This is a genomic window from Kitasatospora mediocidica KCTC 9733 (assembly GCF_000744225.1).
GTDB classification, from domain to species: Bacteria; Actinomycetota; Actinomycetes; order Streptomycetales; family Streptomycetaceae; genus Kitasatospora; species Kitasatospora mediocidica.
This window is the reverse complement of sequence record NZ_JQLN01000005.1, coordinates 401,687-458,601: the sequence shown is the minus strand read 5'-3', so window position 1 is coordinate 458,601 and position 56,915 is coordinate 401,687. Positions and strand designations below refer to the sequence as shown.

Sequence of the window (56,915 nt, the reverse complement as noted above, 5' to 3'; positions counted from 1 at the left end):
GGTCGGCGACCGCGGTGCCGGCGTCGACCTCCGCCAGCGCCTGGACGTCGGTGTCGAACAGGTCGACCTTCAACGGCCGGTTCGACCGGCCGCAGGCGGTCTGCTGGCGCGCGGCTATCTCGGCCTGGACGGTCCCGCGCTGCAGCGCGATGGTGCGGCCGCACAGGTTGTCCAGGGTGCTGATGTTCTGCGGGTTGCCGGCCTTCACCAGGAGCGTGCTGCCGGTCTCGAAGTAGTCGACGAAGTCGACCCCGGGGTTGACCTGCTTGCCGTTGTCGTCGGCCCCGGTCTGCCGTTGCTGGGTGTCGATCACGGCCGACATGGCCAGGTCGATCCTGCCGGACTGGACGGCCGGGATCAGCTGGTCGAACGGCATGTTGTCGAACTGCACCTTGAGGCCCAGGTAGTTGCCGAGCGCGGCCGCCAGGTCCGGGTCCAGGCCGACCGCGGCCGCGTTCTGGTCCTCGAAGTCGACCGGGGCGTAGTTGAGGTTGGAGCCGATCCGGAGCACACCGGTCGACTTGACCGCCTTGGGGAGCTGCGCGCGCAGGCGCGCTCCGGGGTCGGCGGTGGAGGCGCCGGTGCTGCCGCAGCCGGCCAGCAGCAGGGAGCCCAGGCCGACGGCCAGAACAGGGCGCACGGGTACGGAAAACGGTCTGTAGGGCATGGCAGAGCTCTTCCAGAGGGGGGGAAGTGAGAGGGGGAGTCCGCCGTGGGAGGGCTGCTGGGGTGTGCAGCGCGGACCTCGGACGAATGCCCTGGAGGGCCGCGGGGAGAAGGGTGTGCGGCCGGTCGCGCGAGGTCCGCCGCAAGCGGCGGGAATGGGGATCTTCCCATCCCGGTCTGCCGGACCGGGGGGCGGGTGTGTCAGAATCTGCTATCGGGTGATCCCCGATACCGAACAGAGACCGCCGGCTCCCGACAGGGCCGGGGTGCGCAGGACCGGAAGTCGATTCACGTCGACTCCGTAGCCGAGGCACCAGCTCCCCTCCGCGTCTACTGTTCACCCCTGCGGGTGTGGCGTACCGAATCGCCGGTGAAGACACCGGTACTCAGAGTTCTTCCGAAACTCGAGTGCCGAGTGGTGTCGTCCCGGGGTGAACAGTGCGTGACGAGGAAACCAGGCACAGGTGCGGTGCCTTTTCTCGGGCCTAGGCTCAAGCCCGGATGCACAGCGCAACACCCTAAAACCCTCACCCGAGGGCGGCCGTCCGACGGTAGCGCCCCGACCTCCCGGCTCCGGGCCCGCTGTGGCGGGACCCGGGATTTCAGCATCCCCCGGGCGGGTCGAACGCCTGTCGGCCCGTGCGCCCTCGCTGACTATGACGAAGAGGTCATCGTGGCAGCGGAGATCATCCACCCCGGTACGCAGGACACCGACGATCCGGTCGACGCCGTCTTCGCGCTTCACCGCGGCGGCAAGATGGAGGTGCGCGCAACCGTTCCGGTGCGCGACGCCGACGACCTGTCCCTTGCGTACACCCCCGGTGTCGCCCGGGTCTGCACGGCCATCGCCGAGCAGCCCGAGCTGGTCAACGACTACACCTGGAAGGCCAACACGGTCGCGGTCGTCACCGACGGCACCGCGGTGCTCGGCCTGGGCGACATCGGCCCTGAGGCGTCCCTGCCCGTGATGGAGGGCAAGGCGATCCTCTTCAAGCAGTTCGGCGGCGTGGACGCGGTGCCGATCGCGCTCGCCTGCACCGGCGTCGACGAGATCGTCGAGACGGTCGTCCGGCTCGCGCCGTCCTTCGGCGGCGTCAACCTGGAGGACATCTCGGCGCCGCGTTGCTTCGAGATCGAGCGCCGGCTCCAGGAGGCCCTGGACATCCCGGTCTTCCACGACGACCAGCACGGCACCGCGATCGTCTCCACCGCGGCGCTGTGGAACGCCGCCAAGGTGACCGGCCGTCGGATCGGCGACCTGCGGGCCGTCATCTCCGGCGCCGGCGCGGCCGGTATCGCGATCGCCAAGATGCTGGTCGCGGCCGGCATCGGCGACGTCTCGGTCTGCGACCGCAAGGGCGTGGTCTACCAGGGCCGCGGCGACCTGACGGACGTCAAGGCCGAGATCGCGGAGATCACCAACAAGGCGGCGCTCAAGGGCTCGTTGGCCGAGGCGCTGGTGGACGCGGACGTCTTCATCGGCGTCTCCGGCGGCACCGTGCCGGAGGAGGCGGTGGCGCGGATGGCGAAGGACTGCTTCATCTTCGCGATGGCCAACCCCACCCCGGAGATCCACCCCGAGGTCGCGCACAAGTACGCGTCCGTGGTGGCCACCGGGCGCTCGGACTTCCCGAACCAGATCAACAACGTGCTGGCCTTCCCCGGCATCTTCGCCGGCGCGCTCCAGGTCCGGGCCTCCCGGATCACCGAGGGCATGAAGCTGGCCGCCGCCGAGGCGCTGGCCGACCTGGTCGCGGACGAACTGACGCCCCAGCGGGTGATTCCCTCGCCGTTCGACCCGCGGGTGGCCCCCGCCGTCAGCAAGGCGGTCGCCGAGGCGGCCCGTCGTGAGGGCGTGGCCCGCCGCTGACCGTAGGTCAGGCACGTCCATGGGCCCGGGACACGCGGTGGAGGTCACACCCGCGCGTGGTTCCGGGCCCTGGTCGTCGGCGGCTAGTGTCCGGGACATGTTCGCCGCCTATGCCGCACGCATCGATGCCGCCGACCCCCTGAGCGCCCTTGAACTGGGCGAGCTCCCCGAGCCGCAGGCCCGGCCGGGCTGGAGCGTGGTGACGGTCCGCGCCGCCACGCTCAACCATCACGACCTCTGGTCGCTGCGCGGGGTGGGCCTGCCCGCCGAGCGGCTGCCGATGATCCTGGGCTGCGACGCGGCGGGCGTCGACGAGCACGGCAACGAGGTGGTCATCCACTCCGTGATCGGCCAGAGCGGCCACGGCGTCGGCCCGGACGAGCCGCGCTCGATCCTGACCGAGCGCTACCAGGGGACCTTCGCCCAGCGGGTGGCCGTGCCGACCTGGAACCTGCTGCCCAAGCCGGCCGAGCTCTCCTTCGAGGAGGCCGCCTGCCTGCCGACCGCCTGGCTGACGGCGTACCGGATGCTCTTCACCAACGCCGGGGTCAAGCCCGGCGACACCGTGCTGGTCCAGGGGGCGGGCGGCGGGGTGGCCACCGCGCTGATCGTCCTGGGCAAGGCGGCCGGCCTGCGGGTCTGGGTCACCGGCCGGGACGAGGCCAAGCGCGCGCGGGCCGTGGGGCTGGGCGCCGACGCGGCCTTCGAGAGCGGGGCACGGCTGCCCGAGCGGGTCGACGCGGTGATGGAGACGGTCGGGGCGGCGACCTGGTCGCACTCGGTGAAGTCGCTGCGCCCGGGCGGCACGATCGTGATCTCCGGCGCGACGTCCGGGCCGAACCCGGCGGCGGCCGAGCTGAACCGGATCTTCTTCCTGGAGCTGAAGGTGGTCGGCTCCACCATGGGCAGCAAGGAGGAGCTGGCCGGACTGCTCGCGCTCTGCGCGCACAGCGGCGTGCGGCCGGTGATCGACTCGGTGCTGCCGCTGACCGAGGCCCGCGACGGCTTCGCCAAGCTGGCCGGGGGCGACGTCTTCGGCAAGATCGTGCTGACCCCCTGACCCCCTGACCCCCTGACCCCCTGACCCCCTGACCCCCTGACACACGGCGGTGCCCCGCGGCCCTCCCCCGAGGGGTCGCGGGGCACACCTGCGGCTCGGCTCAGCCGAGCAGCCCGCGCAGCCGCTCGCCGGCCGAGGCCAGGACGGCCTGGGCCTGCGCCAGCTGGTCGGCGTCGACGCCGGCGCCGTCCCGGGCCGCGTCGCGGACCTGGTCGCGCAGCTGGTCGCGGAAGCGGTCGAGCAGTCGCTCCAGCTCCCGGGCCGGGTCGCCGGCCGGGTTGGTGACGGCCCAGCCGGGCAGGTCGACGGGGGTGTCCTTGTCGAGGTCGACCCGGGTGACCGTGATCCGCTCGGCGTCGGCCGGGGCGCTGGAGGTGTCCCAGCGCGCGGAGTCGGCCAGTCCGGCCAGCCCCCGGGTCAGTTCGGACAGTCCCTCGGCCAGCCCGGTCGGCCAGTCGCCCTTGCTGACGTGGTCGCGGACCTGCTGCTCCACCCGGCGCTTGATCCGCAGCGCCTCCTGCTGGGCGGCCTGGCGGACCGCCTGGGACTGCTCGCGGGCCTTGCGGGCCTCCTCCTTCGCGCGCTTCGCCTGCTCCTTGGCGGCGCGCTCCTGCTCCTTGGCCTTCTTGGCCTGCGCCTTGAACTCGGCATACTCCTCGCGGGTGCGCTGCCAGGACTTCTCGCCCCACGGGCCCGCCCACGGCTCGCCGGTGGTGCTCTCCGGGCCGGTGGCGGCCGCGGCCTTGGGGGCGTTGCGGGCGGCGTTGCGCAGCTCGTCGCGCAGGTCCTTGGCGGAGTCCCGGACGTCCTCGCGGATCGCGCCGGCCAGCTGGGCCACCGAGTCGCGGATCTCCACCTCCAGCTCCGCCAGGTCATCCTGACGGGCGGTCAGTTCGGTGCGGCCGGCCTCGGTGATCCGGTAGACCTTGCGGCCGCCCTCGGTGGAGTGCTCGACCAGGCCCTCCTGCTCCAGCTTGGCCAGCCGCGGGTAGACCGTCCCGGCGGAGGGCGCGTACAGGCCGTGGAAGCGCTCCTCCAGCAGCCGGATCACCTCGTAGCCGTGCCGCGGCGACTCGTCGAGCAGCTTGAGCAGGTAGAGCCGGAGCCTGCCGTGCGCGAAGACGGCGCTCATGCGGCCACCTCGCTTCGCTCGCTGGGCGCTTCGCGCCACACGCACCCATCCATGATTCGCTCGCTTCGCTCGCTCATGCCGAGTCCTCCTCGCTCTGCGCGGGGGCGGCGGGGAGTTCCTTGACGAGGTTGGGGCCCTCGTCCTCGGCGGCCGGGCGGCTGAGCAGCGAGATGGCGCCGGAGACGGTGGTGACCTGGAGCCGGCCGGTGCCCGCGCCGAGCGTGCCGCTGAGCTTCTTGGCGCCCCAGGTGCCGCCGAGCGTCAACTCGTCGAAGGCGCTGGAGAAGTTGCCGTTGGTGCTGCCGGCCTCGACCGTGGTGTCGGCGGGCTGCGGCAGCCGGACGGCGACGGCGCCGCTGACCGTGTTGATCCGGATGTCGGCGGGGGTGGTGCCGTCCAGGTCGAGGGTGACGGCGCCGTTGACGCTGTTGGCGCGCAGGGTCGCGGCGGTGCCGGAGATCACCGTCAGCTCGCCGGAGACGGTGTTGACCCGCAGCTCGCCGGCGACCGCCTGGGCGTCCACGTTGCCGGAGACCGTCTTGGCCTCGGTCCGGCCGTCCAGCTCGACCAGGGTGGTGTCACCCGCGACGCCGTGGATGGTGGTGCCGCCGTGCACGCCGGAGACGGTGGACTCGGCGGTGACCGTCCCCAGCCGCACCGCGGCGGCGGCGGGCACGGTCAGCGAGACGACGGCCCGGCGCTTGCGGCGCAGGCCGGACAGGAAGGTCTTGACGGAGTCGACCGACTTCAGCTTGTCGCCGAAGTCGTTCCAGTCGAGGTTCTGGTAGGTCACCGTCAGCACCCCGTCCTCGACGGTGACCTGCAGGGGCTCGCCCTCCAGCTCGGTCACCTCCAGGCGGGCCGGGCCCTCGGCGGCGACCACGTTGATCGCGCCGCCGACGATGCGGACCTGCAGGCTGCGCACCGGCTCGTCGATGACGATCTTCTCGGGTTCGCTGACCGTCCACTGGGTCATGGTGTTCATCCTCCCGTTGGGCCGCCGTCGTCGTACGCTGAAGGAGCGACGATCCGGCGGATCGCGATGTATCGCGTCTTCCGAGTAACACGATATATCGCGTGGCGCTGAAGTCAAGCGGTCCGGGCCGGGAGCCCGGTGCGCCGAGATGCGAAAGGGCCCGGGAGGCGACTGCCTCCCGGGCCCTTCGTGCGTGCTGCGACGCGGTTCAGTCCTCGTCCTCGTCGTCGAGCCGGGCCAGCCAGGTGGCCAGCCGTTCGACCGGGATCTCGAAGTCGGGGTTGAGGTCGACGAACTCGCGCAGGCGTTCGGCCAGCCACTCGAAAGTGACCTCCTCCTCGCCGCGCCGGCTCGCCAGCTCCTCGATGCCGCGGTCGGTGAAGTACACGGTCTGCTCCGGGTCAGGTGGGGTGGGAACGTCTCAGGGTAATGCCGCGGGCCCGGCCTCCGAGGAGACCGGGCCCGCGGGTGCGTACGAGCGGCGTCAGAGGCTGAAGATGTCCTCGATCAGCGCCTGCTGCTCGGCGCCGTGCCGCTTGGCCGAGCCGACCGCGGGGGCCGAGGAGGCCGTGCGGGCGACGCGGCGCAGCCGGCCGCCGCTGGCCTTGCGGCCCACCACGACGTCCAGGTGGTCGACCAGGTTCATCGCGATGAACGGCCAGGCACCCTGGTTGGCCGGCTCCTCCTGCGCCCAGACGAACTGGACGTCCTCGCCGTACCGGCCCAGCTCCTCCTGGAGCTCGGCGGCCGGCAGCGGGTAGAGCCGCTCGACGCGGACGATCGCCGTGTCGGTGACGCCGCGCTCGGTGCGGGCCGCCTCGACGTCGTAGTAGAACTTGCCGGCCGTGATGACCACCTTGCGCACGTTGGCCGGGTCGACGGTGCTGTCACCGATGACCGGACGGAACGCGCCCGAGGTGAACTCCTCCGCCTTGCTCGCCGCGGCCTTCAGACGCAGCATCGACTTCGGGGTGAAGACGACCAGCGGCTTGTGGTGCGGGTTGTGCGCCTGCCAGCGCAGCAGGTGGAAGTAGTTCGACGGCAGGGTCGGCATCGCGACCGTCATGTTGTTCTGCGCGCAGAGCTGCAGGAAGCGCTCGGGACGGGCGGACGAGTGGTCCGGTCCCTGGCCCTCGTAGCCGTGCGGCAGCAGCAGGGTGACGCCGGAGTGCTGGCCCCACTTCTGCTCGGCGGAGGCGATGTACTCGTCGACGATGGTCTGCGCGCCGTTGACGAAGTCACCGAACTGCGCCTCCCACATGACCAGCGAGTTCGGCCGGGTCAGCGAGTAGCCGTACTCGAAGCCCATCGCCGCGTACTCCGACAGCAGGCTGTCGTAGACGGTGTAGCGGGCCTGGTCCTCGGTCAGGTACAGCAGCGGGGTGTAGTCCTCGCCGGTGACCCGGTCGATCAGCACCGCGTGGCGCTGGCCGAAGGTGCCACGGCGGCTGTCCTGGCCCGCCAGGCGGACCGGGTGGCCCTCCATCAGCAGCGAGCCGATGGCGAGGGTCTCGCCGGTGGCCCAGTCGATCGTGCCGTCCTCGATGGAGGCGGCGCGGCGCTGGAGCTGCGGCAGCAGACGCGGGTGCACGGTCAGCCAGTCCGGCAGGTTGACCTGCGAGGCGGCGATCCGCTTGACCATCTCCTCGGAGATGGCCGTCTGGATCGAGACCGGGAAGTCGGCGACCGGCTTGCCGGCGACCGGGGCCTGCTGGGTACCGGCGGCGTCGCGAACCTCCGCGAACACCTTCTCCAGCTGTCCCTGGAAGTCCTGGAGCGCGGACTCCGCCTCTTCCATGGTGATGTCGCCACGGCCGATCAGACCCTCGGTGTAGAGCTTGCGCACCGAGCGCTTCTTCTCGATCAGGTCGTACATCAGCGGCTGCGTGAACGAGGGGTTGTCGGCCTCGTTGTGACCGCGGCGGCGGTAGCAGATGAGGTCGATCACGACGTCCTTGTGGAACGCCTGACGGAACTCGAAGGCGAGGCGCGCGACGCGCACCACGGCCTCCGGGTCGTCGCCGTTCACGTGGAAGATCGGCGCCTCGATCATGCGGGCCACGTCGGTGCAGTACATCGACGAGCGCGAGGAGGCCGGCGCGGCGGTGAAGCCCACCTGGTTGTTGACCACCAGGTGGATCGTGCCGCCGGTGCGGTAGCCGCGCAGCTGCGACATGTTCAGCGTCTCCGCGACCACGCCCTGGCCCGCGAAGGCCGCGTCGCCGTGGATCTGGATCGGCAGCACCGGGAAGGTCGTGCCGCCCTGGTCCAGGATGTCCTGCTTGGCGCGGACGATGCCCTCGACGACCGGGTCGACCGTCTCCAGGTGGGACGGGTTGGCCGCCAGCGAGACCTTGATGGTCTCGCCGTCCAGGCCGGTGAAGGTGCCGTCGGCGCCCAGGTGGTACTTGACGTCACCGGAGCCGTGCATGGACTTCGGGTCGAGGTTGCCCTCGAACTCGCCGAAGATCCGGGCGTAGGGCTTGCCGACGATGTTGGCCAGCACGTTCAGGCGGCCGCGGTGGGCCATCCCGATCACGGCCTCGTCCAGGCGGTGCTCGGCGGCGGCGTCGATGGTCGCGTCCAGCAGCGGGATTAGCGACTCACCGCCCTCCAGCGAGAAGCGCTTCTGGCCGACGTACTTGGTCTGCAGGAAGGTCTCGAAGGCCTCGGCCGAGTTCAGCCGGCGCAGGATGCGCAGCTGCTCCTCGCGCTCGGGCTTGCTGTACGGCTTCTCCAGGCGCTCCTGCAGCCACTTGCGCTGCTTGGGGTCCTGGATGTGCATGTACTCGATGCCGACCGTGCGGCAGTACGTGTTGCGCAGCAGCCCGAGGATGTCGCGCAGCTTCATCATCTTGTTGCCGCCGAAGCCGCCGACCGCGAACTCGCGCTCCAGGTCCCAGAGCGTCAGGCCGTGCTCGACGACGTCCAGGTCGGGGTGCTTGCGCTGGCTGTACTCCAGCGGGTCGGTGTCGGCCATCAGGTGGCCGCGCACGCGGTACGAGTGGATGAGCTCCATCACGCGGGCGGTCTTGTTGACCTCGTCCTCGTGGGTGGTGGAGACGTCGGTGGCCCAGCGGACCGGCTCGTACGGGATCCGCAGCGACTCGAAGACCTCGTCGTAGAAGCCGTGCTCGCCCAGCAGCAGCTGGTGGATCGAGCGCAGGAACTCGCCGGAGGCCGCGCCCTGGATGACCCGGTGGTCGTAGGTCGAGGTCAGCGTCATGATCTTGGAGACGCCCAGGCGGGCCAGCGTCTCAGGGTTGGAGCCCTGGAACTCGGCCGGGTACTCCATGGCGCCGACGCCCAGGATGGTGCCCTGGCCCTGCATCAGGCGCGGCACGGAGTGCACGGTGCCGATGCCGCCGGGGTTGGTCAGCGAGACCGTGACCCCGGTGAAGTCGTCCATCGTCAGCTTGTTGGAGCGGGCCTTGCGGACGATGTCCTCGTAGGCCTGCCAGAAGCCGAAGAAGTCGAGCGTCTCGGCCTTCTTGATCGCCGCGACGACGAGCTGGCGGTCGCCGTTCGGCTTCACCAGGTCGATCGCCAGGCCGAGGTTGATGTGATCCGGCTTCACCAGGAAGGACTTGCCGTCCTTGGTGGTGTAGCTGTGGTTCATCCCCGGGGTCGCCTTCAGGGCCTGCACCAGCGCGTAGCCGATCAGGTGGGTGAAGGAGACCTTGCCGCCGCGGGCGCGCTGCAGGTGGTTGTTGATGACGATGCGGTTGTCGATCAACAGCTTGGCCGGCACGGCGCGCACGCTCGTCGCGGTCGGCACCTCGAGCGAGGCGTCCATGTTGGTGGCGACGGCCTTGGCCGGACCACGCAGCGGGACGAGCTCGGGTCCGGTGGACTCGGCGGCGGGAGCGGCTGCTGCCTGCGCGACGGCCTTGGGGGCCGGGGCGCGGCGGGGGCGGCTGCCAGCGGCGCGGCGGCGACAGGCGCGGCCACGGGGGCTGCGGCTGCCGGGGCGGCGACGGGTGCAGGCGCCGCCGGAACGGCAGCAGGGGCAGGGGCGGCAACGGTGGTCGGCGTGGGGCCGACCTGGGTCGCGGCCTGGGTCACTGGGGTCACCTCGGTACCGGGCTTGTAGTCGGCGAAAAAGTCCCACCAGGCTCGGTCGACCGAGTTGGGATCCTGGAGGTACTGCTGGTAGATCTCGTCGACGAGCCACTCATTGGGGCCGAAGCCAGTGGGCTCCGTCGTAGTGCGTGGGGCCGAGCTGGGGGTTTCAGGGTGTGGCGACACGGCGGCAACCGCCCTCTTCCGCTTCCTTTTGGGATGTTTGGACAGCGGGGATTAAGGCTACGCCCCTGACCAGTGATCGCGCAGTCCCCGAGGGGTAGGCGTCGCCCAGATCACTGTGCTGTCGGCCACATTGGCTGAAAGTGCGCGTTAGAAAGTCGCTGAGGTGGGGAAATGGCCGATTCCGCACCCCTGGCCATACCCCCACAGAATCGGACAAATCTGGGCAGCTTTGGCTGATTGTGAGCAGTATGTGCCTGTCGATCACCGCTATGTCCCAGTTGTGTGACAAAGCTGGCCGACTTGGACAGAATCCGCCGTGAGCCCGACCCGGGTGGGACCGGTCACAGTCGCGGGCGCGGTACGGCCGGGGTCGTGCCGGGCAGGGCGACCTGGATCAGGCAGCCCTGCGAGCCGTCCGCCACCTCGATCCGCCCGCCGTGCAGATCGACCGCCCAGCGGGCGATGGCCAGGCCCAGGCCGGTGCCGCCGTCGCTGCCCGGGCCCTGCGCGGTGGGGGCGCCGGCCCGGCTGAAGCGTTCGAAGACCCGGGTGCGGTCCTGGGCGGGGATGCCCGGACCCTGGTCCTCGACCTCCAGCAGCAGCGCGTTCGGGTGTTCGCCGACCCGGGCCCGGACGGTCACCACGCCGCCTGCGGGGGAGTGCTTGCAGGCGTTGTCCACCAGATTGGCCACCACCTGGTGGAGCCGCTCCGGGTCGGCCACGCCGGTGAGTTCCACGGGTTCCACGTCCAGGCGCAGGCTGACGTCGCCGCGCCTGCTCCAGGCGCCGCCGGCGGTCGCGCCGTCCACCGTCAGGCCGCGCAGGACGCCGGCCAGGAACGGCCCGACCTGGAACTCCCGGGCGTCCAGCGGCACCACGCCGCCGTCCAGCTTGGAGAGGTCCAGCAGGTGGGTGACCAGCCGGCCGAGCCGCTCGGTCTGCTCCAGGGCCGCGCCCAGGGTGGCCGGGTCGGGGCGCACCACGCCGTCCACCACGTTCTCCAGCACCGCCTGGAGGGCGGCGATCGGCGTGCGCAGCTCGTGCGAGACGTTGGCCACCAGCTCCCGGCGGTGCCGGTCGGCGGCCTCCAGGTCGGCGGCCATCCGGTTGAAGGTGGTGGCCAGCTCGCCGACCTCGTCGCGCGAGGCCACCTTGACCCGTCGGCTGTAGTCGCCGCCGGCCATCGCCCGGGCGGCGACCGTCATCTCGCGCAGGGGGGCGGTCAGGCTGTGCGCCACCAGCTGCATCACGAGGAGAGAGGCGATCATGGAGAAAGCCATGATCACTCGGATCTGGGTCTCCGAGCGGACGGCGATCACGACCATGCCGCTGGCCAGCACCACGCAGACCACGACCAGCAGGGTCAGCTTGCCCTTGATCGAACGCACCGGATCGAGCGGGCGGACGAGCCGCCGTATCCGGTCGGCCGCGCGGACCGGCAGTGTCCGTCGCGGTGGTGTCTCGGGCTCGGTGTGAGCCGGTGGTGCAGCCTTCATCAGCGCATCGGTCCCCGTCGTTCTCTGCCCCCGTGACCTCCCCCGTGAGGTACCGCGACCGGTGCTAGGAAGCGGGAGCCTCCAGCGCGTACCCGACCCCGTGCACGGTGCGGATCCAGGTGGCGCCGATCTTCCGGCGCAGCGCCTTGACGTGGCTGTCGACCGTGCGGGTGCCCGAGGCGTCCGTCCAGTCCCAGACCTCGGAGAGCAGCTGCTCGCGGGTCAGCACGGCCCGCGGCTGCGCGGCCAGGCAGGCCAGCAGGTCGAACTCGGTCGGCGTGAGGTGGACGTCGCCGGAGGCGAGGCGCACCCGGCGCTGCACGTGGTCGATCTCCAGCTCGCCGAAGCGCAGCGAGCCGAGCGCGGGGATGCGGGCTGCCTGCTGGGCCCGCTCGACTCTGCGCAGCAGCACGTTCACCCGCGCCGCCAGCTCGCGCATCGAGAACGGCTTGGTCATGTAGTCGTCCGCGCCGACGCCGAGCCCGACCAGTAGGTCGGTCTCGTCGTCGCGGGCGGTCAGCATCAGCACCGGGACCGGCCGCTGGGCCTGGATCCGGCGGCAGACCTCCAGACCGTCGAAGCCGGGCAGCATGATGTCGAGCACCACGAGGTCGGGCTGCCAGGTGTGGAATCCGTCCACCGCGCCGGGGCCGTCGTGTGCCACGGCGACCTTGAAGCCCTCGGCGCCCAGGCGGGCGGCGATGGACTCGGCGATGGTGGGTTCGTCCTCCACCACGAGCACGCGTCGCTGGGCAATCACACCGTTGTTGCTACCGGTGTCCTGTTGAATCTCTGTCACGGTCACGCCACCGCCCCCAGGGCTGCGGGCCGGCCATCTGTGGAATGGCGGGCGCCGCTCGTAGTCTCGGTTCCGTCGTCTTGCTGTTCCGGTTGCTGTTCCGGGCCTGTTGCGCCGGGCTCGGCCCGGCTCCGCCGGACCAGGGGCTTCCCAACCGCCGGTCCTGCGCTCACACTTCGCAGCGTACGGACCGGAGCTGCGCTCAGGCCGATGGCACTGCGGATTTCCGGACGCTCGACCGGTATCCGTGCTTCCAGGACAGGCCCGGGCCGATACCTTACCGTCCGGAATCGCATCGTAGTAACGGTGTGTATGCACAAACGGGATGGCACACTCCAAGGAGCGGCCCGCCAGTCCGCAGGTACAGACCAACGTGTGAACTGCCGTAATGCACAAGTGATCCGGTTCCTCACCGGACTCTCACATGGGCGTCGTACCGTTGTCGGAACCAGCTCTCGTGGCACGGTGTGCACCCGGAGCGATGGTTACCGGCCAGTTCGACGCAGGCGTTGTCGCAGGCGGTGGCGGGCCGGGTGGCCGAGTGAAGTGGAACGGAGGCGGTATGGCGTACTCGCGACAGGGCACCGCGCGTCTCGACCTGGCGGCTCCCTATGCCGGTCTCCGCTTCGGCCTGAGGGCCGGGCCACTGCACTGGGTGCTGGATCGGGTGCCGACGCCCCGGCGCAACCCCTTCGCCCTGACGTACCTGCTCGTACTCGCGGGTACCACCGTCTTCGCCCAGTTCGCCGACCCCGGCCTGGTGCACCAGCTGCAGAACATGTCCAGCACCGACGGGCACAACCTGGTCCACACGCCGCTGCGTTCGCTGCTGATGAGCGGGCTCTGGGTGGCCGGTCCGGTCTGGATGCCCTACCTCTGGGCCTTCGCCTTCACCGTCGCCCCGCTGGAGCGGCGGGTCGGCCCGCTGCGCGCGCTCGGCGTCTTCGCGGCCGGGCACGTGGTCGGCACGCTGCTCTCCCAACTGGTGGTGGCCGTCGCGGTGGCCACCGGGCGGATGGCGCCGAGCGAGCTGGACGTGCTGGACATCGGTGTCAGCTACGGCGTGCTCGCCAGCCTGGGCGCACTGGCCGGACTGCTCTCGGTCCGCGGCCGCTACCTGGCGCTGGCCGGGGCGTTCGCGTTGGTCGTGCACCAGATCGCGAACGAGCAGGACCTGGTGACCGCGATCGGGCATCCGACCGCGCTCCTGGTCGGCATGGCGCTCTGGGGCCCGCTGCGGCGGCCTCCGGGCAACGGGCAGTGGCGGCGCCGCGGGCGCCGGCTCGGCAAGCAGGCACTGCCGCAGCCGCAGCCGCACGCCGTGCTCGACAACGCCTGAGACCTTCCTCGGCGCCTCCCCGATCTCCTCGGCTCATCTCGGCACGTCAGCGCCTGATCGCTCAGGGCGAACAAGCGGCCGGGAACATTCGCCTGCTCCCAAGCCTTAGTCAGGGCGACTCAACTTCACTGACTGGGGAGAGATCATGGCATCGACGTCCGCACCGCTCACCCTGCCCGTCCTGCCGCTCGACGACGAGGTCGTGCTGCCCGGCATGGTGGTGCCGCTGGACCTGTCCGACACCGAGGTGCGCGCCGCCGTCGAGGCGGCCCGCTCGGCCGCGCCGGCCGGCAGCAAGCCGCAGGTGCTGCTGGTGCCCCGGCTGGACGGCTCCTACGCGGCGGCCGGCACGCTGGCCACCGTCGAGCAGGTCGGCCGGCTGGCCGACGGGGATCCGGCCGCGCTGGTCCGGGCCGTCCGCCGGGTGCGGATCGGCGCCGGGACGACCGGGCCGGGTGCCGCCCTCTGGGTGGAGACCAGCGTCTTCCGCGAGTCCGACGCCGGGATCCCGGTGGCCGGGCGGGCCGTGGAGCTGGTCAAGGAGTACAAGGCGCTGTCCACCCAGTGGCTGCGCAAGCGCGGCGCCTGGCAGATCGTCGACCGGGTGGCCCAGATCGAGGGCGTCGGCGAACTCGCCGACAACATCGGCTACGCGCCGTTCGCCACCGCCGAGCAGAAGCTCAAGGTGCTGCTGGAGGCCGACCAGACGGCCCGTCTCGAGTACGCCCTTCAGCTGCTGCGCGACCACCTCGCCGAGGAGGAGGTCAACGACACCATCCGCAAGGACGTCGAGGAGGGTGTTGCCAAGCAGCAGAAGGAGTTCCTGCTCCGCCGCCAGCTGGAGGCGGTCCGCAAGGAGCTCGCCGAGCTGAACGGCGACCCGGCCGACGAGGAGGGCGACTACCGCGCCCGGGTCGAGGCCGCCGACCTGCCCGAGAAGGTCCGCGAGGCGGCGCTCAAGGAGGTCGACAAGCTGGAGCGCTCCTCCGACCAGTCGCCCGAGGGCAGCTGGATCCGGACCTGGCTGGACACCGTCCTGGAGCTGCCCTGGAACAACCGCAGCGAGGACGCCTACGACATCGCCGGCGCCCGCGCCGTGCTGGACGCCGACCACGCGGGCCTGACGGACGTGAAGGACCGGATCGTCGAATACCTGGCCGTCCGCAAGCGACGGGCCGACCAGGGCCTCGGCTCGGTCGGCGGCCGCCGGGGAGGCGCCGTGCTGGCGCTGGTGGGCCCGCCCGGGGTCGGCAAGACCTCGCTCGGCGAGTCCGTCGCGCGGGCGATGGGCCGGGACTTCGTCCGGGTCGCGCTCGGCGGCGTCCGGGACGAGGCGGAGATCCGCGGCCACCGGCGCACCTACGTGGGCGCGCTGCCCGGCCGGATCGTCCGGGCGATCAAGGAGGCCGGGTCGATGAACCCGGTGGTGCTGCTCGACGAGATCGACAAGGTCGGTTCCGACTACCGCGGCGACCCGGCGGCGGCCCTCCTCGAGGTGCTGGACCCGGCGCAGAACCACACCTTCCGGGACCACTACCTGGAGGTCGAACTCGACCTCTCCGACGTGGTCTTCCTCGCCACCGCCAACGTGCTGGAGGCCATCCCCGAGGCGCTGCTCGACCGGATGGAGCTGGTCCGCCTCGACGGCTACACCGAGGACGAGAAGGTCGTCATCGCCCGCGACCACCTGCTGCCCCGGCAGCTGGAGCGGGCCGGGCTCACCCCGGACGACGTCACCGTCGCCGAGGACGCGCTGCGCAGCCTGGCCGGCGAGTACACCCGGGAGGCGGGCGTACGGAACCTGGAGCGCTCGGTGGCGCGGATCCTGCGCAAGATCGCGGCCCGGGCCGAGCTGGGCGAGCACGAGCTCCCGGTGGCGATCGCCGCCGGGGACCTGCGGGCCCTGATCGGCCGTCCGCACCACACCCCCGAGGCCGCCCAGGCCCCGGAGGAGCGGCGCACCGCCGCCCCCGGTGTGGCGACCGGCCTGGCCGTGACGGGCGCGGGCGGCGACGTCCTCTACATCGAGGCCTCACTCGCCGACCCCGAGACGGGCGGCACCGGCCTCACCCTGACCGGACAGCTGGGTGACGTGATGAAGGAGTCCGCGCACATCGCGCTGTCCTTCCTGCGCTCGCGCGGCGCCGAACTGGAGCTGCCGGTCACCGACCTGCGCGACCGCGGCGTGCACCTGCACGTCCCGGCCGGCGCCGTCCCCAAGGACGGCCCGAGCGCGGGGATCACCATGACGACGGCGCTGGCCTCGCTGCTCTCCGGCCGCAAGGTGCGCACCGACGTCGCGATGACCGGTGAGGTCTCGCTGACCGGCCGGGTGCTGCCGATCGGCGGGGTGAAGCAGAAGCTGCTCGCCGCCGACCGCGCCGGGGTGACCACGGTGATCATCCCCAAGCGCAACGAGCCCGACCTGGACGACGTCCCGGCCGAGGTGCTGGAGCGGCTCACCGTGCACCCGGTGGCCGATGTGCGGGAGGTGCTGCGGCTGGCGCTGGAGCCGGCTGAGGTGCTGGTGGGCGCCGCGGCGGCGTAGCCCGCGGTACGACCGGCTGCTGAGGGCGGGCGCGAGAGCGCGCTCGCCCTCAGCAGCCTGCGGTCACGGCTTTGAGCGCGTCGAGCGACTCCCGGGAGAAGTGCGCGATGTCCCGGAGCTCGCCCCGGTCGGGCTGGTTGATCCAGCGCTCGAAGGTGACCTTGAAGACGGCGATTCCCGCCTCGGCGGCCAGACTCGCGGCCGGTTCCGCGACCCCGCGCTGCCGCAGTGCCTCGGCGAGTGCCGCGGCGAGTGAGGCGAGCTTCATCAGCTCGCGTTCCTGGAGCTCGGGGTTGGCGGTGATGACGGCCTGGCGCTGCCGGGCCCGCTCGTGGTGGCCGTCGAACATGCCGGCGGCCGCGTCGAGGGCCGCCGCGACCGCGTCGATCGGCGGCGCGTCGGCGGGGGCGGCCACGACGGCCGCCGTGAGGGTGTCGTGCAGCTCGCCCACGCCCGCGAACAGCACCTCGCGCTTGTGCGCGAAGTGCCGGAAGAACGTCCGCTCGGTGAGCCCGGCCCGCTTGGCGATCTCCGCGACGGTGGTCTCCTCGTACCCCCGTTCGACGTAGAGCTCCAGTGCCGCCTCTGCCAGGCGGCCGCGCGCGTTCGGCTCCCATCTACCCATGGCTCGAATTCTATGTGATGACAGTGGGTGTCATCAGGCGTAGGGTGATGACAGGAACTGACATCACTCGTCCTGGAGGTTTGCCATGCGTGTTTTCGTTACCGGTGCGTCCGGCTGGATCGGCTCGGCCGTCGTCCCCGAGCTCATCGACGCCGGTCATCAGGTCGTCGGGCTCGCGCGATCGGACGCGGCCGCCGAGGCGCTCACCGCGGCCGGCGCCGAGGTGGTGCGCGGCAGCCTGGACGACCTCGACGTGCTGCGCGCCGCGGCGGCCGCGTCGGACGGCGTGATCCACCTCGCCTTCAAGCACGACCTGGCCTTCGGCGGGGACTTCCCGGCCGCCGCAGCCGCGGACCGCCGTGCCATCGAGACGTTCGGCGAGGCGCTCGCGGACTCCGACCGGCCGTTCGTCATCGCCTCCGGGGTGTTCGGACTCCCGCAGGGGCGGGCGGCGACCGAAACGGACGGATACGCATTCGACCCGGACGCGCCGCAGTTGATGCACGGCGTGGAGGCGCGGATGGCCAACGGCCAGGCGACGCTTGCTCTCGCCTCGCGCGGCGTCCGCTCGTCCGTGGTCCGGCTCAGCCCGACCGTGTACGGCGACGGCGACCAGGCCTTCATCCCCATGATGATCGGCATCGCCCGCGAGAAGGGCGTCTCCGGCTACCTCGGCGACGGTTCCAACCGCTGGCCCGCCGTCCACCAGGCCGACGCCGCACGGCTGTTCCGGCTGGCCCTGGAGAAGGCCCCGGCCGGCTCGACGCTCCACGGGGTCGCGGACGAGGGTGTGCCGATCCGCGCCGTCGCGGAGGTGATCGGGCGTCACCTCGGGCTTCCGGTGGCCGAGATCCCCGCCGAGGACGCGGACGCCCACTTCGGCTGGATGGCGGGGATCATCGGCGCCGACTGCCCGGTGTCGAGTGAGCTGACCCGTGGGCTGGTGGGCTGGGAGCCGACCCGCCCCGGCCTGCTCGCCGACCTCGAACTCGGGCACTACTTCCGTACCCCGCGCGGCTGATGAGGGCGCGGGCGGTCAGGCCCGGCAGCGGTCAACGGGTCGGCTGCGTGGCGCTCTCCGCCGTGAGCAGCAGGCCGAGGTCGGACTGCGGGAGGCTGCTGACCGGATGACCGGCGCCCACGCCCGCGCCGCGTCCGGCGAGGCGCGGCCGGACGTGGCCGGGCCGGGCGGCCCGCAGTCCGCACAGGACCTCGGGCACCATCAGGCAGCCCAGGGCCGTCAGCGGCACCGCCCAGCCACCGGTGGCGGCCCGCAGGACCCCGAAGGCCAGCGGCCCGGTCCCGGCGAGCAGGTAGCCACTGGTCTGCGCCATGCCGGACAGGCGGGCGGTGACCTCCGGCGTGGGGGAGCGCAGGCTGAGCAGGGTCATGGCGAGGGGGAAGGCGCTGCCGGTGGCGACGCCGAGCACGGCGGTCCAGACCCAGGCGTAGCCGGGCAGCAGCAGGATTCCCCCCAGGCCGACGACCTTGACCGCGACGATCACCACGACGAGCGGCCGCTGGTCGTCCAGCCGCGCGGCGAGGTACGGGGTGAGGAACCCGAAGGGGATGCCGGTGGCGAGCATCAGCGAGACCATCGCCCCGGCCTCGGCGGCCGTGTAGCCGCGCTGGGTCATGATCTGCGGCAGCCAGGCCACCAGGACGTAGAACATCAGCGACACCACGCCCAGGAACGCCGACACCGCCCACGCGAGGCCCGAGCCCCGCAGCGTCCCCTCCCGCGCCTGCGGGAGGGCCCGACGTGGGCCGGTGGGACGCGAACGCGCCGCCAGCGGACTCCAGGCCACGGCTGCCGCGAGGGCGGGCAGCGCCCACACGGCCACCGCGGTACGCCACCCGGCCAGGTCGTCCAGCGGAACGGCGGCCGCGGCAGCGGCCGCCCCGCTGCACGCCATCAGCGTCATGGTGATGCCGGTCAGGGTGCCGACCCGGTCGGGAAAGTGGTGCTTGATCACCGCGGGCATCAGCGCGCCGCCGATCGCGATGCCGGACCCGGCCGTGACGGTGCCGGCGAAGAGCCCCAGCACCCCCGAACCGGGTGCGACGCGCAGCACCGTGCCCACGGCGGTGAGCACTAAGGCGAAGGTCACGGTGGCCTCCGCGCCGAAGCGGCGGGCGAGCGCGGGGGCGGTGGCGGCGAAGGTCCCCAGGCACAGCACGGGCAGGGTGGCCAGGGTGCTGGTTTCCAGGCCGCTGAGGTGCAGCACGGCCTGCAACTGCGTGAGCAGGGGCGACATCCCGGTGATGGCGGCGCGGAGGTTGGCGGCGAGAAGCGCCAGGCCGATCAGGTACCAGACGGACGTGCCGGGGTGGCGCAGGCCGAGTCTTCGATTCATTGTTCGTTTCCCCCCAGGACAGGTGGTGTGGAAAAGGCGACGGCTTCCCGCCGGACGGGCGGTGGGGGCCGCTGACCGGGAGGAAGCCGTGGTGGTGCGGGTGCTGCGCCCTCGGGTGAGGCGAGGGCGCAGGCGTTGTGCGTGGGGGGCGTGGCTGGATCAGGCGCGCAGCGTGGAGGCCCGGTTGTGGAACGGGCAGGCGATCTGCGTCAGCTGGCCCTTGGTGAGGGCGGCGGCCGGGGCGGCGGTGCTGCCTGCGGCGGTGCCGGTGCCGAGGAGCTGGAGGATCTCCGTGGACAGCAGGTCGGGCTGGCCCTTGAGGGCGTCGGCGGTGGGCTGGTCCGAGGCGAAGACCATCTCGGCGGCGATGTTGTCCTGCACGATCCGGGCGAGGTTGTCGAGGGCGACGAAGACCGGGTCGGTGGGCGTCTGCGCGGTCATCAGGTCGATGAGGTGCGTCGGCTGCTGGCGCTGGTCCATGAAGTTCTTCAGGATGACGCTGTTCTGGTTCTGCACATAGGTGGTCCAGATGGACAGCACCACCACGTAGAGCCCCGACCACGCGGGCCCGAGCTGCTTGCGCCAACGGGTCATCAGGGCGCTGACGCCGTCGATCTGCACCCGCGACGACCAGTACATGTTGGTCCGGATGCTCGGGTAGACGTCGGTGGTGAAGGCCTCGAACGACTGCATGTCGAACTCGCGGTTGCGAATCGTGGTGGCGATGAAGTCGTGCGCCCGGTCGAGGATGTAGGCGCAGGAGTCGTGCAGGCTGCCGTTCGAGTTGCTCGGCAGGTTCGCGCTCTCCAGCGTCTGGCGGGCGGTGTCCAGGGTGTTGGAGAAGGTCTGGAGCGCGGTGGTCCAGTTGGTGTTCGCCGGCCCGTTGAACGCGACCGTCCGGAGGTCGTGCGGGTCGATGTACTTGGCCTGGGCGGGCAGGATGTGGTTCGGGTCCAGCGACGGCGCGCAGATGGAGAAGATCCCCAGCGGCGTGTGGGCTATCGACTTGGCCAGCGCGAACACCGGGTCGACGGGCTGGATCTGCTCGATCACCTTGCCCTTGCTGATCAGGTAGTAGGTTCCGCCCACGAGGTCGTTGTTGACGACGATGACCGGGTCCAGCTGGTTGATCACATTGGCGCGGAGGGCGTCGTAGTTGTTACGCATTCCGGTGTCCACGGCGAGGATGTTGTCCCGAGCCTGCTGCTGGGTGACGTTGCCGGTGGTTCCGTCGGCTGAGGCGTTGCTGGTGCTGAGGCCGGTGAATGCGGCGGTGGCGCCGATGGCGGCGGCTCCGCTCAGGACGGTTCTGCGGGTGGGCACGTTCTCTGTTTCCCCTCGGTGAAGGGACACGCACCGAGTGTGACCGTGTCCCTGCGGTTTGGTGCGGGTGCGGTGCAATGTGGGGCGGTGCGGTGCGGCAGCGGTCCGGGGCAGCACCCACCGCCGTGCGGCGGCAGGTGTGCCCCGGGGTGTGCGGGTCGCGTCAGGAGAGCTGCGAACCCTTGGCCACGACGACGCCGTACAGGTCGTCGATGGTGGCGAGTGCGCCCTGGTGCAGCTCCTCGGCGGTGACCTCGCCGGCGGCGGTCTGCAGCGGGCGGGTGGCGGAGGCGTCGGCCACGACGGTGGCGTGGTTGCCGCGCAGGAAGGCGCCCTGCGCGGTGAACGCGACGCACATGTGGGTCATGAACCCGGCGATGATCAGCTTGCTCTTGCCCGCGGCGTCCACCAGCTCGCCGAGGTTGGTGTCGAGGAAGGCGTTCGGCTTGCCCTTGACGACCACGGCCTCGTCGCCGACGGCGGCGACCTTCGGGTGGATCTGGCCGATCTCCGCGCGGATGTCGTACGGGGTGCCCTCGCCGCCGTCGTTGATGACGTGGACGACCTTCGCGCCGGCGGCACGGGCGCGGCCCAGCAGCTCGGCGGCGGCGTCCAGGGCCTCCTGCCAGCCGTCGAGCTCCATCACGCCCTGGGTGTAGGTGTTCTGGTAGTCGATCAGGATCAGTACGGCGTCCGCCAGTTGCGCCGGGGTCTGGTCGAAGCTGTTGAGTTCACGCAGCGTGGTCGTCGGCACGAGGGCACCTTTTCAATTCGTGGGTTCGGTGTGGTGTGCTCCACGCTACGATCAACAAATTGTTGACAGCAATGCCGTTCGACTTGCAGAAACCGACATCGCGGCTGCGGTCGACCTGGGGGGCAACTCATGCAACACAATGGAAAGTTGATCGCCATCATGATGTTCACCGGCGTTGACCTGCTGGACGTCACCGGGCCGCCGGAAGTCTTCTCCCTCCTGCGCAGGGAGGAGCCCCGGGCCGCCGACCAGCAGGTCGTGCTCGCCGCGCGGACGCTGGAGCCGGTCACCACGGCGGCCGGCGTGCGAGTTGTGCCGGATGTGACGTTTGATCAGCTGGCGAATGGCTGGATCGACACCCTGATCGTGCCGGGTTCCGTCACCACGGACTCCTCCGGCCACGTCCAGGCGGTCACCGACAGTGAGGTGGTGGCGTGGACGCGGGTCCTGGCGGCGTGCTCCGCACGCGTCGCATCCGTCTGCGTCGGCGCGCACCTGCTCGCCGCGGCCGGACTCCTGGACGGGAAGCGCGCCACCACCCACTGGTCCACCGCGGGCCAGCTCGCCGCCGAGTTCCCCGCCGTGGAGGTGGACCCCGACCCGATCTTCATCCGGCAGGGCGACGTGTGGACGGGCGCGGGCATCACCGCCTGCCTCGACCTGTCGCTGGCGCTGGTCTCGGAGGACTACGGCGAAGCCGTCGCCCTCCGGGTGGCACGGCAGTTGGTGATGTACCTCAAGCGGACCAGCGGACAGAGCCAGTTCAGCGTCTCGCTGGAACCCGTCTCGGCCACCCGCCGGATGGAGGGGCTGCGCCACCACATCGTGGCGAACATCGCCGCCCCGCTCACTGTCGCGGACCTCGCCCAGCACGCCAACGTCAGCGAACGGCAGCTGACCCGGATCTTCAAGACCGAACTGGGCACCACCCCCGCCGCCTACGTGGAGGCCGCCCGGGTGGAAGCCGCCCGGCAACGCCTGGAGAGCGGCGACGAGACCCTGGAACGGGTGGCGACCACCTGCGGTTTCAACACCGTCGACACCCTGATCCGGGCCTTCCGCCGCCAACTCGACATCACTCCCACGGAATACCGCAGGCGCCTCCAGCAGTGACGCGCCGAGGGCCCGGCGGTTGAGCCGCCGGGCCCTGCGTCAGGGGGCGCCGAATTCTCCCGCTTTGACGGCTGAGACGAAGGCCGTGAAGGCGGTGGCGGGGAAGGCGAGGGTCGGGCCGTCGGGGTCCTTGCTGTCGCGGACCGGGACGATGCCGGTGGCCTGGGTGACCTGGGGCGCCCATTCGATGCAGTTGCCGCCGTTGGTGTTGCTGTAGCTGGACTTGATCCAGTCAGGCGTGGTGCGCATGGGGAGGGCCTCCGTCTGGTCAGAGGGTGCCGAATTCTCCCGCCTTGACGGCTGAGACGAAGGCGGCGAAGGAGGTGGCGGGGAAGGCGAGGGTGGGTCCGCTGGGGTCCTTGCTGTCGCGGACAGGGACGATGCCGGTGAGCGGGGTGTCCGCCGGCGCCCACTCGATGCAGTTGCCGCCACCACCGTTGCTGTAGCTGGACTTGATCCACGCCACACGGGGCAGACTGGCGTTTGTGCTCATTTGGGCAGAGCCTCCATGACGTCGTGAATCAGGTCCGCCGATCTGCTCGGCGTCAGGGCGTAGGCCCTGAGCCGATCGTATTCCCGCCGACGCTTGCTGGCCCGCTCGGGTTCCTCGAAGAGGGTGCCCGAATCGATGCCCTCCTCATAGGCGATGCAGGATCGGTCGGCCAGGGTCGTCAGGGTCAGTGCGCCACCCATCAAGGCATGTCCACCGTGCTCGAACGGCAGGATCTGGAGGAGCGTGGTCGGCGTGTCCACGAGTGCTGCCAGCGAGGCGAGTTGGGCTCGCATGACGATCGGGCCGCCGACGGGCCGCCGGATCACCGCCTCGTCGAGGATCATCGAGAGGTAGGGCGGCGGGTCGGCGCGCAGCAGGGCCTGCCGCATCAGGCGCGCGGTCACCATCTCCTCGATTTGGGCCGGGGACGCTTCCGGATTGCTCACCCGGAACAGCGCGCGGGCGTAGTCCTCGGTCTGCACCAGCCCCGGCACCAACTGCCCCGCATACTCGTCGATCACCCGGGCTCTCGCCTCCAACTCCATCCGGCGGCGGTACTGGTCCGGGTGGATCTCGTGCTTCGCCAGCTCGTAGAGGGTGCTGAAGATCCCGTCCGTCCCGAACATCGCGTCCAGGCAGGCCGGCAGGTCGGGCGGGGGGATGGTCTCCGCGACCTCGATGCGCGCGATGTGGCTCCGGCTGTACTTCACGATGCCGGCCAGCTGCTCCAGCGTCATGTCCTCCCGCTCGCGGAAGAGCCGCACCTTGGCGCCGAACATGTGGCGCGCGGAGCGGTCGGGGGTCAACTTGCCTGCGGGCCTTGCCATATCGGACTCCCAATTTTCTCGGGACGTGGCTGGAGAGGCGAACTGCTTCCGATCGTAACTCCGGAGCGCGACTCTTGACGCACAGTCAGTGAGGATCGTCGGGATCCCCGAGGGACGGAGTGCAGATGACTTCCATGCTCGAACGGCAGATGCGCGAGAAGCGTCGAGCCGCCCAGGACGCGCTCGATCGCTTGATTGCCCTGCTCGGGGAGGCGGGGATCGTGTTTCCCTCAGCCACCGTGAACTGGCGGGCGCCGGTGACGGGCATCGTGCTGATCGAGCTCGGGGCTGCCCGGGTGGATGCGATCGAAATGCTGATCGAGACTCTCCGTAAGGGACTTGGGTATGCCGACCAATGAGGAAGATGCTCCGGGCGCTGTTTCCCCGCAGTGGAGCCTGTCCGCTGGGATGGCCGGACTGTCCGCTGTGCGAGGGGAGTTGGACAGGTGAGCGGCTCCCGGCGCAGCGCGATGACCATCCGGACCTACCGGATCACCGGTGGTGGTGGCCGGATCGAGCTGTCGCGGCACGAGGTCTCGCCCTTTCCGGGGGCGGGCATCGAGCTGTCGGGCATCTGGCCGCGTTGCCGGTGCCGGAGGTGTGAGCCGCCGGACGCGGTCCGTCCTGATGCTGAGACAGTGTTGTGAGACGCCCCGTCAGCGAGGGAGCATGGCGGCATGACATCGCACACGTGGCTGAGCCGTCGACTTCACGTCGACCTGGCGTACGCGTGTTCCGCGATCTGTCGTCTCCGCGCGTTCTGAGCGCGGTGGCCCCGCCCGGTGGCTCTCGCCGGGGCTGAGCTCGTCCTGTCGGGCGGGAGTGCACCGCTGCATGCCCTCACGCCCGCACGCCCTCATCCCGACAGGACCCCTCCATGCGCTTCGCGCTGCCCTCCCGCGCTGCCGCCGTGTCCGCAGCGGCCTTGCTTGCCCTCTCACTCGCCTCCCCCGCCCACGCGGAGGCGCTGCCGCCGGCCAACCCGTACGCGGGCCCGGCCGGTACGGCGACCATGCACGGGGACACCGAGTCCTCGGACGCCACCGCGCTGCCCGGTCCGGGCGCCGGGCCGCTGACCTCAAACCGGGCTGCCCTGGCCTCGGCCTGCCCGACGGTGCTGGACGGCTCTGACGGCTATCCGGTCGCGCTCTGCACCACGATCTTCGGGCTCACCCCGACCGTCCACCTGCTGGACCCCGCGACCGGTGACTCGATCGCCGAACTGGCGATCGCCAAGGGCTCGTTGCTCGGCGGCGTCTACGCCTACCTGGACAACCGGGACCGCCTGGTGGTGGTGGACGGCAACGACAACCTGCTGCGGATCGGGCATCGGCGCTCGGCCGACGGCTCCTGGCAGCTGTCCGTCGACAGCTCGTTCCCGCTGGCCGGCGCGATCCCGGCGGGCGACTCGGTGGTCGGGATCTCCCCGGACTGGCAGGGCCGGGTCTGGTTCGCCACCGCCGGCGGCCTGGTCGGTACCGCCGACGACCGCACCCCCGGCGGCGCCGTCCGTACGCTCGCACTGCCGGCCGGCGAGCAGGTCGCCAACAGCATCTCCACCGCCCCCGCCGGCACCCTGGTCGCCACCACCGCCGCGACCTACCTGCTGACCGCCGCCGCGGACGGCACCCCGCGGATCGCCTGGCGCCAGGCGTACGACCGCGGCCCGGGCCGCAAGCCCGGCCAGCTCAGCTGGGGCACCGGCTCGACCCCGACGTTCTTCGGCCCGGGCACCGGCACCGAGTACGCCACCGTCGTCGACAACGCCGCGCCGACCGAGCACCTGCTGGTCTACCGGGCCGACACCGGCGCGCAGGTCTGCTCGGTGCCGGTGCTGCTGGCAGGTGGCAGTGGTAGTGAGAACTCGCCGATCGGGCAGGGGAATTCGGTCTTTGTGGCGAGTACCTACGGCTACCCGTACCCCAAGCTGCCGGCCGGTGCGGGCCCGAGCACACCCTCCTCGTCCGCCTTCCGGGGCGGGCTCAGCCGGGTGGACGTCCGTCCGGACGGGTCGGGCTGCGACCTCAAGTGGGACACCACCGTCCGCTCGGCGGCCGTCCCGCGGCTGTCGCTCGGCGATCACCTGATCCACACCGTGATCCGCAACCCGGTGATCCCCGGCACCGACTGGACCTCGCTCCTCGACCCGTATTCCTACGCCGAGATCGACCCGGACACCGGCACGGTGGTGCGCACCAAGTTCCTCGGCGCCGGGTTCCTCTACGACACCCTCCAGATGGTCGGCACCATCGCCCCGGGCGGGGTCGTCTACCAGGGCACGACCACGGGGGTGCTGCGGATCAGCAACGGCTGACGCGGGCCGGTGGGGGAGCGCGGCTTGCCGGGGAGTCGGGCCGCGGCGCCCCGGCGAACCGTGCGACACTGCGCGAATGCCGTCGCTTACACAGATCGCGCTGGCCAAGGTGCCGACGCGACTGCGCCCGATCGTGGTGCAGCATCGCAGCCTGGTGAAGTTCCTGCTGGTCGGTGGCACGTGCTTCGTGCTGACCGTGGCGATCAACTACGCGCTCAGATTCACCGTCTGCGAGTCCAAGCCGGTGGTCGCGCTGACGATCGCGACCGTGATCGCCACGGTGCTGTCCTACCTGCTCAACCGGCAGTGGTCGTTCCGCTCGGAGGGGAGCCACAAGGAGGCGATCCCGTTCGTCGTGGTGAGCGCCGTCGCGATCGCGGTCAACGACCTTCCGCTGCTGGCCAGTCGCTACCTCTTCGACCTGCGGCAGCCGGATGTCAGCCACTTCTCGCAGGAGGTCGCCGACTTCGTCAGCGGCATGATCCTGGGCACCCTGCTCGCGATGGGCTTCCGCTACTGGGCGATGAAGAAGTGGGTCTTCACCCAGCCGGGAACCGGCCCGGAGGCGGAGGAGTCAGCCACCGAGCCGGCCACGCCGGTCGGCTGAGGCCAACCGGCTGGTTCGCGCCGCAGGACGGCCGGCCGGGTGAACTACTCGGCGCCGAGCTGTGAGCCCTCGGGTGAGGGCGTGCGGCCCAGGAAGCGCACGGCGCCCGCCATCGCCAGGACCAGCAGGACAGCGCCGACGAGGTAGGAGACGAGGAGGCCGACCTCGCCCTGCCAGTACCCGCTGACACCTCCGTTCCAGTAGAAGACCGGGTTGAAGAGCACGATGTCGGTCAGGCCCAGCGGGAGGAGGATCAGTCCGGCCGCGGCAGGCAGCAGCCGGCCCCGGCGGAGGAAGGCGAGCGCGAGCAGGCCCAGCAGCAGGTAGGCCGCGCCCACCCCCTGGTCGGTCTGTTGCGTGTCACCGAAGATCCGCCCGTAGAGGTGCAGGGGACCGTCGACCGCGATGCTCGCAGCCAGCAGCACGACGGGCAGGACGGCGGCCCGCGGTCGGCGGCCGACCGTACTGTCGAGCAGGTCGCCGGGTGCGGCGAAGACCATCACGGCCCACAGCACGCCCGAGCCGGCCGACGCGACCAGGGATACGTAGTCCGGCGGCATGCCCGGCGCCCATGTCGTCTGCAGGTGGTAGCTGACGAGCCACGGGGCGATGACGGCCACTCCGGCCAGGGCACCCAGGATCCGGGCGGTGGTCCACCTGCGGAGCAACGCGGCCCCCACGACCAGCAGCCAGAGCACGCCCGGGACGGCGTTGGCGATCACCTGGGCGTGGCTGTCGATGGGCGAGTCGATCGTGGCTCCGGCCGTCTGCCAGCTGTCCGAGAGGTGTTGCAGGACGGGCAGTTGCTGGCCGAGTGCCATGGCGGCGGCCAGGGGTGCGGTGGTGGCGAGCAGGCGTCCGGCGGTGCCGCTCGCGGTGAGGCCGGTGCGGACCCGCAGGCCGTACGCGGCGACGCCGGCGGTCTCGCGGGCGGTGGCCAGCCGGCCTGCGCCGGTGGTGGCGTCCGCGTGGACGGCGGTGATCTCCTCGCCGCACTCGGCGCGGTAGGCGGCGGGGTAGAGCCGCAGAGCCAGCCGCAGTCCCCGCGACGTGGTGCTGGTGGTGTCAGTGTTCATGCGAGGGCCCCCCTGGCCGTCGGACGGGTGGTGCGCAGACGACGGTCGGCCTCGGCCACCACCGCGCGCAGCCGGTCGGCCTCGGCGGCCAGGGTGGCCCGCCCGGCGTCGGCGAGTGCGTACGTCCGGCGGGCGCGGCCGTCGATCACCTCGTCCCGCTCGACCCGGATCAGCCCCTGCTGGAGCAGCCGGTCCAGCGCGCTGTAGAGCGTGCCGGTGCGCATCTTGACCCGGCCGTCCGAGATCACGGCGATCTCCTGGATCAGGGCGTAGCCGTGCCTGGGGGCATCGGCCAGTGCGGTGAGCAGAAGCAACGTGGGCTCCTGCATGGAGCGTTCTGTCATGGGGATATATATATCGCTCATCGGCATATGTCGTCCAGAGCTGCCGCCGCACGCCGGAGGGCGAGCGGCGGCAGCTCGTCGGGGACTACGCCGCTTCGTCGGCCTGCGGGTCGGCGGCCATCATCCGGCCGCCGCGCGGGCGGACGCTGACCGCCGCCAGCGTCACCGCCAGCCCCAGCAGCGCCCAGACCACCAGCACCAGCAGCGGCCCGGTGAGGTTGGTGCCGTCGAAGTACGCGATCGAGCGGGCGGCGCTCGTCCCCGCGCCGTTCGGCAGCCACGGGCCGATCGCCCGCCAGAACGGCGGCAGGATCGGCGGCGGGTAGACGCCGCCCGCGCTGGGGTTGCCGAGCACCACGAAGATCAGCACGGCGAGCCCGATGCCGATCACGTCGAAGAGGCACTCCAGGGCCATCGTGAAGGCACCGACGGCGAAGACCACCAGCGCTCCCACGCCCCAGAGCCCCAGGATGCTGCCGGGCAGGGCGTTCAGGATCGGGCCGGTGATCAGCGTGCCGCCCAGGCCCGCCGCGATCGAGTAGAGCGCCAGCACGCCGGTGCGGATCACCGCGCGGTTGCGGTTGGCGGGGCGCGACCCGGCGCTGATGCCGAGGATCGAGGCGACCAGGTAGCCGCCGACGCACCAGCCGACCACCAGGTAGAAGGCGGAGAGCCCCTTGGCGTCGCCGTCCGCCAGCGGCACCACGTCCTGCACCTGGACGGTGCGGTTCTGCTGCTGCTCGGCCGCCGTCACGATCGTCTCGGCCGCGGTCGCGGCGGCCGGGCCACGCGCGTTGGCGACCAGCAGGGTGTCCTGGGTGCCGGACGGGTTGAACAGCAGTGCGGCGTAGAGCTTCTGATCCTTGATCCGGGCCTCGGCGGTCGCCTGGTCGGGCACGGCGGTGGCCCGTACCGCCTCGTTCGGCACGCCGTTCAGCCCGGCCACCAGTTTGTCGCTGACCTGGGCCGGGGCGACCACGCCGATCGAGAGCCGGTGCGGCTGCGGGTGGTGCAGGGCGCCCACGTAGCTGGCGATGAAGCCCAGTTGGAGCAGCAGGACCGCGACCACCAGCAGGGCGGCGCGGCCGGAGATGGCGTCCTTGAGCTCGGCGGCGAATCCCTTGTCCGGCATCGGCGTCTCCTTCGAGCGTGGGGAAAAAGGTGTGAAGTGGATAATTCGTATCATGAACGACTTTCGCGTCCTTCTACCCTCGCCGCGCCCGTCCCATGCCCCGGCGTCCCATGCCCCGGAGTCCGGGCGCCTGCGGGCGGGCCGCTGTTGGATACTGATCGCGCGTCGGCGAGCAGCGCCGGGCTGGCGAGTGGCGGTTTGACGTGAACGAGGACCTGGGCGGCGATCCGGCGGCCGAGGCCGTCTTCCGGGCGGTGGAGCGCGAAGTGGCGCTGATGTTCCGGCGCGGCCGGGCCCGGGCGGCCGAGATGTCCCGGATGGTGCACCCGCGGCTGGAGGGGGTGGCCTACAGCGTGCTCGGCCACATCTACGAGGCCGGGCAGGTCCGGATGACGGACGTGGGCGCGCACTTCGGGGTCGGCAAGGCCACCGTCAGCCGGCAGATCAAGACGCTGGAGGAGCTCGGCCTGGTGGCCCGCGAGTCGGACCCGTTGGACGGACGGGTGTCGCTGGTCTCGCTCACCGAGGACGGCGCCCGGCGTTACCGGCGGGCGCACGACGCCCGGTTGAAGGCCTTCCGGGAGATGCTCGGGGGCTGGGACCCGTCCGATCTGGCCCAGTTCGCCGTCCTGCTGGCCCGGTTCAACGAGCAGGTGGCCGAGATCGCGGAGAAGACGATCCTGGAGGACTGAGGGCCAGCGCGAGGCGCGGCCTCGGGATCGCCGCGCATCGAGGAAGGTTGCCTAAGTCAACTATCCGGGTTTATGGTTGCCCTAGGCAACAAAATCCGGAAGGATCTCCATGACCACCACGTCACAGGTCGGCGCCGCACCCGGGGCCGCCGACGCCGACCCGCCGATGACGCACCGGGAGATCCTCGAGGCGCTGTCCGGGCTGCTGCTGGGCCTCTTCGTGGCCGTGCTCTCCTCGACCATCGTCTCCAACGCCCTGCCGACGATCCTCACCGATCTGCACGGCGGCGAGTCCGCGTACACCTGGGTGATCACCGCCGCGCTGCTCTCGCTGACCGCCTCCACCCCGATCTGGGGCAAGCTCTCCGACCTGGTCAGCAAGAAGCTGCTGGTGCAGATCGCCCTGGTGATCTACATCGTCTCCTCGACGCTGGCCGGCCTCTCGCAGAACACCGGCCAGCTGATCGGCTGCCGCGTGCTGCAGGGCATCGGTGCCGGCGGCGTCGTCTCACTCGCCCAGATCTGCCTGGCGTCGATGGTGCCGCCGCGCGAACGCGGCCGCTACAGCGGCTACTTCGGCGCGGTCTTCGCACTCGCCACGATCGGCGGCCCGCTGATCGGCGGCGTCATCGTGGACACCGGCTGGCTGGGCTGGCGCTGGTGCTTCTACGTGGGCATCCCGTTCTCGCTGATCGCCATCGTGGTGCTGCAGCGGACCCTGCACCTGCCCGTGGTGAAGCGCAAGGCGAAGATCGACTACCTCGGCGCCCTCCTGATCGCCGCCGCCGTCAGCCTGTTGATGGTCTGGGTCACCCTGGCCGGCACCGACTACCCGTGGATCTCCTGGCAGACCGCCGCGATGGTCGGCGGCGGGCTCGCGCTCGGCGCGCTGGCCGTGCTGACCGAGAGCCGGGCCGCCGAGCCGATCATCCCGCTGCACCTCTTCCGCCACCGGACGGTGTCGCTGGCGGCCGTGGCCAGCGTCCTGGTCGGCGTCGGGATGTACGGCGCGACCACCTTCCTCGGCCAGTACTTCCAGCTGGCCCGGGAGAAGACGCCCACCATGGCGGGCATCATGACGCTGCCGATGATCATCGGACTCGCCCTCGCCTCCACCGTCGCCGGCCGCCTGATCACCAAATACGGCAAGTGGAAGCGCTTCCTGGTGGCCGGCACCTTCCTGCTGGCGGTCGGATTCGGCCTGCTGGGCACCGTCCGCGCCGACACCCCGTACTGGCAGCTCTCGCTCTACATGGCCGCCGCCGGCCTCGGCCTCGGCCTGACCATGCAGAACCTGGTGCTGGCCGTGCAGAACACCGTCCCGGTCAAGGAACTGGGCACCGCCAGCTCGCTGGTGACCTTCTTCCGCACGATGGGCGGCGCGATGGGCGTCTCCGCGCTCGGCGCGCTGCTCGGCACCAAGGTGACGCACTACCTGACGCAGAACCTGGCCGCCGCGCACATCCCCGCGGCCGGCGGCCAGGCCCTGGGCGGCGGCGCGATCCCCGACCTGCACAAGCTGCCCGCACCCCTGGTCCCGCTGGTCACGGACGCCTTCGGGCACGGCGTCGGCACGGTCTTCCTGGTCGCGGCGCCGCTCGCCGTGCTGGCCTTCCTGACCGTCCTCGCCATCCGCGAGGTCCCGCTGCGCACGACCCGGACCGCCCCCGAGCCGCAGCCGGCCGGCATGCTGCCCGAGCTCGACGCGGTCGGGGGCGCCTGACCGCTCATCGGGAGCTGTGCACCCAGCCCTCGTCGAGTGCCTCCTGGAGCGGCGGGAAGAACGAGTCCGCCATCTTCTGGTAGCCGGTGTCGGTGGGGTGGACACGGTCGGCGAAGTCGACGGAGTCGAGCTTGGCGCCCGCGGCGAACAGCAGGTGCCGACCGGCCGCCTGCTCGACGACCGCCAGTTCCCGGGACCGCTTGTTGTACTGCCGGACGCGCTCCTGCATCCCGCCCGTGGTGGTGATCAGGCCTTCCATGACGACGGTGACGTCCGGTGCGTCGGTGAAGATCCGGTCCACCAGGGTCGTCAGCCGGTCGGCGGCGTGGTCCGGGTCGGTGTCCTGCTGCTGGTTCAGGTCGTTGGTGCCGATGTAGAGCAGCACGACGTCCGGTTGCGAGGCGGCGAGCCAGCCGTCCACCCCGTGGCGGACGTCGTCGATCGTGTAGCCGCCGTGTCCCTCGTGCTGGGGGTTGCTCATGCTCCCGCTGTTCTGGTCACCCACGTACCGGACCCCGTAGGAGGTCTGTCCGGTCACCAGGTCGCGCAGGTCCGCGCGATACCCGTTCCAGCTGACGCTGCCTTGGCCGACGGTGATCGAGTCACCCAGCGGCATCACCCGGATGACCGGTGCCGCGGGCTCGGCGACGGCCGAACCGGTGAGGCTGAACGCGGCGGTGGATGCGGTGAGAGCGGCCGCGACGCCAGCGAGGAGAAGTCGATTCATGCAGTCATGGTCGGCATGGTCCGGCCCGACGTCCGGATTCGACATCCCCGCGCGGCCAGGTCCGCCTGTTCGGCAGGCAGCCGCTCGGACGCACGGTAGCCCGGGAGGGGAGCCGCCCCGAGTCGGGCCGGAGGCTTCCCCCCGGGGGGGGATCCGTGCCCCGGACGCGCGATGGCCGCCCCCACGGTACGTGGGGGCGGCCATCGTTTGTGGTGCCGGGGCTACGAGGCGATCAGGGTCAGCCCGTACGCCACGGCCGCCGCGCAGGCGGCGAAGCAGACGGTGGCGCCGGCCAGCGGGAGGGCGCCGCCTCGCGCGGGGGTGGCGGTGGTGGCGGCCTCGCGGCGGGACAGGCTCAGGACGCCGAGGGCGAAGGCGGCGACCACCGCGACGGTGATGCCGAAGCTGACGGCGGCCGTGTCGGCCAGGGCGCTCCAGTTGATGTGCATGTCGTGCTGTCTCCTCAGGCCGCGACGGTGGTGGAGGCGGTGGTGGGGGTGACGGCGGCCGGGGCCGGGGTCACGTCGAGGGCCACCGGGGTGACCTCGTTGACGTTGCCGGCGGTGACCGGCTGGCGGCGCGAGAGCCACCACATCCCGGCCGAGCCGGCCACCAGGACGGCGCCGACCAGCAGGACGCCCCAGGTGCCGCGGTCCGTGACGAACGCGGCGGCACCGGCCACCACGGCGGCGGCGGGCAGCGTCAGGCCCCAGGTGTAGACCATCCGGCGGGCCATGCTCCAGTTGACCTGGCCCTTCGGGCCGCCGAGCCCGGCGCCCATGATGCCGCCGGAGCAGACCTGGGTGGTGGAGAGGCCGTAGCCCATGTGCGTGGAGGTCAGGATGACCGCGGTGGCCGCCGTCTCCGAGGAGAAGCCCTGCGGGGCCTGGATGTCGGCCAGTCCCTTGCCCATGCTGCGGATGATCCGCCAGCCGCCCATGTAGGTGCCGAGCGCGATGGCCAGGCCCGCGCTGGCGATGACCCAGGTGGGGGGCAGCGCGTGCTTGGGCAGCGCGCCGACCGAGACCAGGGTCAGCGTGATGACGCCCATGGTCTTCTGCGCGTCGTTGGTGCCGTGGGCGAGGGAGATCAGCGAGGCGGAGAACATCTGGCCCGCCTTGAAGCCCTTGGTGGTGGTCTTCTCGTTGCCCTTGCGGCTGATCAGGTAGGCCACCTTGGTGGCGCCCCAGGCGGCCAGTCCGGCGACGATCGGGGAGGCGACGGCCGGGATCACGATCTTGGTGACGACGGTGGTGAAGTTCACGCCGTCCAGTCCGACGCCGACGACGGTGGCGCCGATCAGGCCGCCGTACAGCGCGTGCGAGGAGCTGGACGGGAGGCCGCGAAGCCAGGTCAGCAGGTTCCAGAGGATGGCACCGGCCAGCGCGGCGAAGATCACCGAGGGGTGGATGCCCGCCTTCTCGTTGACGATGCCGCCCGAGATGGTGCTGGCGACCTTCACCGAGAGGAAGGCTCCCGCGAAGTTGAGGATCGCCGCGATGGTGACCGCGACCTTGGGCCGCAGGGCGCCGGTGGCGATGGAGGTGGCCATCGCGTTGGCGGTGTCGTGGAAGCCGTTGGTGAAGTCGAAGGCGAGCGCTGTGATGATCACAACCGCCACCAGGAACGTGATGTGTTCCATAACCAAGCAATCGTCGTAGTTGTCGGACTGGCCGGGGTCTTCAGCTGTCTTCAGCGGCGACGGTAGGGATGGTGAGTGAACGGAAGGTTAACTGGCTCCGTCGCCATGGTTCTGATGATGTCCTGGCTGTGGATATCGGGCATCCAAAGGGTTGATTCGCTCCCTGTGACCTGGTCATACGCGGCAATAGGCAGGATTCCGGCCAAAAACGTGAGATCAAGGTCACTTGGCCCGGCCCAGCTGAGAATTCATCAGCCGGAGGGGACGCGGCCTGCCGGATTCGCAGGTCGGCATGGCAGGATCGACGGTGACCCGTGACCAACGGGGCAGGGGCGGGCTCGACGGCGAACGGTCGGGCGACCAAGGGGAGGCGGGGCCGATGCGAGCCGTGCGGCGCGAACAGTTGATCGGAACCCAGCCCTGGCTGCGGGCCGCGCTGAAGTGCGGGGCGATCCTCGCGATGGCCGCGCTGGCGCTGCCGATGGCCGCCCAGTCGGCGTACGCGGCCGGTGAACCCCTGTCCGCCGCCAGTGCGCCGGCCACGCCGGGCGGCGACCCGCTGGCCGCCACTGAGGCCACCCTGGGCCCGCTGCTCGACAAGATCCACCTGCTCTACCAGAACGCCGAGGCGGCCACCGAGCAGTACAACGCCACGGCCGGCCTGATCGCGACCCAGCAGGGCGCCCTGGACGCCGTCAACGGCAGGATCACCCAGCAGCAGAACGTGGTCGACGACGGCATCGACATGGCCGCCCAGCTCGCCTCCGAGCAGTACCGCAACGGCAACCTCGACGCCTACGCGCAGCTGCTGCTCACCAAGGACCCGTACCAGGCCGTCAACGACGGCGAGATGCTGGCCGCCGCGGGCCGCTCGACCGCCGCCTTCCTGGCCCAGCTCAAGACCGAGCAGGGCAACCTCGACCAGCTCAGGGCACAGGCGCAGGCCGCGCTCACCGACTCCAAGACGCTCCTCGCCCAGCAGGACCAGAACCGGGCCGACATCGCCCGCCAGCTCGCCACCGTCGAGCAGTTGGTCAGCGGGCTCACCGGCGCCCAGCAGGCCCAGCTGGAGCAGCTGGAGAAGACCCAGGCCGACCAGGCCCAGCTGGCCTTCCTCGCCTCCGGCGCACTGGGCCAGGGCGAGCGGACGCCGTCGGCGGCCGGGCGGGTGGCGGTGGCGTACGCGCTGGCGCAGATCGGCAAGCCGTATGTCTGGGGCGCCGCCGGTCCGGACTCCTTCGACTGCTCGGGCCTGACCTCGCAGGCGTGGCTGCACGCCGGGGTGCCGATCCCGCGGGTCAGCGAGGACCAGTGGGCGGACCTCCAGCACATTCCGCTGAACCAGCTGCGCCCCGGCGACCTGGTGCTCTACTACGCCGGCGCCTCGCACGTCGCGCTCTACATCGGCGGCGGTCTGGTGGTGGTCGCGCCGCACACCGGCGCCAACGTGCGGGTCTCGCCGATCGGGGCGAGCCCGATCCTCGGCGCGGTGCGGCCGGACCCGACCTCGCCGTCGGACGACCAGGGCGGCAGCTGGAAGGTCCCGGACGTCCTGCAGAACGCGCAGACGCTGACGCCGATCGCGCCTTCGCTCTCCACGGTCCCCGGCCTGCCGACCGTGCCGCCGCTGTCCGGCCTGCTGCCGGTGCTGCCGGTGGCCCCGCCGGCGCCGACCACCCCGCCGTCGGGAACGCCGTCGGGAACGCCGTCGGGTTCGCCGTCGGGTTCGCCCACGTCCAGCGGATCGCCGTCCTCCACGGCGTCCGGGTCGCCCACCGGCACCACCGCGCCCAGCGCTCCCGGCACGCCGTCCAGCAGCGGTTCGGGGACGGCGCCGAGCACCCCCGCGTCGCCGTCCTCGTCCGCCGCCGCGCCGGGGACGCCCTCGGGCGGCACCTCGCCGTCCGCCTCGGTCTCCGGCACCTCGCCCGCCGCGTCGGTCCCGCAGAGCTCAGCGCCTGGCTCGCCCGGCCGCAGCTGAGAGAGCCCGTAGAGACCCTGTGGCCGGCGGAGCTCAGTCCGCCGGCCGCGGGGTGATCAGCATCTGGGGCCGCCCGGTGACGATCAGCCAGGCGGGCAGCGCCGCGACGCAGAGCAGCGGCAGCAGCTTCTCGTCCTGCACGATGACCGCCGCCGTGAACAGGCTCATCCAGCCCTGCCGGGTGATCGCGAAGAGCACGCCCAGGATCGTGCAGGCCACCGCCAGCGCGGCCGGGATGTCGGTGAAGAAGGTGCTCAGGCTGAAGCCGAGCGCCGCCCCGGCGAAGACCGCCGGGAAGATCCGCCCGCCGCGGAAGCCGGAGCAGGTGGCCACCAGCACCGCCAGCATCTTGACCAGGGCCATGCCGAGCAGCCCCCAGGCGCCGTAGTCGGCGCTGGTGGTGGCCAGCTGCTTCACCTGGTCGAGGCCCTTGAAGAGCGTCAGCTGCCCGCCGATCACGCCGACCACGCCGAGCGTCAGCCCGCCCGCGGTCAGCATCACCATCGGGTTCCGCAGCTGGTGGAAGGCCTGGTGGACGATCGGCAGGGCGTACACCGCGGCCAGGCCGAGCAGCGCGCCGGCCGAGGCGGTCAGCATCGCCCAGAGCACGTCGACCGCCCGCGCGCCGGGGTAGGGGGGCATCGAGATGACGAAGGCGTTGCCGGAGATCAGCAGCGTGGTCATCGCCGCGGAGGTGGCGGCGACCAGCGGGGCGAAGAGCCGGTCCCAGAGCACGCCGGGGCCGGGCACCTCGGAGAGGATGAGGGCGGCCGCCAGCGGGGTGCCGAACAGCGCCCCGACCGTCGCGGCGCCCGCCAGGCCGAGCCAGAGGGCGTTCGGCGTCTGCGGCAGGACGAGTCGGCCGAGCCAGCAGGCCAGCGCGATGTTGATCATCGTGATCGGGTTCTCCGGGCCCAGGCTCACGCCGCCGGCCAGCGCCAGGACCGCCGCCGTCGCCAGGCTGGGCAGCACGTACGGCGGCTGTGGCGGGTCGATCAGGCCGACCGTGGCGGGGTCGGGCCCGGCGTGGCCGGGAATCCGCCACACCACCAGGCCGACCAGCAGGCCGGTCGCGGTGAGGACGGTGATCACCCACCAGGGGTCGTACTGCGCGAAGCCGTAGTGGGCGGGCACGGTCTGCCAGAGCAGGTGCTCCAGCCGGCCGGCCAGATAGCTGAGCCCCAGCAGTACCAGGGCGGCCACCACCCCGACCAGGATCGCCGGGACGATCAGCGGTAACAGGCGCGACGCCGGGGTCTGCGGCGGGCGGTTCACGTCCGTGGCCGGGTGGGCGGCAACGGCCATCGGGACCTCCGGGGGTGGGCCTCGCGCACCGAGGGGCGCGGGCCGAGAGCACGGAGTGTCAGATTAACGGCAAATCAGACATTTGCCCCGGCGAGACCGGTGTCCGGCTCGAAGCGGATCACCACGGCCTTGGAGGTGGGGGTGTTGCTGATGTCCGCCGTCGAGTCCAGCGGCACCAGCACGTTGGTCTCCGGGTAGTAGGCCGCCGCGCCGCCCCGGGCCACGGGGTAGTGCACCACCTTGAAGTGCGGCGCGCGCCGCTCCACGCCGTCCCGCCACTCGCTCACCAGGTCGACGTACCCGCCCTCGGTCAGCCCCAGCCCGGCCGCGTCGTCCGGGTTGACCAGGACCACCCGGCGACCACCGGTGATCCCGCGGTAGCGGTCGTCCAGGCCGTAGATGGTGGTGTTGTACTGGTCGTGCGAGCGCAGCGTCTGGAGCAGCAGGCGGCCGGCCGGGACCTCGGGGGCGGTCAGCGCGTTGACCGTGAAGTTGGCCTTGCCCGTCGCGGTCGGGAAGGTCCGGCTGTCGCGCGGGCCGTGCGGCAGGGCGAAGCCGCCGGGCCCCCGGACCTTGGCGTTGAAGTCGTCGAACCCCGGCACCACCCGCGCGATGCGGTCGCGGATCAGGTCGTAGGAGTCGGCGAACTCCTCCCACGGCAGCGCGTCGGCCGGGCCCAGCGCGGCCCGCGCCAGCCGGCAGACGATGGCCACTTCGGAGAGCACCCCCGGGGCGGGCGGGCGCAGCCGGCCCTGCGAGGAGTGCACGATGCCCATCGAGTCCTCGACCGTGACGAACTGGTCGCCGGCGGCCGTGCTGTCCCGGTCGGTGCGGCCCAGGGTGGGCAGGATCAGCGCCCGTGCGCCGGTCACCACGTGCGAGCGGTTGAGCTTGGTGGAGACGTGCACGGTGAGCCGGCATCGGCGCATCGCGGCCTCGGTCACCAGGGTGTCGGGGGTGGCCGCGACGAAGTTGCCGCCCATCGCGAAGAAGACCTTGACCCGCCCGTCGCGCATCGCCCGGATGCTGTCCACCGCGTCGTAGCCGTGGTGGCGCGGCGGCGCGAAGTCGAACTCCTTCTCCAGCGCGTCCAGGAAGGCCGTGCTGGGCCGCTCGAAGATGCCCATGGTGCGGTCGCCCTGGACGTTGCTGTGCCCGCGCACCGGGCAGACGCCGGCGCCCGGGCGGCCCACGTTGCCGCGCAGCAGCAGGAAGTTGACCACCTCGCGGATGGTCGGCACGGAGTGCTTGTGCTGGGTCAGGCCCATCGCCCAGCAGACGATGACCTTCTTCGAGGCCAGCACCAGCCGGGCCAGCTCCTCGATCTGCTCGAACGGCAGGCCGGTGGCGGCCAGCACCTCGTCGCGGTCGGTCCGCTTGGCGTCGTCGGCCCACTCCTCGAAGCCCAGGCAGTGTTCGGCGATGAACGCGTGGTCCAGCACGCCGCCCTCGCGCTCCTCGGCCTCCAGCAGCAGCTGGTTCAGCGCGCGGAACAGCGCGAGGTCGCCGCCGAGCCGGATCTGCAGGAAGAGGTCGGTCAGCTTGGTGCCGTGGCCGACCAGGCCGCGGGCGTTCTGCGGGTTCTTGAAACGCTCCAGACCGGCCTCCGGCAGCGGGTTGACGCTGACGACGGTGGCGCCGGCCCGCTTCGCGCGCTCCAGCGCGGAGAGCATCCGGGGGTGGTTGGTGCCCGGGTTCTGCCCGGCCACGATGATCAGGTCGGCCTGGTAGAGGTCCTTGAGGCTGACGCTGCCCTTGCCCACCCCCAGCGTCTCCACCAGCGCCGAACCCGAGGACTCGTGGCACATGTTGGAGCAGTCCGGCAGGTTGTTGGTGCCCAGGCGGCGGGCGAACAGCTGGTAGGCGAAGGCGGCCTCGTTGCTGGTCCGGCCGGAGGTGTAGAAGGCCGCGCCGTCGGGGGTCTCCAGCGCCTGGAGCTCCTCGGCGACGATCGCGAAGGCCCGCTCCCAGGAGACCGGCACGTAGTGCTCGGCGCCCTCGTCCAGCAGCATCGGTTCGGTGAGCCGGCCCTGCTGGCCCAGCCAGTAGCCCGAGCGTTCGGCCAGCTCGGCCACCGGGTGCGCGGCGAAGAAGTCCGCGGTGATCCGGCGCTCGGTGGCCTCCTCGGCGACCGCCTTGGCGCCGTTCTCGCAGAACTCGGCGGTGTGCGGCTTGTCCGGCTCGGGCCAGGCGCAGCCCGGGCAGTCGAAGCCGCCGTGCTGGTTGACCTTCAGCAGGGTGGAGACCGCCCGGCGCGCACCCATCTGCTCGCCCGCCATCCGCAGGCTGTGGCCGACGGCCGGCAGGCCGGCCGCCGCGTGGTGCGGCGTGCCGACCACCGGCGCGTCCTGTGCCGGGTCGCTCTGCGGGGCCTGCTTGGCCATGACTACCTCCGGGTCGATCAGGACCGCGCCGTCGTCAGCCCTGCCTCCATCCTGTCACCTCGCTCGAACGCGGCCGAGAGGGCCGACAGCAGGGCCCGGGCGGTGGCGTCGTTCTGCCGGAAGGCCGGGGCGTTGGTGCGCGGGCGGGCGAAGGCGGCGAAGGACCGGCCGTTGGTGTGCGGGCCGAGCGCCGTGCGGCGCGGGTGCGGGGCGCCGCCCAGGCTGGGGTCGACCACCGCGCCGTCCTCGGGGTCGACCGCGAGCAGGCCGGAGCGGTGGACGTGACCGGGGTCGGCGACCACCTCCTCGGACAGTTCGCCGGACCGGTGCAGGGCGGCCAGCAGCGGGTCCTCGGTCCGCTCCAGCGCATGGTGCGGCAGATAGGCCTCGATCAGCGCGGTGGCCGCCACCCGGTGTCCGGGCACGCTGGGGCTGGTGGCCAGGAAGGTGCCGGTGGCCTCGTCGTTCTCGATTGTGAGGTCGGCGCCCAGGAAGCGGACCACCCCGGCCTCGGCGAGGGCCAGCAGCTCGCGCAGCCTGAATCCCGGCGGGCCGGAGGCCAGGAAGCTGAAGAAGCCCTGCCACCAGCCGTCCAGCTCCCGGCCGGTCGAGTGGGCGGACAGCCGCCCGGCGGCCAGCAGCCGGGGCAGTTGGCCGTAGAGCGAGAGCAGCGCCAGGAAGGCGCCCAGGTCGGCGCTGTGGGCGGGGTCGGCGCGGCGGTCGGCGTCCTGCCGGATGTAGCCGCGCAGGTGCCGCTGCAACTCCTCGGAGCTGTCGAAGCGCAGGCCCGCCAGCGGGCGGTCCAGCCGTTCGAAGTCGAGCCGGTCGGCCGGGTCGGGGACGGCGCCGGCGACGATGGTGGCCAACTCGGGTGCGTACCAGTCGAGTCGGTCGTAGTCGGCCAGGAAGTCCGGCCAGCGTACGGCGGTTCGCTCGGGGTGCGCGTGGAAGAGCTCGTGGTAGTAGCCGAAGCCGATCTCCTTGGCCATCAACGGCCAGGCGTCCCGGCGCAGTTCGATCCGTCCGGGGCGGGCGAGGAGCTGCTCCACGGCCGCCGGGCCGAAGTAGCGCGGGAGTGCGGCGGGCGGGCCCTGCAGCCGGTACCCGGTCTTGGAGTGGTACGGGACGCCGCGCCGCGAGCCGACGTGGATCACCGGCTCGCGCCCGGAGGGCCGGTACACCAGCTGGGTGCCCTGCGTCTCGAAGCGACCGCCGCGGCCCTCGGTGAGCAGCGCCGTCAGGTCGACGAAGGCCAGCCCGAAGCCGCGCATGACCAGCTGCTCGCCCGGGGCTATCCCGGAGAGGTCGGCCTCCGAGGAGAACGCCGGCGGGAGGTGGAAGCGGCCGTGCCTGGCGGCGAACTCGGCGGTGGCGGTGTGCTGTTCGTCGGGACGGGAGCCCAGGTGGCCGAGCGTCAGGACGACCCGGTCGACCGTCAGGGGCGCGGCGCCGGAGGCGAGGCGGACGGTCTGCGGGCCGTCCGGGGCGCCCTCCAGCGCGACCGCGGTGTCCCGGTGCACGGTGACTGTGATCCGGTCCGGCAGGTCGGCCAGCGCGCGCCGCAACACCCAGTCCAGGTAGGCACTCTGGGCCCGCCGGGTGGGGAAGTCGGTGGCGGCCAGCGCCCCCAGCTCGGCCCGCAGGCCGGGATCGGACGGCGGCTGGTAAGGGGCGAACTCGGGCATCCGGGAGGCCCATTCGGCCAGCGACGGGCCGGGCCGCACCGGTCCCTCGACGGTCGAGGTGTGGTCGGTGAACATCGTGACGTCCTCGGCCATCGAGTTCATCCGCAGCAGCGGCGACTGCTCGTAGCGCCAGATCCGCCCGGCGCCCGGCGGGAAGGGGTCGACCAGGTGGATGTGCAGCCGGTGGTCGGCGGGCAGCAACTCGGCCGCGTTGGCGGCGATCCGCTCCAGCAGACCGGTGCCGCGCGGACCGGCACCGATGATCGCGAGGCTGCTCACCGGGCCCCCTCCCGGACCGGCGCGGCGTCCAGCCGGGCGAGCAGCGCGTGGTAGCCGGCGCGGGCGCGCTGCCACGGGGTGGCGGGCAGCGCGCCACGGGTCGAGCCGCGCGCGAAGTGCCGTTCCACGTAGTACTGCCCGATGGAGAGCAGCGTGGTCAACGCCAGGTACCAGAGCGTCGCGACCAGCAGCAGCGGGATGATCTGGTAGGTCTGGTTGTAGATCAACTGGACCGAGTAGAGCAGGTCCTGGACCGCGAGCACGCTGACGATGCTGGTGCCCTTGAGCGCGCCGACCAGCATGTTGCCGGCGGTCGGCACGATCGAGCGCATCGCCTGCGGCAGGACGATCCGGCGCAGCACCCGCAGCCGGCCCAGGCCCAGCGCCTGCGCGGCCTCCAACTGGCCCTGCTCGACGGCCAGGATGCCGCCGCGCACCACCTCGGCGGCGAACCCGGCCTCCAGCAGGGTCAGTCCGATCACCGAGGTGAGCAGCGGGCCGAACAGGTTGACCGTCCTGACGGTGAGGAACTCGGGGCCGAACGGGATGCCGAGGCCGAGCGTCGGGTACAGCGCCCCGATGTTGAACCAGAGCAGCAGCTGGACCAGCGGCGGGATCGACCGGAACAGCCAGACGTATCCCCAACTGAGCGTGCGCAGGACGAGGTTGTCGGACAGCCGGCAGGCGGCCAGCAGGGTGCCGAGGGCGAAGCCCAGGACCATGGTGGCGGCGGTCAGCCAGAGCGTCAGGGTCAGGCCGTGCAGCACCGCGGTGGTGGTGAAGTAGTCGCCCACCACGCCCCACTGGAAGCGCGGATTACGGGCCGCCGAGGTGACGGCCATGGTCAGGACCAGCAGCGCCAGGCCGGTGGTCAGCCACTGGCCGGGACGTCGGCGGCGCACGATGCGCAGGCCGGCGTGCGGCCCTGGCGCGGCCTGGCCGGGTCCGGGTCCGGGTTCGCGTCCGGGTTCGTGCTCGGGTGACGGGGAGTCGGCCGGTGGGCCGGTGGCGGGCAGGACGTCGTGCGTCGTGGCCATGGCTGGGGCTCCAGAGCAGGGTGCGGGCAGGGCCGGACACGTGGTGTCCGGGCGGCCGTCACGCGTGCCGCGTCCCTCAACGCGGCGGGTGCTCTCACTCCGGTCCGGATCGTACGCACAGCCGACGCCGCACTTCAAGGGCGGACGGTGGTTGACGAACTCCAAGGTTCACTGCTCAACTTGGGACATGAACGCCGCGCAGCCCCTGGTCACCCGCGACCACATCGACTTCGGTCGGGTGTGGTCCGCGGCGTGTCTGGGCTGACTCGGCAGCGGGCCCTCTGACCGGCCCCTTTCTCCTTCGGAGAGCCTCCCTCGGTGCCCCGTCGCGGGCCGGGAGACCCGCCTTGCCGCCACGGTGAACCGTCCGTTCGCTCCCGTGGCCGGCCTGTCGGCACTCAGTCGCCCGCTGCCTCCCCGCTCGCTCTCCCGCTCCGGCTGACCCGCCGTCACGCGCTCCCGTCCGTACGTTTTCGCCCGCTCTCCGGCGCGCTCCCGCGCCTGCGACCGCGCCTACGACCGCACCCGCACCCGCCGCACCGCCCTGCTCAGCCGCCCGCCCCGCGCCGTGGCCCCGTTCGCCATGCCCGGGTGCGGCCCGTCCGGCAGCCCGTCCGAAAGGCAGTCAGCCATGCCCGTCGAGTTCCTCGGTATCGCCGCGACCAGCGACGCTTCGGAGACCACCACCCGCAGCACCGCCGCCTTCGACCGTGACTACACCCTGCGGCTGGCCCGCGCCCACGAGGAGTACGGCTGGGACCGGGTGCTCTTCGCCTACGGCGCGGGCTCCCCCGACCCGGCCCCGGCGGCGGCCTTCCTGGCGGCGCGGCTGGACACCCTGCAGATCCTGCTCGCCCACCGCCCCAACGTCTCGTACCCGACCTTCGCCGCCAAGACCTTCGCCACCCTCGACCAGCTCAGCGGGGGCCGCCTCACGGTGCACTTCATCACCGGCGGCAACGACCACGAACAGCAGCGCGAGGGAGACTTTTTGACGAAGGATCAGCGCTACGCCCGGACCCGCGAGTACATCGAGATCGTCAAGCGGATCTGGACCACGCACGAGCCCTTCGACCACGCGGGCGAGTACTACCGCTTCAACGACTTCGTCTCGGACGTCTTCCCGGCACAGGCCCCGCGCCCGGGCGTCTCGTTCGGCGGCTCCTCGGACGCGGCGTACGCGGCCGGTGGCGCCGAGGCGGACGTCTATTGCCTCTGGGGCGAGCCGCTGGTGGAGACCGCGGCGCAGATCGAGCGGGTCAGGGAGGCGGCCGTGGCGGCCGGCCGCACCGATCTCCCGCGGATCCAGGTGGCCTTCCGCCCGATCATCGCGCCGACCGAGGAGCTGGCCTGGGAGAAGGCCCACCGCACCGTCGACACCATCAACGCCCGTAAGGCGGCAGGCCAGTTGCGCGGGCGGCTGCTCCTCTCCGGGCAGACCGGCGTCCCCGAGAACACCGGCTCGCAGCGGCTGCTCTCGATCGCCGCGGCCGGCGAGCGCTACGACCGCGCGCTGTGGACCCCGACGGCCGCCGCCAGCGGCGGGTCCGGCAACTCCAACGCGCTGGTCGGCACGCCGGAGACGGTCGCCGAGGCGCTGCTCGACTACTACGACCTCGGCGTCGACATCCTCTCCGCGCGCGGCTACCACCTGCTGGACGACGCGATCGACTTCGGCCGCCACGTGATCCCGATCGTCCGCGAGGAGGTCGCCAAGCGCGACGCCGCCAAGCAGCGCAAGGCCGCCGACGCGGAACGCGACCGCCACCAGCTGATCGCACTGCAGGCCTGAAGCCCTCCCCGTCCACTCCCACTCCTCCACCGTTCTCCCATCGAGAGGCCCATCCCGTGAGACGCCTGTCCCTGCTGGCCGCCGCCCTGTTCCCGCTACTGGCGCTCACCGCCTGCGGGTCCGCGGCCCCCGGCCCGGCCGCCGCGGGCGCCGCCTCCCCCCGGGGCATCGACCCGACCCGGGACGTCGTCTCCGGCGAGCAGAAGGTCGACGCGATCGCCGCCCTGCTCCCGGCCGACGTCCGCAAGGCGGGCACGCTCAAGGTCGGCACCGCCGTCGGCAGCCCGCCGACCGCCTACTACCCGGACCCGGCGACGAAGAAGGCGGCGGGCCTGGACATCGACGTCACCGATGCCGTCGCCAAGGTGCTCGGCCTGACCGTCGACCGCCAGGAGGCCGCCTTCGAGACCATCCTGCCCGCGCTCTCCAGCGGCAAGTACGACTTCGGCACCGGCAACTTCGGCGTCACCACCGCCCGCCTGAAGACCATCGACTTCGTCACCTACATCGACGACGGCCAGGGCTTCGCGGTCCGCAAGGACAACACCGCCCTGAGCGGCATCACCACCCTCCAGCAGCTCTGCGGGCTGACCGTCGGCACCGGGGCCGGCACCACTTTCGAGACCACGCTGAACACCCAGAAGCACGTCTGCGCGGACGCCGGCAAGAAGCCGTACACCGTTCAGTCCTTCTCGGACGGCGCCGCCCTGCTCACCAGCCTCCAGCAGGGCCGGATCGACACCGTGATGTCGACCATCAACGGTCTGCGCTACCAGGCCGCCCAGCCCGCGGCCGGGACCAGGTTCGTCGGCGAGTTCCACCGCCTGGACGTCGGCTTCGCCTTCGCCAAGGGCACCCCGCTGGCCCCGGCCTTCCAGGCCGCGGTCAACCAGTTGATCAAGGACGGCACGTATCAGCGGATCCTGCAGAAGTGGGGCACCGCCGACTCGGCCGTCCAGCAGTCGCAGATCGACCCGCCCGAACACGCGTGACGGCCGGTCCGTCCTTTCCGGAAGGCACAGATATGAGCAACACCGACGTGATGGTCGAGATCCGCGGCGTGCACAAGAGCTTCGGCCGGCTCGACGTGCTGCGCGGGGTGGACCTGGAGGTCCGGGCCGGTTCGGTCACCGTGGTCCTGGGGCCGTCCGGCTCGGGCAAGTCGACCCTGCTGCGGATCGTCAACCGGCTGGAGCGCACCGACCGGGGCTTCGTGTCGATCGACGGCGAGCTGATCGGCTACCGGCGCTCGGGCGACCGGCTGTACGAGCTGCGGGAGCGCGAGGTGCTGCGCCAGCGCACCCACATCGGCTTCGTCTTCCAGAACTTCAACCTCTTCCCGCATCTGACGGTCCTCGACAACATCACCGAGGCGCCGGTCAACGCGCTGGGCCGCTCGCGCGCCGACGCCCGGGCGCGGGCGCTGGAACTGCTGGAGCGGGTCGGCCTGGCGGACAAGGCCGAGGCCTACCCGCGCCAGCTCTCCGGCGGCCAGCAGCAGCGGGTGGCGATCGCCCGGGCGCTGGCCCTGGACCCCAAGGTGCTGCTCTTCGACGAGCCGACCTCGGCGCTCGACCCGGAGCTGGTCGGCGAGGTGTTGGACGTGATCAAGGACCTGGCCCGGGCCGGGACCACGATGATCGTGGTCACCCACGAGATCGGATTCGCCCGCGAGGTGGCCGACCGGGTGGTCTTCATGGACGGCGGGGTGGTCGTCGAACAGGGCGAGCCGGGCGCGGTGCTGGACCACCCGCAGCACGAGCGCACCCGCGCCTTCCTCTCCAAGGTGCTCTGAGGCCCCGCCCCGGACCAGTGCCGCGGTCGCTACCCTGGCCTCCGGGCAACCAGGCCGGGGCATCGGGGAATTCGCGATCACGGGGGGAACGATGAAAGCCGGGCAGCTGCTGGGGGAGCGCTACGAGCTGGTGCGGGAGCTGGGGCGCGGGGGCTTCGGCGTCGTCTGGGAGGCCCGTGACCTGCGGCTGGGCCGGTCGGTGGCGGTGAAGACGCTGCGCCACCGCGGCCCGGACAGCGCCAACGACATCCGCCGGATGGTGCGCGAGGTCGAGATCCTGGCCCGGCTCAGCCACCCCAACATCGTCGTCGTCCTCGACCAGGGCGAGGCCGAGGACGAGCCGGACCGGGTCAGTTACCTGGTGATGGAGCTACTGGACGGTCCGACCCTGGCGCACGTCATCGCCACCGAACCGCCGGACCTGGCGCGCTCGCTGGCCTGGGGCCGGCAACTCTGCACGGCGCTCGGCGCGGCACACGCGGCCCAGGTGATCCACCGGGACGTCAAGCCCGAGAACATCATGCTGACCGGCCCCGGCTGGGAGGTGGTGAAGGTGCTCGACTTCGGGATCGCCCAGATCGGCGACAACCTGGATCCCCTCACCACCACGGGCTCGGTGATCGGCAGCACCCGCTACCTGGCCCCCGAGCGCTGGAGCGGCGGCCCTGGCACGGTCCGCTCCGACCTCTACGCGCTGGGCTGCGTGCTGTACGAACTCTTCACCGGGAACCGGCCGTTCACCTCCACCAGCCAGGTCGGCCTGATGAACCAGCACCTGGCCCACCACCCGCCGCGACCGGCCTGGCTGCCCGCCGAGCTCGGTGAACTGCTGCTCGCCCTGCTGGCCAAGGACCCGGCCGACCGGCCCGCCGACGCCGACGAGGTGCGCCGTCGCCTCGCCCGGACCGTGGAGGGCATCCGCGAACTGCGCCGCCGCGCCGACGCCGCCTGGGAGGCGTCCGGGGACGACCGGGCGTCCGACGCGGTCGGCCGGCTGCGCGAGCTGGTGCCCGAGTTCGCCCGCGCCTTCGGCCGCTACGACGGACGCACCCTGCGCACCGCGCACGACCTCGCCGTCAGCCTGGACCGCGCGGGCCGGACGGCCGAGGCCTACTGCCTGCTCGCCGAGCTGCTGCCGGCCGCGGTGAGCGCGCTCGGCGCGCAGCACCCCGACGTCGCCGACATCGAGCGCAGGCTCAGCCGCTTCAGCCGCCCGGCGCAGCCGTGCGCCCAGGGCCTGCTGGCGGCCCTGCTGGCCGGCTGACCGGGCTGAGCAGGGTGGCACTCCAGGGAGTGCAGCGTGCCGACCCGCAGCCTGTCAACCGTATGGGCGCCCGATTCCCCGGGGTACCCGGTTGGAGGAATTGATAGGAACTCGCTCACCGCGACCCCCTGTCTGGGCCCGCTCCCCGCTTGATATACCTCGGATGCATTAGGCACGGGAGGTGTGCGGCCTCCCGCGCGACATGCGACGAACACAGGTGGTGATGGGCAGATGAAGCTCCTCCGTGTTGGCCCCCCGGGCGCCGAGCGCCCGGTCGTGCTCGGCCCGGACGGCACCGCGTACGAGCTGTCCGGACGGACCTCGGACATCGACGGCGCCTTCCTGTCCCGGCTCGACCCGGCCGAGCTCGCGGGCGCGATCGAGCGCGGTGAGCTGCCGGTGGCGGACATCGCGGGCCTGCGCACGGGCGCCCCGGTGGCCCGGCCCGGCAAGGTCGTCGGCATCGGCCTCAACTACCGCGACCACGCGGCGGAGGCCGGCGCGCAGATCCCGGCCGAGCCGGTGATCTTCCTCAAGGCGAGCAACACCGTCGTCGGTCCGGACGACGAGGTGCTGGTCCCGCGGGGCAGCACCAAGACCGACTACGAGATCGAGCTGGCCTTCGTGATCGGGCAGACCGCCCGCTACCTGGCCACCGACGAGGAGGCGGCGGCCTGCATCGCGGGCTACGCCATCGCCAACGACGTCACCGAACGCTCGTTCCAGTGGGACCGCGGCGGCCAGTGGGACAAGGGCAAGTGCTGCGAGACGTTCAACCCGCTGGGCCCCTGGCTGGTCACCCCGGACGAGGTCGGCGACCCCCAGGCGCTCTCCCTCAAGCTCTGGGTGAACGGCGAGCTGCGGCAGGACGGCAACACCGCCGAGCAGATCTTCCCGGTGCTCGAAGTCGTCCGCTACGTCAGCCAGTTCATGGTCCTGGAGCCCGGCGACCTGGTGGTCACCGGCACCCCGGCCGGGGTCACCGCGGGCCACCCGGGCACGCCGTTCCTGCAGCCCGGCGACGTGCTGGAGCTGGAGATCGCGGGGCTCGGCCGGCAGCGCCAGGTGCTCGACAAGGCATAGCGCCGGTCGGACACCCGACCCTTGGCACGGGGGTCGGGTTCCTCAGGGAGCCGTTCCCGCGCTCCCCACGCTCAACGCTCCCAGCCGCGCCAGCAGCCGGGCGGCCGATCCGTCCGGGCTCTCCAGCGCCAGCAGCCCGGCCAGCACCTCGGCGGTCTGCGGATCGCGCGGCGCGGTGACGGCGGTCATCGCCACGAAATCGTCCACCAGCATGTCCCGCAGCTCGGTCTGCGGAATCTGCCGGCCCTCGTCCAGCCAGCTCAGCGAGGCCGCCTCGACCACCGAGATCCACGACCGGACCAGCAGGGTCAGCCGCGGTCCGGCCTCCCGCACCCCCATGTAGCGCAGTGTGCGGCGCAGCGCGGCCCGTCGCACCTCGTCCACGATCGCCGACGTCCGCGCGGTCTCCACCACCGACCCACCGCGCAGCAGCGCGCCGTAGCCGGCGTCGTGCTCGGCGACGAAGGAGAAGTAGCGGTCCAGCACCGAGGCCAGCTGCTCGGTCGGCGTGCCACGCGGCGGGACGGTGAACCGGCTGGTCAGCTCCTCGGCGGCGCTGCGCAGCGCCGCCTCGTACAACTGCTGCTTGCCGCCCGCGAAGTAGCGGTAGACCAGCGGGCGGGAGGCGCCGGAGGCCTCGGCGACGTCGTCCAGGCTGACCTCCTCCGGTGGCCGGGTGCTGAACAGCGTCAGCGCGACCGCTATCAGCTGCTCACGCCGCTGCTGGACGGGCAGCCGGCGGTAACCGGCGCGGCGCGGGCGCTCCTGGGCGGCCCCGGGCGCCTGCCCGGCGGACTGCGCGCTCTCCTGAGGAACTGCCTGCTCGGTGGCTTCCATGGCGGTCAGCGTAGTGCGCCCGCGCCGCAGCGGAACCCCGCTGACCGGCCCCTTCGCGCGGTCGGCGGGTCGGCCGGGGCGAAACCGCGCAAACCCCCATCCTGTGAGGGAGGGCCGGCGGGCTCGAAGACGCGGGAGACGGGGACGGTATGCGGCGCGCGGGCGAGGACGGACGGGTCCACCGGTGGGCGCACCTGGTGTGGCGGTGGATCAGGTCCGCGCCGGGCACCTACCTCTGGCTGGCGATCCTGGCCGTCACCAGTTTCGTGGTCGCCCGGATCAGCCCGGAGAACCTGGACTGGTTCCTGGCCGGCCGCAGCACCAATCTCGACCAGCTGCGCTCGCACCCCGTGCACGCCCTGGTGGCGAGTGCGATCTGGACCGAACAGCCGTCCTTCTTCTTCTACTTCGTGATCTTCCACGTCTTCCACGTCCCGGCCGAACGCTGGCTCGGCACCCGGCGCTGGTTCACCGTCGCGGCCACCGCCCATGTGCTCGCGACGCTGATCAGCGAGGGAGTGGTCAGCGCCGGAATCCTGCACGGCCGGCTGCCCGCCAACCTGGCGAACACCGTGGACGTCGGCGTCTCGTACGCGCTGGCCGGCGTGGAGGGTGTGCTCACCTACCGCTTCGCCGGAGGCTGGCGCTGGGTGTACGGCACCGGCCTGCTGGTCTTCTACGCCGTCCCGCTGGTCACCTCGCACACCTTCACCGACCTGGGCCACTTCTGCTCGGTCCTGATCGGCCTGGCGTTCTACCCGATCACCCGCGGCCGGCCGACCTGGGACCCGCTGCGGACCTGGCACTCCTGGCGCGCGTCCCGGGGGACCGGCGGCTGACCGCCCGCGGTTCAGGAGCCACCGCCTCCGGTTGGTTCTCACAAACCGGCTTCCAAAGCTGCCGGGCTGCGAAAAGATGTCCGAATGGCTGACGAACCGAACCCCTCAGATGGCTCCGGCACCACCCCTCGCCAGATCGCGGACGCCTACGTCCAGGCCCTGGCCGAGCTCGACCCGCTGACGGCGGTCTACCTCGGCATCAACCCCGACGACGACCGCCTGCCGGACCTCTCCCCGGCCGGCCTGCAGGCGGCTGCCGAGCTGGCCCGCCGGACCCTGGCGGAGCTGGACGAGGCCGAGGCGGCCGGCCGCGGCGACGCCGCCGCCGACCCGGCGGCCGAGCGGCGCTGCGCGGTGCTGCTGCGCGAGCGGCTGAACGCCGAACTCGGCGTCCACGACGCGGGGGAGGGGTTCCGCGCGGTCAGCAACATGGGCTCGCCGCTGCACAACGTGCGCGAGGTCTTCACCCTGCTGCCCACCGACACCGAGCAGGACTGGGCGCGGCTGGGCCGCCGGCTGGCCCGCGTCCCGCTCGCGCTGGAGCAGTACCGCGCCCTGCTGGCCGAGGGCATCGAGCGGGACCTGCTCTCCGGCCCGCGCCAGGTCAGCACGGTGATCGGGCAGATCGGGCAGTGGCTGGCGGCCGACCCCGCCGACCCCGCCGACCCCGCCGACCCCGCCGACCCCGCCGACCCCGCCGACCCCGCCGACACCGACCCCGACGCCAAGGCCTCCGGCGGCTGGTTCGCCGCTCTGGTCGCGCCCGCCCCCGAGCCGCTGCGCGCCGAGCTGACCGCCACCGCCCGCACCGTCGCCGACTCACTCGCCGAGCTGCGCGACTGGCTGGCCGAGGTCTACGCACCGGCCGCCGCCGATACCCCGGACACCATCGGCCGCACGCGCTACGCCCGCTGGGCCCGCCAGTGGACGGGCGCCGACCTGGACCTCGACGAGGCGTACGGCTGGGCCTGGACGGAGTTCCACCAGCTGGACGGCGCGATGCGCGCGGAGGCGGAGAAGGTGCGCCCGGGCAGCACGCCGATGGAGGCGATGCGCTGGCTGGAGTCCGACGGCCCGAGGATCGAGGGGGAGGAACCGATCCGGCGCTACCTCCAGGGCCTGCTGGACCGGGCGATCGAGGACCTGCAGGGCGTGCACTTCGACCTGGCCGAGCCGATCACCCGGGTCGAGTCGATGATCGCCCCGGCCGGCGGCGCGGCAGCCCCGTACTACACGTCGCCCTCGCTGGACTTCAGCCGTCCCGGCCGTACCTGGTACCCCACCCAGGGCCTGGACGTCTTCCCCACCTGGGACCTGGTCAGCACCTGGTACCACGAGGGCGTCCCCGGCCACCACCTCCAGCTCGCGCAGTGGAACTACGTCGCCGACAGCCTCTCCACCTACCAGGTCAGCCTGGGCGGCATCAGCGCCAACGTCGAGGGCTGGGCGCTCTATGCCGAGCGCCTGATGGACGAACTCGGCTACCTCACCGAACCCGCCCACCGGCTCGGCTACCTCAACGCCCAGATGATGCGGGCGCTGCGGGTGATCGTCGACATCGGCATGCACGTCGGCCTGGACTTCCCCGCGGACTCGCCGTACCGGCCCGGCGAGCTCATGACGCCGCAGGCGGCCCGGGAGTTCTTCGGCCAGTACTGCGGCCTGGCGCCCGCCTACCTGGACAGCGAGTTGACCCGCTACCTCGGCGTGCCCGGCCAGGCGATCGGCTACAAGCTGGGCGAGCGCGCCTGGCTGAGCGGCCGGGCCGCCGCGCGGGCGGCGCACGAGGCGCGCGGCGAGGTGTTCGACCTCAAGGCCTGGCACATGGCCGCGCTCTCGCAGGGCTCGCTGGGCCTGGACGACCTGGTCGCGGCGCTTTCGGAGATCTGACGGACGGAGGATGTCCAGAAAAGGTAAAAATATTAGGTGAATGTCTGATTAATCCGGCTATGTGAGAAATCTGCTTGCCCCTCGCGCGTCAGCGAGTTTCCCTGGAGGGCAGTGCCGTCCGCGCACGCGGACGGCCTCCCGTCCGGAAGGCTCTGCCGTGTCTTCGCACCAAGCAGCCGCAGCCGCAGCCGTCGACCAGGGGCCGGACCCCCGCCGCTGGAAGGCGCTGGCTGTCATCGCCGTCGCCCAGCTGATGATCGTGCTCGACATCACCATCGTGAACATCGCGCTCCCGTCCGCGCAGAAGGACCTCGGCATCTCCAACGGCGACCGCCAGTGGGTGATCACCGCCTACACGCTGGCCTTCGGCGGTCTGCTGCTGCTCGGCGGCCGGCTCGGTGACCTCTACGGCCGCAAGCGCACCTTCGTCATCGGCCTGCTCGGCTTCGCCGGAGCCTCCGCGCTCGGCGGCGCCGCCGTCGGCTCGGTGATGCTGTTCGCCTCGCGCGCCCTGCAGGGCGGCTTCGGCGCACTGCTCGCGCCCTCGGCGCTCGGCCTGCTCTCGACCACCTTCAGCGACCCCAGGGAACGCAGCACGGCCTTCGGCATCTTCGGTGCCATCGCCGGTGGCGGCAGCGCGATCGGCTTCATCGCCGGTGGTGTGCTGACCCAGTACCTGAACTGGCGCTGGTGCCTCTTCGTCAACGTCCCGATCGCGATCGGCGCGGCGCTGGCCGCGGTCCGGCTGCTCAAGCGGGACCACATCGCCAAGGGCACCCGGGTCAAGCTCGACCTGCCAGGCGCCTTCCTGGGCTGCGGCGGTCTGCTCGCCATCGTGTACGGGACGTCCGAGGCGGAGCACCGCGGCTGGGCGGACTCGCTCGTGCTGGGCTGCCTGATCGGCGGCGCCCTGCTGCTCGTCCTCTTCGTCCTGGTCGAGCGGCGCACCGCGCACGCGCTGCTGCCGATCCACATCGTCGCGAACCGCAACCGCGGTGGCGCGGCGCTCTCGGTGGGCCTGGCCGTGGTCGGCCTGTTCGGTCTCTTCCTCTTCCTGACCTACTACCTGCAGGTGATCAAGGGCTTCTCGCCGTTGCTGACCGGCGTGGCCTTCCTGCCGATGACCGCCGCCATCATCGCCAGCTCGACCGGCCTGGCGGCCCGGCTGATGACGCGGGTGCCATCCCGGAACCTGATCGTGCCGGGGCTGCTGCTTGCCGCGTCGGGCATGGCCTGGCTCACCCAGCTCAAGGTGAGCAGCCCCTACGCCGCCAGCGTGCTGCCGGCCGAGATCCTGCTCGGCGTCGGCATGGGCATGGTGTTCATGCCCTCGATGAGCCTGGCCACGCTGGGCGTCGCGCCGAACGAGACGGGCGCGGCCGCGGCGACCATCAACTCCGCCCAGCAGGTCGGCGGCTCGATCGGCACGGCCCTGCTGAACACCATCGCGGCCAGCGCCACCACCGCGTACCTGGTCGGGCGGAACGCCGGCAGCCAGGCGGTGCAGAACACCGCGGCGGTGCACGGCTACGTGGTGGCGACCACCGTCGCCCTGGGCGTGCTGTTGTTCGCGGCCGTCCTGGCGTTCTTCATGGTGGACCACCGGCCCGCCCCCGGGGAGGCCACCGGCGAGAGCGCCGACGCCTCGGTGCACGCGCTCGCCGAGGAGGCGACCGGCAGCTGATCCATGCCTGAGACAGCGCTCAAACTCCCCCGGACCGCTTTTGCGGCGACCGGGGGAGTTCGTTGTTGTGCGCAGACCAGCGGCACGCCCCCAGCTGACCGCCGTACATCAAAAGTCCTTCCCGACCCTTCTCACCAGGTGGGGTGATCAGCCATGATGAGCGCTGGTCGCCCGGTTAACGAACGTGAACGAACGTGAACGAAGGGCGGGTCCGGGCGAAGGATTCTCACACGGATCTCAGCAGGGGATCATCCGGTATCGAGTCGGGCGGGGAATAGTCAGAACGTAGCCAGGCACCGCAGGCAGGTGCCGACCCAGCCGGTCAACCCGGGGCCACCGATCGTGGGGCAGGAGTCAGTAACCTGATGATCAGTCAGCAGCGAGGGCCCCGCAGGACCCGCCGATTCGCCGTCCGCCCCGTTGTTCTCGCCGCCATGCTGGCCGCTGTCTTCGTCGGCGCCATCGCGGGAGTCGGGACGCTCACCTCGGAGGCGAACGCCTCCAGCCGGACCGCCGCGAAGCTGAGCGCCTTCACGACGACCACCGCCACGGGCGCCGCTGCCGCCGCGCCGTCGCCGTCGCCGTCGTCCGCCGCGCCCTCGCCGTCGCCGTCGCCCTCCGCCGTGCCGACGTCCGCCACCCCGTCGCCCGCCGCGCCTTCGCCGGTTGCGACGACGCCGGCGAGCACCCCGTCGTCGCCCTCGGGCGCCGACCCCCGGACGGTCGCGGCCGCTCCCACTCCCAGCCCCACGCCGACGCCCACTGCGGCCCCCGCCCCCGCGTCCACCCTGGACTCGACGCAGACCGCGCCCGTCACCGCCGAGGCCAACCGGGTCGGCGCGCTGTTCGCCGGCTCCGTCTCGTCCGGCAACCACTTCTGCACGGCGAGCGTGGTGCAGAGCGGGACCCGCAACCTGCTGCTCACCGCGGCCCACTGCATCAGCACGGTGAACGGCGTCTCCTTCGTCCCCGCCTACCGCAACGGCCAGACCCCGTTCGGCGTCTGGCAGGTCACCCAGGTCTTCACCACCAAGGGCTGGCAGGAGAACAACGACCCGGACCAGGACTTCGCCTTCCTGCAGGTGGCCCCGCTGAACGGCCAGCAGATCCAGGACGTGGTCGGCGGCAACCCGCTCGGCACCAGCGCGGGCTTCGACGGCATCGTCCGGCTCTACGGTTACCCCTCCAGCTCGGACCTCCCGCTGCTCTGCTCCAACACCACCTCCCAGTTCAGCTCCTACCAGCGGGTCATCAACTGCCCGTCCTACCCGGGCGGCACCAGCGGCGGCCCCTGGATCAGCAGCAGCACGGGCGCGGTCACCGGCATCATCGGCGGCTACCAGCAGGGCGGCGACACCGACGACACGTCCTACACCGCCTACTTCGACGGCACGATCGCCGACCTCTACCAGACCGCGGTCTCCTCCTCCTGACCTGAAGGCCCGGGTCCGCGCGGAACTCCGCGCGGACCCGGGCCTCCTGCGTGGGTCAGTGCGGGCAGGTCTCCCAGCTGAGGTGGTAGATCGTGGTCAGGCTGCCGTCGGTGGAGTCCATGGTCATGAAGCTGGTCGTGGTGGCCGGGTCCGAGGAGCCGACGCCCACGTTGAGCTGCGTGTTGATCTCCAGGTCGCGGGTCGCCCCGCAGGGGGCGTAGATCAGCGAGGCGATCCCGGTGGTGTCGGTGGCCTGCCAGTCGTCGTCCATCGGCCCGGCGAACGCGTGGGCGGCGTAGGCGGTCTGCGGGTCTCCCTGGAAGTAGTAGTTCGCCTGCTCCCGGGAGGTCGCGCCGTTCGCGAGGTACGCGTAGCCGCGGTAGTCGGCCTCGGCGATGGCGTAGGTGAAGCCCTGCGGCGCGTGCACCCGGACGTCGAGCTGGCAGTTCCTGCGGAAGTCGGTCGGGCGGGCGCCCACGCCGACCTCGGCGAGGTAGTCGCTGTAGGTCACGGTGAACGCCGTGTCGTCGGGCGAGACCGCGACCGCGGCGGTCCCGGCCGGACAGCCCGAGCCGTTGACGGTCACCAGCCCGATGGTGAAGCCGCCGGGCGGAGTGACGTCGCCGGGTCGCGCCTGGGCGGCGGTGCTGAGGAAGAACGACGAGGCGAGCAACGACGCGACCGCGCCGCCGATGGCCAGTCCACGCAACATGGGGTTTCCTCTCGATTTGTCTGACGAGTTCATGACAATCGAACTCTCGGTTCGTTCCCCCGTGGAGTGCTCGCAGCCTAGGACCCCCGACGCGTCCGTCGCAGCGGCACTTCCGGCCATCCCGGTCCGTGATGTGATGCCCCTGTGAGCAGCGCCGCCGAAGAGACGAACCGCCGCATGCTGCGGGCCCGCGACGCGATGGATCGCGCGTACGCGCAGCCCCTGGACGTCCCGGCGCTGGCCCGGATCGCCCACGTGTCGCCGGCGCACTTCACCCGCACCTTCCGCGCCACCTTCGGCGAGACTCCGCACCGCTACCTGCAACGCCGCCGCGTCGAGCGGGCGATGTTCCTGCTGCGCGAGACCGACCGCAGCGTGACGGACATCTGCTTCGAGGTCGGCTTCGGCAGCCCCGGCACCTTCAGCCGCACGTTCCGCGACATCGTCGGACGGTCGCCGCGGACGTACCGCCGGGAGGCGGTGGCCGCGGGCGTGCCGACCTGCTTCGCGATGGCATGGATGCGACCCAGCGACTGAGCAGTTTTGGATAAGTTTTCGTCCCTTCCGCCGCGTAGCGTGAGGCACATGTTCAACGCCATCACGCAATCGCAGATCTACGTCCTCGACCAGGACGAGGCCCTCGACTTCTACGTCGGCAAGCTCGGCCTGGAGGTCACCGCCGACGTCAACCTGGGCTTCATGCGCTGGCTGACCGTCAGCATCCCCGGCCACCCCGAGCGCCAGATCCTGCTGGAGAAGCCGGGCTCCCCGGCGATGTCCGAGGAGACGGCGCAGCAGGTCCGCGAGCTGGTGACCAAGGGCGCCATGGGCGGCTGGCTCATCTTCACCACGGACGACTGCCGCAAGACCTACGACACCCTGCTCGCCCAGGGCGTCGAGTTCACCGAGGAGCCCACCGAGCGCCCCTACGGCACCGACTGCGGCCTCCGCGACCCCTTCGGCAACCGCATCCGCTTCACCCAGCCCCTGACCTGAGCCCATCCGAGGCGGCGGTCGGCGCCCGACAACCGA

The 56,915-nt window shown here is 71.7% G+C and carries 48 protein-coding genes and 1 pseudogene (1 of these 49 cut by a window edge); 23 read left to right on the top strand and 26 right to left on the bottom strand.

The window, feature by feature from the left end; translation table 11 throughout:
- On the bottom strand, window positions 1–640 hold the 5' portion of the coding sequence (locus tag BS80_RS16140) for an ABC transporter substrate-binding protein (protein WP_051966676.1). It extends 251 nt beyond the left edge of the window; 640 of the gene's 891 nt are visible here — the first part of the coding sequence; its start codon is at window positions 638–640; its stop codon lies beyond the left edge, outside the window.
- A gap of 699 nt (window positions 641–1,339) precedes the next feature.
- On the opposite strand from BS80_RS16140, the gene BS80_RS16135 reads away from it, so the two are divergent.
- Entirely contained in the window at window positions 1,340–2,536 is a 1,197-nt protein-coding gene (locus BS80_RS16135; RefSeq protein ID WP_035798084.1) for an NAD(P)-dependent malic enzyme, read from the top strand.
- Window positions 2,537–2,633: 97 nt separating this feature from the next.
- A complete protein-coding gene (locus BS80_RS16130; RefSeq protein ID WP_035798082.1) occupies window positions 2,634–3,596 on the top strand; it encodes a zinc-binding dehydrogenase in 963 nt (320 codons plus the stop codon).
- Between the two features lie 100 nt (window positions 3,597–3,696).
- On the opposite strand, the gene BS80_RS16125 is transcribed toward BS80_RS16130, so the two are convergent.
- The 6 genes and pseudogenes from BS80_RS16125 to BS80_RS16100 form a co-directional block, all read right to left on the bottom strand.
- Window positions 3,697–4,728 carry a helix-turn-helix transcriptional regulator gene (locus BS80_RS16125; protein WP_035798079.1) on the bottom strand — a complete coding sequence of 344 codons (1,032 nt, stop codon included), beginning with the start codon at window positions 4,726–4,728 and terminating at the stop codon, window positions 3,697–3,699.
- 73 nt (window positions 4,729–4,801) lie between these two features.
- Window positions 4,802–5,704 carry a DUF4097 family beta strand repeat-containing protein gene (locus BS80_RS16120; RefSeq protein ID WP_332262173.1) on the bottom strand — a complete coding sequence of 301 codons (903 nt, stop codon included), beginning with the start codon at window positions 5,702–5,704 and terminating at the stop codon, window positions 4,802–4,804.
- A 208-nt stretch (window positions 5,705–5,912) separates the two neighbouring features.
- Entirely contained in the window at window positions 5,913–6,092 is a 180-nt protein-coding gene (locus BS80_RS16115; RefSeq protein ID WP_035798074.1) for a DUF6104 family protein, read from the bottom strand.
- A gap of 96 nt (window positions 6,093–6,188) precedes the next feature.
- A pseudogene (locus BS80_RS16110) lies at window positions 6,189–9,952 on the bottom strand (multifunctional oxoglutarate decarboxylase/oxoglutarate dehydrogenase thiamine pyrophosphate-binding subunit/dihydrolipoyllysine-residue succinyltransferase subunit).
- A 341-nt stretch (window positions 9,953–10,293) separates the two neighbouring features.
- The gene (locus tag BS80_RS16105; protein WP_083974782.1) at window positions 10,294–11,448 is read right to left on the bottom strand and encodes a sensor histidine kinase; all 1,155 of its coding nucleotides are present in this window, start codon (window positions 11,446–11,448) and stop codon (window positions 10,294–10,296) included.
- Window positions 11,449–11,512: 64 nt separating this feature from the next.
- Entirely contained in the window at window positions 11,513–12,247 is a 735-nt protein-coding gene (locus tag BS80_RS16100) for a response regulator transcription factor (RefSeq protein ID WP_035801435.1), read from the bottom strand.
- A 562-nt stretch (window positions 12,248–12,809) separates the two neighbouring features.
- On the opposite strand from BS80_RS16100, the gene BS80_RS16095 reads away from it, so the two are divergent.
- Window positions 12,810–13,586 (top strand): rhomboid-like protein, encoded by a 777-nt coding sequence (locus BS80_RS16095; protein WP_051966673.1) that lies wholly within the window; start codon window positions 12,810–12,812, stop codon window positions 13,584–13,586.
- A gap of 145 nt (window positions 13,587–13,731) precedes the next feature.
- Window positions 13,732–16,134: an endopeptidase La gene (lon, locus tag BS80_RS16090; protein ID WP_035798071.1), complete on the top strand. Its 2,403-nt coding sequence runs from the start codon at window positions 13,732–13,734 to the stop codon at window positions 16,132–16,134.
- A gap of 49 nt (window positions 16,135–16,183) precedes the next feature.
- Here lon and BS80_RS16085 read toward each other — a convergent pair whose 3' ends face one another.
- Complete coding sequence (locus BS80_RS16085) at window positions 16,184–16,759, bottom strand: TetR/AcrR family transcriptional regulator (RefSeq protein ID WP_035798069.1); 576 nt, start codon at window positions 16,757–16,759, stop codon at window positions 16,184–16,186.
- Window positions 16,760–16,844: 85 nt separating this feature from the next.
- On the opposite strand from BS80_RS16085, the gene BS80_RS16080 reads away from it, so the two are divergent.
- Window positions 16,845–17,780, top strand: coding sequence for an SDR family oxidoreductase (locus BS80_RS16080; protein WP_035798067.1), 936 nt, complete (start codon window positions 16,845–16,847; stop codon window positions 17,778–17,780).
- Window positions 17,781–17,811: 31 nt separating this feature from the next.
- Here the strand turns inward: BS80_RS16080 and BS80_RS16075 are convergent, their stop codons facing one another.
- From BS80_RS16075 to BS80_RS16065, 3 genes are all read right to left on the bottom strand, one after another.
- The gene (locus BS80_RS16075; protein ID WP_063771992.1) at window positions 17,812–19,116 is read right to left on the bottom strand and encodes an MFS transporter; all 1,305 of its coding nucleotides are present in this window, start codon (window positions 19,114–19,116) and stop codon (window positions 17,812–17,814) included.
- Between the two features lie 159 nt (window positions 19,117–19,275).
- The gene (locus tag BS80_RS16070) at window positions 19,276–20,439 is read right to left on the bottom strand and encodes a hypothetical protein (protein WP_063771991.1); all 1,164 of its coding nucleotides are present in this window, start codon (window positions 20,437–20,439) and stop codon (window positions 19,276–19,278) included.
- A gap of 163 nt (window positions 20,440–20,602) precedes the next feature.
- Window positions 20,603–21,193 (bottom strand): cysteine hydrolase family protein, encoded by a 591-nt coding sequence (locus tag BS80_RS16065; RefSeq protein ID WP_035798065.1) that lies wholly within the window; start codon window positions 21,191–21,193, stop codon window positions 20,603–20,605.
- A 129-nt stretch (window positions 21,194–21,322) separates the two neighbouring features.
- Between BS80_RS16065 and BS80_RS16060 the strand changes: the two genes are divergently transcribed.
- A complete protein-coding gene (locus BS80_RS16060) occupies window positions 21,323–22,306 on the top strand; it encodes a GlxA family transcriptional regulator (RefSeq protein WP_035798061.1) in 984 nt (327 codons plus the stop codon).
- Window positions 22,307–22,345: 39 nt separating this feature from the next.
- Here BS80_RS16060 and BS80_RS16055 read toward each other — a convergent pair whose 3' ends face one another.
- The 3 genes from BS80_RS16055 to BS80_RS16045 are packed head-to-tail and all read right to left on the bottom strand — an operon-like array spanning window position 22,346 to window position 23,626.
- A complete protein-coding gene (locus tag BS80_RS16055; protein ID WP_035798058.1) occupies window positions 22,346–22,555 on the bottom strand; it encodes a DUF397 domain-containing protein in 210 nt (69 codons plus the stop codon).
- Window positions 22,556–22,574: 19 nt separating this feature from the next.
- Window positions 22,575–22,799 carry a DUF397 domain-containing protein gene (locus BS80_RS16050; protein ID WP_035798055.1) on the bottom strand — a complete coding sequence of 75 codons (225 nt, stop codon included), beginning with the start codon at window positions 22,797–22,799 and terminating at the stop codon, window positions 22,575–22,577.
- Window positions 22,796–23,626: a helix-turn-helix domain-containing protein gene (locus tag BS80_RS16045; RefSeq protein ID WP_035798053.1), complete on the bottom strand. Its 831-nt coding sequence runs from the start codon at window positions 23,624–23,626 to the stop codon at window positions 22,796–22,798. The genes BS80_RS16050 and BS80_RS16045 overlap by 4 nt, the downstream gene beginning before the upstream one ends.
- Before the next feature lie 125 nt (window positions 23,627–23,751).
- Here BS80_RS16045 and BS80_RS16040 point away from each other — a divergent pair, with 125 nt between their 5' ends.
- The 3 genes from BS80_RS16040 (at window position 23,752) to BS80_RS16030 (ending at window position 26,547) form a co-directional block, all read left to right on the top strand.
- Entirely contained in the window at window positions 23,752–23,985 is a 234-nt protein-coding gene (locus tag BS80_RS16040) for an undecaprenyl diphosphate synthase family protein (RefSeq protein ID WP_157536308.1), read from the top strand.
- 518 nt (window positions 23,986–24,503) lie between these two features.
- Complete coding sequence (locus BS80_RS16035) at window positions 24,504–25,940, top strand: hypothetical protein (RefSeq protein WP_035798049.1); 1,437 nt, start codon at window positions 24,504–24,506, stop codon at window positions 25,938–25,940.
- Window positions 25,941–26,016: 76 nt separating this feature from the next.
- Window positions 26,017–26,547, top strand: coding sequence for a GtrA family protein (locus BS80_RS16030; protein ID WP_035798047.1), 531 nt, complete (start codon window positions 26,017–26,019; stop codon window positions 26,545–26,547).
- Window positions 26,548–26,591: 44 nt separating this feature from the next.
- On the opposite strand, the gene BS80_RS16025 is transcribed toward BS80_RS16030, so the two are convergent.
- The 3 genes from BS80_RS16025 to BS80_RS16015 all read right to left on the bottom strand — a co-directional run bounded on the left by BS80_RS16025 (window position 26,592) and on the right by BS80_RS16015 (window position 29,099).
- A complete protein-coding gene (locus tag BS80_RS16025) occupies window positions 26,592–27,623 on the bottom strand; it encodes a hypothetical protein (RefSeq protein ID WP_035798045.1) in 1,032 nt (343 codons plus the stop codon).
- Window positions 27,620–27,967, bottom strand: coding sequence for a PadR family transcriptional regulator (locus BS80_RS16020; protein WP_035798043.1), 348 nt, complete (start codon window positions 27,965–27,967; stop codon window positions 27,620–27,622). The genes BS80_RS16025 and BS80_RS16020 overlap by 4 nt, the downstream gene beginning before the upstream one ends.
- Before the next feature lie 85 nt (window positions 27,968–28,052).
- Entirely contained in the window at window positions 28,053–29,099 is a 1,047-nt protein-coding gene (locus BS80_RS16015; RefSeq protein WP_035798041.1) for an ABC-2 transporter permease, read from the bottom strand.
- 203 nt (window positions 29,100–29,302) lie between these two features.
- Here BS80_RS16015 and BS80_RS16010 point away from each other — a divergent pair, with 203 nt between their 5' ends.
- Entirely contained in the window at window positions 29,303–29,791 is a 489-nt protein-coding gene (locus BS80_RS16010; protein WP_035798040.1) for a MarR family winged helix-turn-helix transcriptional regulator, read from the top strand.
- A gap of 109 nt (window positions 29,792–29,900) precedes the next feature.
- Window positions 29,901–31,514 carry an MDR family MFS transporter gene (locus BS80_RS16005; RefSeq protein ID WP_051966672.1) on the top strand — a complete coding sequence of 538 codons (1,614 nt, stop codon included), beginning with the start codon at window positions 29,901–29,903 and terminating at the stop codon, window positions 31,512–31,514.
- A 4-nt stretch (window positions 31,515–31,518) separates the two neighbouring features.
- On the opposite strand, the gene BS80_RS16000 is transcribed toward BS80_RS16005, so the two are convergent.
- The 3 genes from BS80_RS16000 to BS80_RS15990 form a co-directional block, all read right to left on the bottom strand.
- Complete coding sequence (locus BS80_RS16000) at window positions 31,519–32,241, bottom strand: SGNH/GDSL hydrolase family protein (protein WP_198045540.1); 723 nt, start codon at window positions 32,239–32,241, stop codon at window positions 31,519–31,521.
- Window positions 32,242–32,462: 221 nt separating this feature from the next.
- Entirely contained in the window at window positions 32,463–32,690 is a 228-nt protein-coding gene (locus BS80_RS15995) for a hypothetical protein (RefSeq protein ID WP_035798039.1), read from the bottom strand.
- 14 nt (window positions 32,691–32,704) lie between these two features.
- Window positions 32,705–33,883, bottom strand: a complete 1,179-nt coding sequence (locus BS80_RS15990) for an inorganic phosphate transporter (protein ID WP_083974778.1) — start codon at window positions 33,881–33,883, stop codon at window positions 32,705–32,707.
- 379 nt (window positions 33,884–34,262) lie between these two features.
- Here BS80_RS15990 and BS80_RS15985 point away from each other — a divergent pair, with 379 nt between their 5' ends.
- On the top strand, window positions 34,263–35,864 hold the full coding sequence (locus BS80_RS15985; protein ID WP_051966670.1) for a C40 family peptidase: 1,602 nt from the start codon (window positions 34,263–34,265) through the stop codon (window positions 35,862–35,864).
- Window positions 35,865–35,897: 33 nt separating this feature from the next.
- On the opposite strand, the gene BS80_RS15980 is transcribed toward BS80_RS15985, so the two are convergent.
- The 4 genes from BS80_RS15980 to BS80_RS15965 all read right to left on the bottom strand — a co-directional run bounded on the left by BS80_RS15980 (window position 35,898) and on the right by BS80_RS15965 (window position 42,554).
- The gene (locus tag BS80_RS15980) at window positions 35,898–37,169 is read right to left on the bottom strand and encodes an ion channel protein (protein WP_051966669.1); all 1,272 of its coding nucleotides are present in this window, start codon (window positions 37,167–37,169) and stop codon (window positions 35,898–35,900) included.
- Between the two features lie 74 nt (window positions 37,170–37,243).
- Window positions 37,244–39,553: an FdhF/YdeP family oxidoreductase gene (locus tag BS80_RS15975; protein ID WP_035798037.1), complete on the bottom strand. Its 2,310-nt coding sequence runs from the start codon at window positions 39,551–39,553 to the stop codon at window positions 37,244–37,246.
- A gap of 17 nt (window positions 39,554–39,570) precedes the next feature.
- Window positions 39,571–41,517, bottom strand: coding sequence for an FAD/NAD(P)-binding protein (locus tag BS80_RS15970; RefSeq protein WP_035798035.1), 1,947 nt, complete (start codon window positions 41,515–41,517; stop codon window positions 39,571–39,573).
- Window positions 41,514–42,554: an amino acid ABC transporter permease gene (locus BS80_RS15965; RefSeq protein WP_083974776.1), complete on the bottom strand. Its 1,041-nt coding sequence runs from the start codon at window positions 42,552–42,554 to the stop codon at window positions 41,514–41,516. The genes BS80_RS15970 and BS80_RS15965 overlap by 4 nt, the downstream gene beginning before the upstream one ends.
- Window positions 42,555–43,185: 631 nt before the next feature.
- On the opposite strand from BS80_RS15965, the gene BS80_RS15960 reads away from it, so the two are divergent.
- The 5 genes from BS80_RS15960 (at window position 43,186) to BS80_RS15940 (ending at window position 48,488) form a co-directional block, all read left to right on the top strand.
- Window positions 43,186–44,346, top strand: coding sequence for an LLM class flavin-dependent oxidoreductase (locus BS80_RS15960; RefSeq protein ID WP_051966668.1), 1,161 nt, complete (start codon window positions 43,186–43,188; stop codon window positions 44,344–44,346).
- 56 nt (window positions 44,347–44,402) lie between these two features.
- Window positions 44,403–45,338: an ABC transporter substrate-binding protein gene (locus BS80_RS15955; RefSeq protein ID WP_051966667.1), complete on the top strand. Its 936-nt coding sequence runs from the start codon at window positions 44,403–44,405 to the stop codon at window positions 45,336–45,338.
- A 32-nt stretch (window positions 45,339–45,370) separates the two neighbouring features.
- On the top strand, window positions 45,371–46,141 hold the full coding sequence (locus BS80_RS15950; RefSeq protein ID WP_035798033.1) for an amino acid ABC transporter ATP-binding protein: 771 nt from the start codon (window positions 45,371–45,373) through the stop codon (window positions 46,139–46,141).
- A 91-nt stretch (window positions 46,142–46,232) separates the two neighbouring features.
- Entirely contained in the window at window positions 46,233–47,405 is a 1,173-nt protein-coding gene (locus tag BS80_RS15945; RefSeq protein WP_051966666.1) for a serine/threonine-protein kinase, read from the top strand.
- Window positions 47,406–47,636: 231 nt separating this feature from the next.
- Window positions 47,637–48,488 (top strand): fumarylacetoacetate hydrolase family protein, encoded by an 852-nt coding sequence (locus BS80_RS15940; RefSeq protein ID WP_035798031.1) that lies wholly within the window; start codon window positions 47,637–47,639, stop codon window positions 48,486–48,488.
- 42 nt (window positions 48,489–48,530) lie between these two features.
- On the opposite strand, the gene BS80_RS15935 is transcribed toward BS80_RS15940, so the two are convergent.
- Window positions 48,531–49,325, bottom strand: coding sequence for a TetR/AcrR family transcriptional regulator (locus BS80_RS15935; protein ID WP_051966665.1), 795 nt, complete (start codon window positions 49,323–49,325; stop codon window positions 48,531–48,533).
- 149 nt (window positions 49,326–49,474) lie between these two features.
- Between BS80_RS15935 and BS80_RS15930 the strand changes: the two genes are divergently transcribed.
- From BS80_RS15930 to BS80_RS43545, 4 genes are all read left to right on the top strand, one after another.
- On the top strand, window positions 49,475–50,164 hold the full coding sequence (locus tag BS80_RS15930; protein ID WP_035798029.1) for a rhomboid-like protein: 690 nt from the start codon (window positions 49,475–49,477) through the stop codon (window positions 50,162–50,164).
- Between the two features lie 84 nt (window positions 50,165–50,248).
- Window positions 50,249–52,054, top strand: a complete 1,806-nt coding sequence (locus BS80_RS15925; protein WP_035798027.1) for a DUF885 domain-containing protein — start codon at window positions 50,249–50,251, stop codon at window positions 52,052–52,054.
- A 157-nt stretch (window positions 52,055–52,211) separates the two neighbouring features.
- Entirely contained in the window at window positions 52,212–53,738 is a 1,527-nt protein-coding gene (locus tag BS80_RS15920; protein ID WP_051966664.1) for an MFS transporter, read from the top strand.
- A gap of 365 nt (window positions 53,739–54,103) precedes the next feature.
- Window positions 54,104–55,171, top strand: a complete 1,068-nt coding sequence (locus tag BS80_RS43545; RefSeq protein WP_157536305.1) for a trypsin-like serine peptidase — start codon at window positions 54,104–54,106, stop codon at window positions 55,169–55,171.
- A 55-nt stretch (window positions 55,172–55,226) separates the two neighbouring features.
- On the opposite strand, the gene BS80_RS15910 is transcribed toward BS80_RS43545, so the two are convergent.
- On the bottom strand, window positions 55,227–55,883 hold the full coding sequence (locus BS80_RS15910; protein ID WP_035798019.1) for a DUF4360 domain-containing protein: 657 nt from the start codon (window positions 55,881–55,883) through the stop codon (window positions 55,227–55,229).
- A gap of 144 nt (window positions 55,884–56,027) precedes the next feature.
- Between BS80_RS15910 and BS80_RS15905 the strand changes: the two genes are divergently transcribed.
- Both BS80_RS15905 and BS80_RS15900 read left to right on the top strand, forming a co-directional pair.
- The gene (locus tag BS80_RS15905; protein ID WP_035798017.1) at window positions 56,028–56,420 is read left to right on the top strand and encodes a helix-turn-helix domain-containing protein; all 393 of its coding nucleotides are present in this window, start codon (window positions 56,028–56,030) and stop codon (window positions 56,418–56,420) included.
- A 48-nt stretch (window positions 56,421–56,468) separates the two neighbouring features.
- On the top strand, window positions 56,469–56,879 hold the full coding sequence (locus BS80_RS15900) for a VOC family protein (RefSeq protein ID WP_035798007.1): 411 nt from the start codon (window positions 56,469–56,471) through the stop codon (window positions 56,877–56,879).
- The last annotated feature ends 36 nt before the right edge of the window (window positions 56,880–56,915 follow it).

Coding starts and splice junctions, on each gene's coding strand:
- BS80_RS16075 (WP_063771992.1), bottom strand. CDS start 19,116: ATGAATCGAAGACTCGGCCTGCGCCACCCCGGCACGTCCGTCTGGTAC.
- BS80_RS16055 (WP_035798058.1), bottom strand. CDS start 22,555: ATGCGCACCACGCCTGACTGGATCAAGTCCAGCTACAGCAACACCAAC.
- BS80_RS15945 (WP_051966666.1), top strand. CDS start 46,233: ATGAAAGCCGGGCAGCTGCTGGGGGAGCGCTACGAGCTGGTGCGGGAG.
- BS80_RS15900 (WP_035798007.1), top strand. CDS start 56,469: ATGTTCAACGCCATCACGCAATCGCAGATCTACGTCCTCGACCAGGAC.
- BS80_RS15985 (WP_051966670.1), top strand. CDS start 34,263: ATGCGAGCCGTGCGGCGCGAACAGTTGATCGGAACCCAGCCCTGGCTG.
- BS80_RS43545 (WP_157536305.1), top strand. CDS start 54,104: ATGATCAGTCAGCAGCGAGGGCCCCGCAGGACCCGCCGATTCGCCGTC.
- BS80_RS15965 (WP_083974776.1), bottom strand. CDS start 42,554: ATGGCCACGACGCACGACGTCCTGCCCGCCACCGGCCCACCGGCCGAC.
- BS80_RS16120 (WP_332262173.1), bottom strand. CDS start 5,704: ATGACCCAGTGGACGGTCAGCGAACCCGAGAAGATCGTCATCGACGAG.
- BS80_RS16085 (WP_035798069.1), bottom strand. CDS start 16,759: ATGGGTAGATGGGAGCCGAACGCGCGCGGCCGCCTGGCAGAGGCGGCA.
- BS80_RS15940 (WP_035798031.1), top strand. CDS start 47,637: ATGAAGCTCCTCCGTGTTGGCCCCCCGGGCGCCGAGCGCCCGGTCGTG.
- BS80_RS16080 (WP_035798067.1), top strand. CDS start 16,845: ATGCGTGTTTTCGTTACCGGTGCGTCCGGCTGGATCGGCTCGGCCGTC.
- BS80_RS15995 (WP_035798039.1), bottom strand. CDS start 32,690: ATGCACATCAACTGGAGCGCCCTGGCCGACACGGCCGCCGTCAGCTTC.
- BS80_RS16025 (WP_035798045.1), bottom strand. CDS start 27,623: ATGAACACTGACACCACCAGCACCACGTCGCGGGGACTGCGGCTGGCT.
- BS80_RS16020 (WP_035798043.1), bottom strand. CDS start 27,967: ATGACAGAACGCTCCATGCAGGAGCCCACGTTGCTTCTGCTCACCGCA.
- BS80_RS16125 (WP_035798079.1), bottom strand. CDS start 4,728: ATGAGCGCCGTCTTCGCGCACGGCAGGCTCCGGCTCTACCTGCTCAAG.
- lon (WP_035798071.1), top strand. CDS start 13,732: ATGGCATCGACGTCCGCACCGCTCACCCTGCCCGTCCTGCCGCTCGAC.
- BS80_RS16105 (WP_083974782.1), bottom strand. CDS start 11,448: ATGAAGGCTGCACCACCGGCTCACACCGAGCCCGAGACACCACCGCGA.
- BS80_RS15980 (WP_051966669.1), bottom strand. CDS start 37,169: ATGGCCGTTGCCGCCCACCCGGCCACGGACGTGAACCGCCCGCCGCAG.
- BS80_RS15960 (WP_051966668.1), top strand. CDS start 43,186: ATGCCCGTCGAGTTCCTCGGTATCGCCGCGACCAGCGACGCTTCGGAG.
- BS80_RS15910 (WP_035798019.1), bottom strand. CDS start 55,883: ATGTTGCGTGGACTGGCCATCGGCGGCGCGGTCGCGTCGTTGCTCGCC.
- BS80_RS16035 (WP_035798049.1), top strand. CDS start 24,504: ATGCGCTTCGCGCTGCCCTCCCGCGCTGCCGCCGTGTCCGCAGCGGCC.
- BS80_RS15950 (WP_035798033.1), top strand. CDS start 45,371: ATGAGCAACACCGACGTGATGGTCGAGATCCGCGGCGTGCACAAGAGC.
- BS80_RS16005 (WP_051966672.1), top strand. CDS start 29,901: ATGACCACCACGTCACAGGTCGGCGCCGCACCCGGGGCCGCCGACGCC.
- BS80_RS16040 (WP_157536308.1), top strand. CDS start 23,752: ATGACTTCCATGCTCGAACGGCAGATGCGCGAGAAGCGTCGAGCCGCC.
- BS80_RS15975 (WP_035798037.1), bottom strand. CDS start 39,553: ATGGCCAAGCAGGCCCCGCAGAGCGACCCGGCACAGGACGCGCCGGTG.
- BS80_RS16045 (WP_035798053.1), bottom strand. CDS start 23,626: ATGGCAAGGCCCGCAGGCAAGTTGACCCCCGACCGCTCCGCGCGCCAC.
- BS80_RS16130 (WP_035798082.1), top strand. CDS start 2,634: ATGTTCGCCGCCTATGCCGCACGCATCGATGCCGCCGACCCCCTGAGC.
- BS80_RS15990 (WP_083974778.1), bottom strand. CDS start 33,883: ATGGAACACATCACGTTCCTGGTGGCGGTTGTGATCATCACAGCGCTC.
- BS80_RS16050 (WP_035798055.1), bottom strand. CDS start 22,799: ATGAGCACAAACGCCAGTCTGCCCCGTGTGGCGTGGATCAAGTCCAGC.
- BS80_RS16015 (WP_035798041.1), bottom strand. CDS start 29,099: ATGCCGGACAAGGGATTCGCCGCCGAGCTCAAGGACGCCATCTCCGGC.
- BS80_RS16030 (WP_035798047.1), top strand. CDS start 26,017: ATGCCGTCGCTTACACAGATCGCGCTGGCCAAGGTGCCGACGCGACTG.
- BS80_RS15935 (WP_051966665.1), bottom strand. CDS start 49,325: ATGGAAGCCACCGAGCAGGCAGTTCCTCAGGAGAGCGCGCAGTCCGCC.
- BS80_RS15930 (WP_035798029.1), top strand. CDS start 49,475: ATGCGGCGCGCGGGCGAGGACGGACGGGTCCACCGGTGGGCGCACCTG.
- BS80_RS16000 (WP_198045540.1), bottom strand. CDS start 32,241: ATGAATCGACTTCTCCTCGCTGGCGTCGCGGCCGCTCTCACCGCATCC.
- BS80_RS16095 (WP_051966673.1), top strand. CDS start 12,810: ATGGCGTACTCGCGACAGGGCACCGCGCGTCTCGACCTGGCGGCTCCC.
- BS80_RS16060 (WP_035798061.1), top strand. CDS start 21,323: ATGCAACACAATGGAAAGTTGATCGCCATCATGATGTTCACCGGCGTT.
- BS80_RS15925 (WP_035798027.1), top strand. CDS start 50,249: ATGGCTGACGAACCGAACCCCTCAGATGGCTCCGGCACCACCCCTCGC.